Below are 57671 nucleotides of genomic sequence, written 5' to 3' on the forward strand. Positions count from 1 at the left end.
CTCGATCGGACCGGGCACCCGGATCTCACGCTGGGGAGCGGAGCTCGACGGGATCAGCGGCACCGAAGAGGCGTCGATTTCCTTGCTGGAGGCTCCGTCCGTGGTCAGCTTGTGACCAGTGACACGGCTCACTCGGGCAGGGGTCTCCGGAACTGTGATCCAGATGCGATCCTTACCGGTCTTCGCGGGCTTACGACGCTCGATCATTGCCATGATTTCTCCCTGAGGGTTGATCTTCCTTATGATTTTCATCTTACCATACTAATTTCTTATTGTCTTTTAATAAATATCCTACTATTCTGTTCCTTGTTTTCAAGCAAAAAAATAACCCAAACCATGTGAAATGGTTTGGGTCCCTTAGTCTTATCTTACTATGCTCTTATTTTGATTCCACTAAAGCTGGAAGCAGCTTCGAAGCATGCAAATCTGCCATGAACTGATCAAATGTTGGGATATCGATCTGTTGTTGCGCATCAGATAATGCTACGGCTGGATTTGGATGTACTTCTACCATGACTGCATCTGCACCTGCTGCTAAGGCTGCTTTTGCAAGTGGCACAAGGATATCACGTCGTCCAGCTGAGTGGGTGACATCCACTACTACTGGAAGGTGAGATTCATTTTTCAACAGTGGTACCGCAGAAATATCCAAAGTGTTACGAGTCCATTTTTCGTACGTACGGATACCGCGTTCACATAGAATTACATTTTTGTTTCCACGATGAACGATATATTCTGCTGCATGCAAAAATTCTTCCATCGTAGCAGACAAGCCGCGTTTGAGCAATACTGGTGTGTTCACACTTCCTGCTGCTTTTAGGAGCTCGAAGTTTTGCATATTTCTTGCGCCTATCTGGATGACATCTACATATTTGGTAGCGAGTTCAATATCGCCTGGGTTTACAATCTCACTGATGACTTGAAGATCATACTCATCTGCAACGCGACGAAGGATTTCTAGACCTTCTACGCCAAGTCCTTGGAAATCATAAGGGGAAGTACGCGGCTTAAACGCTCCTCCACGCATCAATGTTACGCCATTTTTCTTCAATGCTTTTGCTACTTCACGCACTTGTTCTTCTGACTCTACGGAACAAGGGCCTGCCACAATAGTTGGTTTTCCGTTTCCAACTTGTGTGGAACCTAGAGTAACAACCGTATCTTCCGCTTGCTTTTTCCGGCTGACCAAAAGATGTTTTTTGGAATCATCTTTTTGTAATTGCAAGGATGCTTTAAAGATTTGTTTGAATAGGTGGCGAACCGCTTCGTTTTCAAATGGGCCTTCATTATGTTCAACCAAGCGATCGAGCATTTCCTTCTCCCGCTCAGGATCAAACTTTGTTACACCTTGTTTCTTCTTTATGTCAGCAATTTCTTGCACAATACTTGCTCTTTTGCTCAATAAGGTAAGTAGCTCTAAATTGATTGAATCTAGCTCATCACGCAACTGTTTTACATTTGCATCACTCAAACTTACTCGCTCCCCTCAACTCTACTAAAATATCCATTCATTTTAACTGATATATTGTTATCTGTCATCTACTATCCATAAAAAAAGACAACTAAAAAAGTTGCCTTTTTTTGATAGAAAGAAAATATTACGTTATTTCTACATAAGTAAAACAATCTCTACTTCTGATATGCCTTGACATCGGAGTTTTCGACCACAGACTGTGGTAGTACTTTCACAATCTACATAAGTATGATTAAAATCTCTAACTTTGGATTTTTGCCTTTGATATGTTCTTTATTTTAATGTATATATTTCATTTTCTTCTTCTAATTCATCATTTATTTTAAATTCGGTGACCCCTTCTTCTACATTTTCTTTTATGGAGGTCAGTTTATTTTGAACTTTATCTTTCACTTCTGCCATTTTACCGATCATATCTGTACTTTGTGTTTTTACATCTAATACGATTTTCTGACCTTTATCACGCACATAATCAATTTTCCGATTGATATCATTTCTGACTTCTTTTCCTGCTTTAGGCGCTGTCAAATATGCAATGGCTGCACCTACTGCTACTCCGACTGCTGCACCAATCATAAAGTCTTTTACGTTCATTTGAGTATCATTTTTAGCCATCTTGCATTCTCCTCTTTTCATTATTTTGTCGCCACTCTTGGACGAGGTTCATGGCAGCACCTACAATAGCAAGAATGCCTCCTAATTTTTCCTTGTTTTCAGCAGCTGCTTTCGAAACAAAGGCAGAAACTTCATTCATTTGCTTGCCTATTTGATCAATTGCTTTAAACAACGTTTGCATATTGTCGGTCTTTTCTTTCACATTTGTGACAACAGCTCGTGTTTCGGATATAAGGCCATTTGTGTTGTTCAGCAGTTCGTGTGTATCTTTTTCTAAAATTGATGCGGTCTGATTGACTTGTCCTAGTGTCTTTTTCAGCTGTCGTAAGGTACTGATAAGATATATGACCAAGATAACAACAGCCACTGCAATTACTCCTACACTTACTTCGATAATCACTGCATACTCTCCTTTATATCTTTTGCAATACTGCATAAATTTGGATTACTTTTCATTTCTAGTCTCACACATTTATAATGGAAAGTGAGCACAATATATTAACATGAGGTGACAAATTCAATGGAACATAAGATCGTTGTAATGAAAGGTGACCAAACAGGTCAAGAACTGTTAGATGAAGCGCTTCGCGTCTTAGATCCAAGTGTAATTCAATTTGATCTTCAATTTGAAACTTACGATCTTAGTTTGGAAAATAGACGTGCTACCAAAAACCAAGTGGTACATGATGCAGCTAAAGCGATGAAACGAGCTGGCTTTGGAATTAAAGCTGCAACCATAACTCCTGAAGAAAAAGGCGACATCGGAAGTCCTAATGCTATCCTTCGCAAAGAGATCGATGGCAAAGTCATCATTCGAACAGGGCGACGAATTCCAGGCGTACGTCCAATTGGTGGTACATTCGCACCTATCTCTGTTATCCGTATGGCAGTCGGTGACGCATATGGAGCCAAAGAATGGAGAGAAGGCGAAGGGGTAGATGAAGTAGCCTATCGCACGGAAACAATCGATCGCAAAACCTGCCGTGCCGTAGCGGAGTATGCCTTTCGCCATGCTAAAAAGATGAAAGCCAAAGTATTTGGAGGACCAAAATATACCGTTAGTCCTATCTACGAAGGAATGCTAAAAGAAGAAATGGATGCTGCAAGCCTTCGTTACCCAGAGGTTCGTTATGAACCACAACTAATTGACGCTACCTATGCTTTGTTACTCAATCAAGCAGGGGACGCATTAGTTATTCCTGCATTAAACCGAGATGGAGATTGTCTGAGTGATATGGTTTTGCAGTTGTTTGGCTCCATCGCAGGTGCAGAATCCATTCTCCTTAGTTTTGATGATCAATTCCAACCACAAACAATTATGGCTGAAGCTCCACACGGAACGGCGCCTTCCTTATTCGGAAAAAACATTGCCAATCCGATGGCTATGATATTGGCAGGTGCTTCCCTACTCACTTATATAAACGATCCAAAGGCAACTGCTGCTTCACGTGCGATTTATGAAGCTACCATTGAGACTGTTCATGAAGGAGTAAGAACTGCCGATTTGTCTGGTAGTGCAACAACTAGCGAATTCACTAATGAAATCATTTCAAAGATACAAACTAAGTTGGAAGTATGGAATACATTGCAAGGATTTTAAACAAAAGCGACGGGTGTAAATATCCGTCGCTTTCTTCTATTGCTGTTTGCAAGAAAAGATCGAAATTTGTATGTAATCTAATTATATACTAACTCATAGAAAAAAACAGCCCTTATGAAAAAGAACTGTTTTATTTATCCTAATTTAGCAAAAAAAGAAAACATAAATTTTGCTGAGGTGCAAAGCGAGACTTGGAGCATCGCGTCATAGCGAGACTTGTGCCCTTGTCTGAGGTGCAAAGCGAGACTTGAAGCATCGCGACATAGCGAGACTTGTGCCCTTGTCTGAGGTGCAAAGCGAGACTTGAAGCATCGCGACATAGCGAGACTTGTGCCCTTGTCTGAGATACCTACATGCAAAAAACCCTCTGTCTGATCCTCAAAGGCCTGCTAATCAGTAAGTTTTCTACTTTTTTCTTCCGTTATTAATATTCTTTTTGCCCTCTAATATATCTCTTCCTAACTGCGGATTAGAGCGAATTGTTTCTGCGAATTGTGTCACTTCCTCTTTATCCACGTCTGCTTGTGTCACTTTCATCAAATACTCAATAACTAAAGGCATACCACCTCTGTCAAAAGCTCTTTTTGCTCCAGCCAATATCTGACCTAATTGTTGTTCATTTAATACCCTCTGACCCATAACCGCATTAATCATATTGGTTAACTGCTTTAAATCTGGTTCATTACTCATGCTTACACCTCCATCTAATCTCCTTGGCTATCCTATGCCCATATGGAAAAATTGGGTACGATTTTTTTGCCTAATTCTATAGAAAGTGGGTACGAGTTCAATCCGTTAGTGAAAAACCGAATAAAATGAGAAAAATAGCAAAAAAACGCGATCAAATCACTTTACTTTATAGCCTAACATCTTCGAGATAGCACAATAGATGTAGTCACAAACCTAAATTTGCAATACAGGGCTAACACCTGTACAAAGCGAGAACATACGGCATAAGGTAAATCAGCTACCGAAACACTTCGGTGCGAAAATTTGAAAGCTTGACCAGGGAGGTTTCCACTATGAGCGGTTCTTGCGGTGGAGGATTCGGATTCGGATGGCACCGCCTTCTTATTTTTATCTTAGTAATTGCTACCATCTTTGTCTTTGCTGGTGGTTTCGGCTTCGGAAAATGTTGCTAGTAAAACAAAGATAAATTCGGTTTATTCTTACACTAAAAATCGAAATGATCTTCTTTGAAAGGAGGTGTCAAAATGAGCGGTTTCTCAGGTGGTGGTTTCTTCGGTTGGCACCGTTTGCTGATCTTCTTACTTGTTATTGCTACCATTTTTGTCTTTGCTGGTGGCTTTGGATTTGGCGGCGGCGGCGGCTGTTGCTAATAAATTGTAGATTCGATGATTAAGGAGGTGTCAAAATGAGTGGAATCGGTGGTGGATTTTTCGGTTGGCATCGATTGCTAATCTTCTTACTTGTTATCGCTACCATCTTTGTCTTCGCTGGTGGCATTGGTTTCAGAGGAGGATGTTGTTAATTCAGCACTTCCCGAAGTTTCAGTAAGGAGGTGAAAAAAATGGGTGGATTCGGTGGTGGTTTCTTCGGTTGGCACCGTTTGTTAATCTTCTTACTTGTTATCGCAACAATCTTCGTATTTGCAGGTTGCTTCTAATATAAATAAAAAAAACAGCCTAGTACTTAATACTAGGCTGTTTTTTGTGTGTTGGTACCAAAAAGAACCCTTTGAGATGATCAAAGGGTTCTTTTTAAGGTATGTTATGCAAACGAATTCCTGTTTTATCTTTTTCTAAAAGTTGCAACAATAAATGATATTCTTCTAGCAGCATGGACTCAAAAAAACGCATTTCTTTTTTTAACTTTGTCTGTTCACTTTTGTACATACTCATTTCTTGTTCATAACAAGCAAGTTTTTCTTCAATCTCTAAAAGGCGTCTTTGTAGTTGCTCTTCTTTGTATGAAATAGCTCCCACCTCTTTTCTACACCTGCTTCCTTATCCTATGTAGAAGTGGTAGGTTCTGCTTTCCCAACTGTTGATTTAGGCGAAAAAGAGGCTATACCTAGGGTACCTGTCTCCTGTTTTAATTTTTCTATAAGTTGAACTAACTCTTCGTATCTGGTCTTTACTTCTTGTTGAACCCACTCAACAGCGTTATTTCCCTGTTTGAATTTTTGATTTTCCTGTATCAAAGTATTTATTCTCTGTTTGGTTTTCGATATAGACTGAGTTAATCGAGATATTTCTTTTTGTTGTTTGATCCATACTTGTTCTGTTTGTTTTAATAATTCGAATACTTCGGAGAAAGTTTCCACTTTGCTTTTTCGTTTTTTCTCCAACTGAATATATACTCTCTTCTTCTTTGCTTCACTATAAGAAGTTGGATTTTGGCCCCTTAGCACAGCGTTCCATCTAAATCCACATGCACCTGCTGTTCGGCTTATCTGCTTACCTACTTCTGAAAAAGCGGTTAATTGTGTTCCTCCTTTGCTTATTGTATGGAGTACGGACCTACTTAATAATTGATCTTCTTCTGGCGTCCATCGTCTACCTTTCACCTCATTCATCCTCCTAATAAATAACTTTTTCTATTCCTATTAAATTGAATATGTTTTTTTTCATAAAAAATGCCCATGTTAAGCTTACGCTACATGGGTTTTTTCAACTTTATTTTATTTCTGGCAATTGGCAGATGGGTATGCCTATTTTTTGTAGTTCGGTTTTTTCTAAGATCATTACTTGCTCAGGTAACTTTTGCAAACAAAATTTTAACCAATTTAAAATATTTCCAACTTGGACACCTTCATGTTTTGGAGCATAAGGAGTCAAATAACCAATAGCAGATTTTGACAATTTTCTTGCACCCCGTACTTTGCCACGATCTAATTGGTGCATGATAGCAGCTATTTGAATAAGTCCATGGTAAAAATCATTGGATCGATCTTGTTGCCATAATTCTTCCAATACCTCATGAGCTTCCCAATATTCACCTTGATGGTAATAATGAAAAAACTGGATATATAAAGGATGATAGGTATGCATGTATCGTTCCTCCAAAAGAAAAAGACCAGATTTTCTGGTCACATGAAAGAGGGTCAAAAAAAGAAAATAGAAGCGTGGTAGCTTTTCACTGCTAAAAAAACAGTATTGAATAGTAAGTAAGGAGGTCAGCCCTACCTACAGAGGACATTGTATCATAATAGGATATTTTTGTCGATATTGTGACTGTTATTTATCTTATTTTTGTAAATAAAATACATTTTTATTTACAAAACTTTTGATTCTACTTTACCAGTAAAGCATGATCCACTTTGATACAACGATTCATCACAACTATCAGTCCATTTTCCCTTGCAAGACTTGCAGCTTCTTCATTCTCTACACCCAATTGCATCCAAAGCGTTTTTGCTTTTATTTTTACTGCATCTTCGGCAATCGGATATACCGTTTCGCTACGTCGAAAAACATCCACAATATCGATTGGATCTTCAATTTCCGTTAAGCTTGCATACGGTTTTTCCCCTAATACTGGTTCTGTAAGCATGGGATTGACCGGATAGATCCGATAACCAGCTTGTTGCAATGCTTCTGCGATCATATAGCTTGTCCGCTCTGGATTATTGGATAACCCCACTACAGCAATATTTTTAGCTTCTTTAAGTAATTTTGCACGTTCTTGATCGGTTGGATTCAAGTTGATCACCCTTTCTGCATGGATTATTTTATCATATCCAAAATAGGTTGTTTCTTCTACGATCATTCTTTTGGAATACACCTTATTTATCATATAATATAAACAAAACAATTTCCCTTTTGATTCTAAATAATTTACTTTCTTAAGGTGAGTGGTGATACTTAATGGCTATCAGCAAACAATATAATGTTCCTGCCGAAGCAACACTGGATGTCATAGGCGGAAAATGGAAAACGATCACTTTATGTCATCTCACACAAGGTCCTAAAAGATCAGGAGAATTAATGAAATTAATGCCTAAAATTACCCGAAAAATGTTAACCCAATCGTTACGTGAACTGGAAGCGGATGGACTTATATCGCGTACTGTATATAACGAAATCCAGCTAAAGGTAGTATACGAATTAACAGAATTAGGTCAATCGCTTCACCCTCTTTTAACGCAACTTTGCCTGTGGGGAGAGCAACTGATCGAACATCAGATGAAACAAAAGGACAATAAAATAATTTAATTTTTTCATTTTATTTTGCATTCATTGCTATATTTTTTTGTTTGCGTGGAACTGCATCAACCCGGATAAACATCAAAGAGACAACTATAACTGACAACAAGGCAAGTATTAAAACCAGACAAAGTAATGGAAAAGAGTTAATGTACTCTGCTAATAGTGATCCAAAACTAGCACCCATAAAAGCAAAAAAAGCATTTATTGCGAGTGCACTTCCACGTGCTCTTTCTCCTAACAGACCTACCATAACAATCATACTTGGGTTGGCAATCGATATTCCCATCACAAAAATGACACTAAAAAGAACGAATAGGAAAATAGAGGGTGCGATTGCCTCCCCGATTAAGCCACATGCAGCTATTAGTAAACCGGCGATCAGTACCGTTTTGGCACCATATTTCCTAATGAACGAGCTAGCAAAAAGGGAAAGCACGATTCCAGGTATCCCGGCAATTCTGATCCACATTAAGCTTCCATCATCGATTTGGAATTTTTCATCAACATAAGAACCTAACCCAGAATACATGGTTACAAAGCTAAAAAACATAGTTCCCATCACAAAAAAGGACAAAACTAGCTGAGGAATGGTGAAAAGTTTAACTGCTTGACGGATGACTTGATTAAAAGAATGACCCGGTTTTGGTACTACTCCATGCGGGAGATAGAAAAAAGAAAACGAGGCAATCAGTAAACCCATCGCCAAAAACAAAAATACCGCCGTCCATCCCCATTCTTTGCCGATCACCTGGCCATACAATTGACCTAGGATACCCGACAATAAAAAACTACTACTTATGATTGTTATTGCAATCGGACGATACCGTGGAGCTAGAACATCACTTACATAAGGAAGTGAAATAATCGGTATAGAAGCTGCAATAACTCCTTGTAACGCTCGTAAGGCGATTAGCCATTCCATAGATGGACTTACACTTACAAAAAATGTGGCACCTATTAGTGCAAAAATACCTACAATTAAAATTGATTTCCGATGAAAACGATCAGAAAAAACCCCAAAAATCAAACAGCCTGTTCCATAAGCGAAACCATAAATGCTACTTACCCATACCGTTTGACTTGATGTAGCTTGGAATTCTTTTTCTAAGATAGGAAGTAAAGGAATAGTGACATACATTAACGAAACAACTAACGTTAAACTAATCCCCAAAGTAAATACAATTTGTAGAAACGTATTCCTTTCTGTTCTTTTATACATTTTAAAACCACTCCATTTAAATTATGAATATAAATATTATTAAATAATAAGACAAAATAAGAAAGAAGGCACTTTTTTGTTCCTAGAAACAAAAAAGTGCCTTCTTTCATTCTGATTAAACCCACACCATAATGAATAGTAATCTACAACAAGAGAGAAACGAGGCAAAGGAAATGAAATCATACGCAAAGATTCATGTAATGCATGCAGGAGAACTTACCTATGATCAATCACTTGCTTTTAAAGAAATGGACAGCATCCCAGCTGTTCATCAAAGAGGCCCTGAATATCAACAAAAGGTTCCGGTATCTAGCTATCTCATTGAACACCCCAAAGGCAACATCGTGATCGATACAGGCTGGCATGAAGATATCCGTACAAATCCCAAAGAACACTTAGGCGAAGATATTTATCAGTTTATTGAATATAAACTTCCAGAAGGGAAATCGGTAAGAGAACAACTCGCTTCCAAAAACATTCAAACAGACCAAATTGATGCAGTTGTTATCACCCATCTAGATGTCGATCACATCAGCGGTTTACCGCTTCTAAAAAATGCCAAGCGATTTCTCGTAAGTGCACCAGAATGGGAAAATAATCAACATGAATCAAAAGAAAAATGGTACAAAGGAATAGAATTTGAACCATTCCAGTTGGAACCTATTCCTTTTGGACCTCATCAATTAGGCAAAGATCTATTTGGAGATGGCCTCGTTTACTTGGTTTATACTCCTGGTCACACTGCTGGACATATTTCTGTGCTGGTTCGAGCAGAGGCCGGTTGGGTTTTGCTTGTCTCCGATGTTGGATATGCAGAGAAATCATGGAAAGAAAAAATCTTACCTGGAAATACAGTAAATGATGAATTAGCATATCAATCTTTGAGATGGGTGAACGAGTTTTCCCAACGAAACGACGTTGTTGCGACTATTGCCAATCATGATACTAAGATTAAACCAACTGTTTTTTAATATTCTCTTTTGATGGAACCAGTTAATGAGCTGGTTCTATTCATTTTTCCCATCAAAAAAACCGTCCGTAGACGATTCTTCTTATTTTAGTTCCTCTAAAAATCTTTGCACTACTTTAAAATACCCCTCGGGATCATCCGAATGAACTCCATGACCTGCATTTTCAAATACTTCTAACTTTGTATTTGGTCTGCGTGATGCCATTTGCTCTGCTTGATCCATGTCTAATACAAAACTTCTACGACCATAGATTAACAACATGGGACAATGAGATGCTAACCAATCATCCCACCAAACACCGTTCACATTTTCTTGAGATGATTTTATACCTTTTACATCAGATCGAAATCCCCAACCTTTCTCATCTTGGAACACACTCTCCGAAAAATAATCAACAGCACGAACTCCCATGCCAATCAGGGACTCTCGTAGCTCTTCCAACGAAGTGGAACGTTCAGGAAAATTTTCTACAAACGACATATCCAATTCAATTTCAACACCAATATCTTCGACAATGACTGCCTTAACATATGCAGGGTAACGTGCAGCAAACTGGTAAGCGTTAATGCCACCTAGCGAATGACCTAGTATGGTAACAGCTTGTCCGTCCAACTCCGTACGAATGAGTTGATGAATATCCTCAATATAACTCTCTCTGGAATAATCTTTTGTAGGGGAATGATCACTCCATCCATGTCCTCGTTGATCCAACCCAATCACTCGCCAATTTTTAAGTCTTGCCGCTAAATCCAAAAATGTTCTTGCATCGTTCATATGACCATGTAAAACAAGCAATATATTTTCACTGTTTCCTCCGAAATCTAGGTAAGAAAGGTTTATCCCATTTGATTGAAAATATTTTCTGATAGGTGTTATTTTATTTTTTGTCATTTTTATTCCTCCGATGCCTTTTATAAACTGTTTGCTTAACCTATATTTATATCGTAACATCTAATAGTGACAAAAATTGTCATCATCTCAACTGATTTTCAATTATTTTTGTGGAAGGGTAAAATAAGCAATGAAATCGAGTCTATTTGTAAAATACATATGGAACTGTGGTACGATAGTCTAGTTAATTTGCTTGGACACAAAGGGGCTCAACGATGATACAGACATCAACAAATATATGGCTTAATAGACTAGCATTACTATACGAAGAAATAAACGAAGACAATCCAGAAATAAAAAACAAATGTATGGACTTCATGCAAAAAATAAATAGGCAAGAATTGGCTATTGCCTTTACAGGTCATTTTTCGGCAGGCAAATCATCTTTCATGAACCATTTATTTGGCTTCCCTCTGCTGCCTACTAGTCCCATACCCACTAGTGCCAATGTCGTGAAAGTAAAACATGGACAAGACAAAATCCAGCTTCGCTATTTCGATGGCAGCATCCAAGAAGTAGTAGGTACATACACCGAAGAAGCGTTTCAAGCCTTATGCAGAGATGGCGATCGAGCGATAGAAGTTATCATTGAACGAAACGATATTCCATTGCCATCAGATGTAGCCATCGTGGATACACCTGGTGTCGATTCGACAGATGAAGCCCATCGCATAGCGACAGAGGCCAATCTGCACGTATCTGATGTCATCTTTTACATGATGGATTACAATCATGTTCAAGCAGAAGGAAACCTCCAATTTGTAAAAGACTTAACAGATAGAGGCAAACAAGTATATTTGATTATCAATCAAATTGATAAACATCGAGACTCGGAGTTGTCTTTTGCTACCTTCCAGCAAGGGGTGAAAAGCTCTTTTGCAGCTTGGAATATAGACGTAGCAGAAGTATATTATACAAGTTTAAAACAGGTAGACCACCCGAATAATCAACTGCTAGAACTAAAGTCATTACTCCATCGTCTTTACGAGCAAAAGATCACTTTAATGGAACATAATGTGGAGCAAGAAATTTGCTATTTAATCGAACACTATATCCAGAAAAAAAGAGGGGCATTTCAAACTCCAGCGTCACTTTCCAATCAGGAACAAAACACGAAAGAAAAAGAAATAATGCTCTTACAGCAACAAAAAATAAGCCTAGAAGAAAAACAACAAATCACAACACAGCTAATGAAAGATCTTGATGATCTTTTGAAAAATGCCTATCTGATGCCAGCAAACTTGAGAGAACAAGCAAAATCATTTCTCGAAGCAATGCAACCGGACTTTAAAATAGGGATTTGGTTTGCGAAAAACAAAACCGAACAAGAACGCAGCGATCGAGAACATCGTTTTTTTCAATCTCTTATGAAAACTGTATCTACTCAACTAACTGGCCACACAGAAGAATTGGTACAACAACATGCCAAAAAGTATGGGATCTTCCAATCAGCTCTAGCAGATGAACTGCACCAAAATACCCCAATAATTACCATAGATATCTTGCGTCATACGATCAAACAAGGTGCAGGAATTAGTGGCAACTATGTTTTGACCTATACAAATGATCTGGTGGAGAACATCAAAAATTTATATCGTGTGTATGTACGCCAATACTTGACCAACCATTTGCCTAAGTTAGAAGAACAAATCCAACACCATATTCAACATATAGAAGATGAATTACAGACTGTTCAAAAACAAAAGCACCATATCGATCAACAACAACAAGAACTTGCCCGCATTGCAAAAGAACACCAGAAACTATTGCATATCATACAGGAAAAGACAAATGTTGTTTCTAGTAAAGTAATAGAACAATTATTAGAACAAGAGCCAAACATTCAACAAACTACTCTCATCACAGAAAATAAGGTATCGACAAAACCTGTAGAAAAAAAAGTATTGAATAGTCCATCTCTCGAGCACAGCATGGATCAAAAGCAAACATACTTGCTTCAAGCTGAAAAAATAATAGAACCAATGCCAGAACTTCTACCTTTTTTGAAACAACTTCAATCGAAACGTAAACAAATGGAACAACAACAGTTTACCGTTGCGTTGTTTGGAGCTTTTAGTGCGGGTAAATCCTCCTTTGCGAACGCTCTGCTTGGTAATTCCCTTTTACCAGTCTCACCAAATCCAACAACGGCAACAGTTTGTCGTATTTGTCCTCCAACTGCTGAACATGGACATAAAATGGCAGCTGTAACTTTTAAATCAAAAGAAACACTTGCCGCAGAGATTCAGCATATTTTTCAATTATTCCATACCGAAAAACAATCCACTAGCCTTGCAGAGCTAGCAGAACTGCTAAAACATATACCAAAAATGATTAGCGGGAAAATCGAAACCACACGCCAAAAAATGGCCCTTCCTTTTTTGCGTGCTATTCAAAATGGGTTTGATTCATTGGAGCATTTACTCGGTACTACTGCTTCCATGCAGTATGAAGAAGCGATTTCTTATATGGCAAATGAAGCAAAATCAGCCTTTGTAGAAGAAGTATCACTCTATTATGATTCCATCTTAGCAAAATTGGGCATTACGCTAGTAGATACACCTGGGGCAGATTCTCTGCATGCTCGTCACACAGATGTAGCTTTTCGCTACATGAAACAAGCAGATGCGCTGTTATTTGTGACGTACTACAATCACGCATTTTCTCGTGCCGATCGAGAATTGCTCATTCAACTCGGAAGAGTACAAGATTCTTTTGCTCTTGATAAAATGTACTTTATCGTCAATGCAGCTGACTTAGCTTCATCCGACGAGGAGTTAGACAAAGTAGTTGCCTATGTTCAATCACAGTTAAATCAATATGGCATTCGTCATCCTAGGATGTATCCCGTATCAAGTCTGGCCTCGCTTGAGGATAAACAACAGAATCGGCATCTCAATCCAGCCTTTGCCCGATTTGAACAAGCTTTTCTTCGTTTTATCCAAGAAGATTCACGAACTACTACTGTAGAACGAATGATCAAAGATGTAGAGCAAGCGGTAAATTGGATCAATGAAATGCTCATTGCATTACATACGAGCGAGTCCGAAAAAGAAGTACAACAACAACGGTGGACTTCCTCTAAAAAACAACTGATAGACCAATTTGGTTGTATTTCGAGTAGTCATGACGAACGAAATCTAGCACAAGAAATCAAAACTTTACTTTATTATGTAGGGGAACGTCTCCGCTTACGTTACAATGACGAATTCCCTGTATACATCAATCCTTCCACTATTCGCGACTCTGGAAAAGCGGGACGAAAACAATTGTCAACTGCATCAAAAGAACTTCTTGATTTTATTGGAAATGACCTAGTTCAAGAATTTCGTGCCACTTCCTTACGTCTGGAAAAATGGATTGACACAGCACTAACTATTTTTACAAAAGAGCAAACCACACAGCAAAACGCTTATTTATATGGTCTGACCTTAACTTCCCTAGATAAAATCGATCTTCCAGAAATCGCATGGAAATTACCCGTTTGGGAGGAAGAAAATCCGCATTTCCAAAAGGCAATTGCAATCTATAAAAACAACCAATCTTTCTTCGAACGAAATGGTCGCGATCAGATGAAAGAACAGCTAAAATTGCATATGGATGAAGTACTACTTTTGCAAATTACACATATGACAGACGCAATGGCAGCTCATTTTACTGCTGCTTGGAAACAAAATTTAGAAAAAGCAGCGACTTCATGGATACATCAAGTGTCGGACCATTTTGATCGACTTCAATCTACGCTGAGTGGACACATCGAAGAAAAACCTCTAATGGATACAAAAATAAAGTTAGAAAAACTCTTGTTACTGTTACCGAATAAGTAAAAAGAGATCTGTAAATAGATAAGCAAAAAATGGAACACAAAAACCCCCTAGCTCTTAGTGAGTTTGGGGGTTTCATCTACTATATCGTTATTTTGATACCTGTGACTTTTTTCTACTATAACGGAAGTAATAATAGATATAACATAGAGCAACAAAGCCTAATCCGTAAAATAAACTTGTTCGCTGCACAGGATCAAAAATTGGAAAAATGAGAAAAACGGTACACATTACCAGACAGAGTATAGGAAGTACTGGATAAAATGGAGCAGCAAACTTCAAATCGCTTTCTTTTCCGCCTTCTCGAATAAATTGCTTTCGAAAATTGTATTGGGATAAGGCAATGCTCATCCATGCAATTGTAACAGCAATCCCAGAAATAGATGACAAGCCAATATAAACCGAATCTGCTGCGTATACACTTGTTAATAACGATAGTAGAGAAAAGGCCATCGTCAGAAGCAAAGCAGCCATTGGTACGCCTCTTGAAGACAATTTGCCAAATGCTTTTGGAGCCATTCCTGAATTTGACAAAGACCACAGTAAACGAGTGGAGGCATACAGGCAAGAGTTCCCTACGGATAAAAGGGCAGTAAGAATAACAAAATTCATAATATCTGCAGCATAGGGTATACCCACCAAGTCAAATAAAGAAACAAATGGACTTTCTAGTACTCCTAGTTCCTTCGCTGGGAAGATAGCCGAGAGAATCACCACGGAAGCAATATAGAATACAAAGATACGGATCAATACATTTTTGATTGCTCTAGGGATATGTTTCTCTGGATTTTCACTTTCACCTGCTGCAATCCCTATTAATTCAGATCCTTGATAAGAAAAGACTACATTCATCATCGTGACAAAAACAATTGCGATCCCAGCAGGGAACAAGCTTCCACCTGTGAAGTGAGAGAGAAATGGAGCTGGTCTATCGTGCATATCTACCAATCCAAAAATCGCAGCACACCCAATAATAATAAACAAAATTACAGCAACTACTTTGATCCCAGCAAACCAGTATTCAGATTCTGCAAACCCTTTTGTAGATAGCGCATTTAAAGCAAACAGCAAAACGATAAATAATGCACACCAAACCCATACATCTACATTGGGGAACCAACGTTTCATCAAAATACCCGCAGCAGTAAATTCTACGCCTGCAGTAGTAGCTGATCCTAACCAGTAAACCCAACCAACCGTAAACCCAGAGGCTGGCCCAATATATTTGGTTGCATATACTTGGAAAGCACCAGTTACAGGCATTCTAACCGATAATTCCCCTAAACATGTCATAACCAAATACAAGAGAAGTCCACCAAACAAAAAGGCTAATAAAGCACCACCATAACCAGATTGGTTAATAATCAAACCAGTATTTAAAAAGAGCCCAGTACCAATTACACCGCCAAGAGACAACATATAAAGATGACGACTCTTCATCGAGCGTTCTAGTTGAATTTGTTTTTCCTGTCTCACGGAACTGCTCCTTCCCGATTTGGGTTTTATTTGGAAATCAGCTATTTCCTTAAAATAGGTGAAGTGAGACAGGTTGGACCACCTGTTCCCAGATAAGAGATCTCTTCTCCTTTGTATTCCAATACCTCTACTCCTTCTGCTTCCAGCAACTGTTTGATTTGAGGATTCCCAGCAACAAGCATACAGGTACGTGGTGCTAAAGCTAAAATATTGCATCCAAGATGGTCATACTCTTCTTTGCTTACTTCGATCAGCTTCACTCCACGAGTGATAAGCAATTCTCGAAAGACAACAGGCATTAATTCCGAGTAAACAACAGCTAGATCATAATCAATGAAACTGATAAATGACATCAGGTGAAGGCATTCTTCAGGTCCATTCCCATGTGGAAGATGAACCACGATAAAATCATCCACTACATCACGAGTGAGTTCACGAAGTTGTCTGATCCCCTCGTCATTGGTTCTATATCCTCTTCCTACCACCAAAGTACGATCATCCAACCAGATTACATCGCCGCCATCGACCCTTCCATCTCCCTCAATCTCTCCCAAAATAGGAATACCAATATCATGAAAATAGTTTTTTACTGCTCCGGCTTCTCCTTGACGGAGCACCTTGCCTGATTTAAGTAAGATTGCCCCTTTTTTTGTTATTTTCACAGGATCGTGAGCATAGATCGAATCTAATCCGACTGCCTGTGAAGCAGGGAGAAAATCAATATTTGGAACGTAACGAGAAAGGATCGATAAAAAGGATTCATATTCTCTTACTGCTTCTTCATAATCGGGACAATGAATATAATTAAACTTTATCCAGTTTTCATCGAGATGTTTTTGGCTGATAAATGCATCTTTCGGGTGCTTCACCATTATTCGCTCTATCTTTCCGACCATGCTTTGGCATCCGTATCGCATAGCTTTCTCCCTCTTTGCTATTTATTAAAAACGCAAGGATAAACAACTCAAACCGCCATCTTGTTTTTGAATCTCGGACATATCTAGTTCAATAACGGTATAACCAGCAGCCTCTATTTTTTGTTTTGCATCACTGAAACCTTGTGGAATAACAACATAATCATTGATTCGAATACAGTTGGCAGCGTATTCTTCAACAGCATCCACCACAATCTTGTTGTAGTCTTGGAAAACAGGATGATCCACAAACTCGCCAGCCACTACTAAGTCGTTGTTACCTAAATAAGCAATTCCCGTTTTGAGATGGAAAAATTTTTCCAGTGGTACGATTGTTGTTTCATATCCATATTCGGCTTGTATTTTTGCAAACTGTTCTGCTCCTTCTCGATTCGTACGTGCAGATAGACCTACATAAAAATGTTTATCGATCTGCAATACATCGCCGCCATCTAAAAATCCAGGGGATTGGATCTCTTCCAACTTGTCATAATATTTTTTTACAACTTCTCTTATTTCTTTAACCTCTCCGTTACGACTTTCTGCTCCAGGATTCGTAATGATTGCGCTATTTGTTGTTAACACAGCTGTATCCTCTACAAAAGTAGAATCTGGAAAATTCTCATCTGCTTCTAGAACAATCACTTCTAGTCCACATTTTTTTAGAGCATCTACATATTGTTCATGCTGCTCCACTGCTTTTGCATAATCTGGTTTTCCTAGATCTGAGGTAGTAAGACCATTGACATAACTCTTACTTATTTTTTTTACGATCGCTCGACTGAACAAAACAATTCCCCCTCGAAGTATGTGTTTATCATAGTTTTTCCACATTGTGAAAACGCTTTCTTTAAAATGGAACTTAATATTTATTTAAATAATAATATGCGAATATGTCAATAAAAAAATAGATAATCATATAAATTTATATGGTTATCTATTCTATAGATTGCATATTAATCAGTCACAATCTCTACTTTTGAAACTTTATCTTCCCTATTATTTCCAAAAGTAACTACTAACCATTCACTATCAATCGATATATATCCTCTCTCATCTCCTAAATAGTATACAATGTTATTAGATTGCTTGAAGTATTCGGTTTCTGTTGGTTTACCTAGAAGTTGAATGACTTCTGCTTTCGATTTTCCTTTCAATCGATAATGATGCAGTAGATTGTCCACGATAAATACTCTTTGATCTACTCTTTCTCTCCATTTTTTGCTAGTAAAATGTATACTTTCTTTCCAATCTCCTATTGCGATCATAAGAAGCAGCACAGACAAGCATCCAACGCTAGCAGCAATCCGATAATATCCCCTTATTCGTTTATTTGGAGTGGCCAAAAAAAGATGTTCCCTAATCAGAAAATGGAACAACAAATAAAAAAGCAATAGCACAACGATAACGAGTAAAACTTCCCATTTAAATGCAATGTCACACACACTAAGAAAGAACCCGAATACCCCATACAAATAACAAATAATACCAAATGAGATTAGAAGCATAATTTTGTTTATCTGTTTCCAAGTCATATGTGCACCTTCATTTTCTAATTTCCACAAATACCATTTCTTTTTAGAGAAATAATAAATCTATCTTGATTATTCAAAAAGTGCTAACCATAAGGATAGCATTTTTTAGAATTTCCGAATACATAAATAATTATTGGTAAATTAGTATATCGCTTTTGATTATTTACAGCAATTGTCGACTGAAAGCCCACGGTTTGAATCGTGGGCTTTCAGTCGACATTGCTCGAAACCCCAAAAAGGGGTTGCAAGAGCAACGAATATTCTGTATATTATTGCACATGATCGGTGATCATCCTACTGGTAGTAGGTTTGTTCTTTGAAAATGTAATGGTATCGGGTTTCGGCGGCAAATGGATACGTCTCCCGCCGAGTAAAACCATTAGAGGCAGGAAGAAGACTAGAACACTGGTAACAGGTGTTCCGCCCTTGCGGGTACACTTCTAACTGCATGGGACGGGGTGATGGCACACCCCTGAACTTGAGCGTTGTTCAAAACGGAAACGGATTGCGGACGCTAACGACTCAAGAATCCCACGGCTAAAGCCGTGGGAGTGTCAACACGCTAATCGTTTTAATCTTGGATTGAGTATGGGAGTACTGAAAACGAGAGATCATCTTATCCCGAAATAATGATTTCGTTAAAAACACATGAAATCATTTTATTTTCTTTTAATCATGCTGATTTCCAAAACTCAAGCGGCTCTTAGCATAAGTTCATATATTTTTCGAGTTGTATTTATATTGCGAATGGTCATTTGCTTGTAGATCTTTGTCCCAATAAACTTCCCTATACCACTTTTCGTAACATCTTTTCTGTCAATAGACCAAAGAATAGCACCAGAAACGTATTTTACTTTGTCGATATCTGGCTTTAAGATCAACTTGTCCATTATGGTCTCATCATCAATATCTTCCCATAAAAAAAGCACTTCACTTCTCATGGATTGATCGTTAGTCCATGAATCGGGAAGGGTTTGCATCATTTTTTTTATATCATCTAAGCTTCGAATCAATACTTTGATTGTTAGCCCAAAAACCGTATAAATTACATCCTCTAACATGCCCGCTATTTCGGTTTTGGACAGATCTTCTACGGTGAAAATAACATTACCAGAATTGATATAGGTGACAACAGAACGCATACCCACTTCTTCAAAAGCCTTTTTAAGTAATTTCATGTCTACTTTGTTTTTGCCACCAACATTGATTCCTCTTAGCAATGCAACATATACCATTCAAACTCCTCCATTATAGTCTTGCGAGTGAGAAAACCCACTGTTTTAATCGTGGGATGAAAGCGAGCGTCATTAACACAGGAGTACAAGTTTCGCTAAGCCACTAAAGTGGCAAGTCTCACTTTGCAGACGAGGGAGGTTTCTACCTCTCACAAGTCTGACAAATTTTTCAAAAAAACTTCACAAACATACATTCTGTTGTTAAACTACCCACAGTTGCTCTTTGAAAAGTGGATAGGATATAGGGCCCAGCAAACCAATCGTTTTGCACACGTCAAATGCTATGCGTACCGAAAAATGACTAGGCTGAAATGCGAAAACCAAGAAGTAAGTCTATTCTATTACATAGCAACAAAAACTCTTTTCAACCGTGGGACTCACGGGGTTAGCTTGGTAATGAAGTAGTCAGAAGGCTACCGTCCCAAGAATCCCATGGCTTCAGCCATGTGGAGTGTCAAGCTTACTATAGCAAAAGGAGAACAAACCGAACAGGAAAACCCTGGCTCACTTTGTGTCTCTACTAATCCCTGATGTGGTTGTATGGCTTGTCTGACTTCAACATCAACCGACAATTTATCTATCAGAGGGCAACCGCGAAGTTCAGATCAGCTTTTACCCTTCAAATTGTCTATTCGGAAATCAAACTCTCAAAGTTTGATTCGAATGAAAATAGCAAGGCAATCAATCTTGTGTAAAGAAAGCTTTCGTGCTTCTGGCACTCATCATCTCCCGCAAGAACTCTCACTATTGGTTCCGTAAAGTGAATTCATCTCCTAAGTAGTAATCCTACGCCTTGTATAGGAAATTTAACCGACTGGACTAACGCAAGTCAGTCCAGTCGATTGCCACTTCATCACTTATGCATGTATCTGCTCATACAACAACTTTGTCGTAAGTTCATCTGTCGTGTCGCAGTTTACAGCTTCGATATCTTGTAAAAAAATAACTACGATCCCATCATCTTCTCCATAATAAGATACTTTGTCTATCTCTACGATTTCGTCTGTCACCATAGTTACAAAACCTAGAATCGAATCGATACTCTCTCTTCTTTCATCACTGATTTTTATGGTCACCATACTTTGTTTCATCTTAGCTTTTTTGAGCACTTTAGCTAACAAATCTCCATCTTCATCCGTAGATGAGGATCGCGCAATAGGCGAAGCACCTTCGATAGCAGGTGAGAGAAAATCAAAGTGTTGTTGTTTTTGAGCCTGAAACAATGTCACTAGTTTTCTCTCGTATTGACTACCTTGATCGATTCGATAAATATCACCCATTCTCCTCACAACATGCCCATCTTCCAACCCTTCTGCTGTCACATGCTGTAGCAAAAAATAATCCCCTTTCACTTTCTCCACAAATCCGACCAAAAAATTTTCTTGCTCCGATATATCCGTATATATCGAGATCATATCTTTGGATTCTACTGCCTTGTTAAGGATACCCCACATCGGATGATTGTTCATTGGTGTCACGACCATTCTATTTAAATAATGAATTTTTGCATTTATACAAATATCACACCTGCATCACGAAGTCTATTTTTGGATACTAGAATGGAAAATATCAGTAATCCCTGCTTTTCACTTATCTTATAACTCTATTTATATTTTCTTTCCTATCTATCATATGCTTTTGATTATCGTACCACTCATTTATTTTTTATTCATAATATACTAAATTTTATTTGTTTATAGTATAATAAATATACACGGGACGGGCGACCCTGTCCTAAGAAGAAGGGAAAAGAAATGGCTCTTAAGAACAAGAAGTGCGAGCGTCTGCGCTGCAAGAATGCGGCAATTTGCATCCGTTGCTTCAAGTGCGGTGACCACTGCAAGTGCCCCAAGTAACACCCGGCGCAAGCACGTATTCGGACTGATCTCTGCCTTAATCCATAGGGACAGATCGATCGTCACCAGAATACACTGATTTCCATTTCACTCCTTTCGGCACCCCACTTCTATCCAAGGAGTCGGGGTGCCACGCGTTTACAGGTATTAACCTACATAATCAAAAAAAGAGACCAGCCTATCAAAATAGCTGCATCTCTTTTCCCCACTTCTTACGAATTTTGCTTATCCAATTCATAAGAAATAATAACTACTCCTGTGTCTGTTGTCTGTGTATTTATCATTTTTAATGTTTTTGTATCTATTCCTTCTTCAAATAGTCGCTTACCCTTACCTACAACAATAGGATTAACAATAAAGTGAAATTCGTCAATTAGGTCATGTTGCATTAAGGTACGAATGAGCTCGCTACTTCCATAGATCAAGAGATCTTGACCAAATTCTTGTTTTAATTTTGTTACTTCTTCTACGAGATCACCTTTAATAAAATCCGCATTCCACTCTAACTCGTCTAACGTTGTAGTAGGAACAAATTTAGGAATACTATTGATTCTATCAGCAAATCCATCTTCATCTGTCATTGAAGGCCAAGCAGAAGACATACCTTGATATGTATTTCTGCCTAGCAAAAGTGCTCCGCTTGAAAAAAGAAGATCATGTTGAAATTTTCCAACTTGTTCGTTGAAATATGGTGCTGTCCAAGCTGGTTCCTCCATTACACCATCCAATGATAAGTATAAAGATACGATAACTTTATTCATGTTCCATTCTCCTTTCGAATATATCCGATTTAAATGGCATTATTTCAATTTACGAAGCTACTTTTCACTCTAACCTTTGAATAGGATTTTACGCTGACTGTTCATTCGTTGTGATTCGAATAGGGATCTTATCTATCTCGTAGATAGGTGAGACCAACAACCCCTGAGTTAAAAACTCTAGAATCCATTAATTTTAGATCCATTTTATTTGGAACATCTTTAAACAATGGCTTTCCACTGCCTAAAACAACAGGATTCACCGTCAAGCGGTATTCATCAATTAAATCAAGTTGCATCAAAGATTGTGCAAGGGTAGGGCTACCTAAAATAATCATATTTTTACCTGGTTGTTTTTTTAGATTCGTCACTTCTTCAGCAATATTTTCTTTGACTAATCTGGAATTTTGCCAATCTACTTCTTCCATCGATCGAGAAACTGCTATTTTCATAGTATTTTCTAGCCAACGCGCATGACTGATTTCATGCTCAGAACTTTCAGGGTTATCCGGTACGGAAGTCCAAAACTGCTGCATTCCAAGAAAAGTGTTGCGTCCCCATAAAACGGTGTCCACATCTTGCAAAATCTCTACTGCATAGTTTTCTAATTCTTGATTATAGGAAATCCAACTGATATCCCATGGATTCCCCCCCTCCACACAACCATCCAATGAAGTATGCATGTATAAAACAAGTTTTCTCATCTCTATCACTCCAAATAGTTATTTATGACCTATTGTATCCGTTGAATTTATAACGAAAACTGCTCTCCATGTCATGGAATCATGGACGCATGTTGCTATAAACTATCCTACAAACGTTGTAATTTGCCAAGTCACTCCGAATTTATCTTTCACTTGACCATATAATGGACTCCAAAACGTTTCTTCCAATTCACAAATGACATGACCTTCTTCTCGAAGTTTCGTAAATACTTCTCTCGTTTTTTCTACATGGTTGGTAGTTAATGAAATCGTAACTTGATCACCTATAGGAAGGGATTGACCCGTAAATGTATCCGAAATCATAAGGTCGGTATCCCCTACTTTCAAATGAGCATTGATAATGAGATGCTTCATCTCATCTGGTGTAGGAAAATCCGGATTTTGCGGCATATCTCCAAATGTCTGGACTTGAAGTACTTGTGCATCGATTGCCTCTTGATAAAAACCAATTGCTTCTTTCCCACGGCCTTCTGTCACAATATAAGGATGAATTCCTAGTATCATCATAAAACTCCCCTATCTACTTGTATATTTAATCTGTAAGCTCCTTGTTGATATCTTGATTCTAACAGCTATTTGCATCACAAATTTCTTATCGATTGCGGTAATATCCTTTTAGAAAAATATCCATCAATAAAGGGATCGAGATCAAGATGGGTGGATCGTTGGGAAGAGGAGAATGAAGTGTTACTTGTTGATACGGAACGGAATTTTGATCCTTGATAACAATCGGCGTTTCCGAGCGAAAACGCAACGTATTTTCAGGCACTAAAAATTCAGTTACATCCATCTCCCATGAAACGGATGTTGCCATCAAGTAATAAACTCCTGGTTTTACGTTATCAAAGCAAAAATGACCTACGGAAGAAAGCAATGTTCCATATAAAGGGAGGCCTTCTGGAACAGGTTTTGGAAATAATCCGATTAAAATAAAACCTTCAAAAGGAGATTCCGATTCTACAAATCCTTCTACTTTATTTGAAGTTAAGGAAGTAGATTTATGTAGAGACCAATGATTCAACTGCTTTAAAGAATGGAAGTAATCTTTGGCGAGTTGGGCTGATTTTCGAAATTTAGAGGGAGTTACCCCGATACGTTTTGTAAACTGTGTAGTAAATGTTCCCAAACTCTGCTGACCAGTTTCTAATCCAATATCTCGAATGTGAAATTTCGTGTGCAACAACAACATTTTCGCCTTTTGCATACGCAGGGAGGAAATATAATAAAACGGAGAAATCCCCATCGTTTCTTTAAATATTCGGGTGAAATGATAAGGACTATAACCTGCATAACTCGAAAGTTGGGAAAGGGATAAGGATTCGTCTAAATGATGTTGAATATAAGAAATAATTGCTTCTAATTCTTCTGGCTGCATTTGCATAGCTCCTCAGTAAATGGTTGAGTTCTTTGTTCTATAATGATTAGCTTACATTTACAAGTCCTTAAAAGAGCACAAATGGAATCAATATATTATTATACAATGTAATAATTATTTCCTATATTCACCCAAAGAATTTCCCCATACTTCATGATGAACAATGGGACCGATTCGCAAATGGATGACCTTCTCGTTCTATCCCTATCAGGTGGATTAATCTTCAGAATATGAAAATAAAGAAAAACGCGTATCATATGACCGCGTTTTTGATAGAACCAAAAAAATATATAAACAGCGACATCTATTTTAAGTAGAAACTAACTTGTGTGGGTGGCTGGGTGCTAGAGGATCAGACCTATTTGGCCATCTTCCTCGCGGTAGATATGACCCTCAAACTCGAGATCGCCCTTCCCCATGGCAGGAGTGAATTCCACCCTTGAAACCGAACTGGATCACTGCATTCCCTTTCTTGTTTGCCTACAGGTATTTTAAAATCTATCATTTTCCAATTAATCCAGCACCACAAAGCTTTGCTGATTGAACAAAACTAGATTCGAGAGAAAACCATCCTGTTACTTTTCATTCAAACCTATAAGGCTTATTCCTCTCTCATCGGAACAGCAAAAATATCATAGCTATTACCTACAACTTGCACTACTTGATCAGAAATCCGCTCATGCACTACTTCTACTAGTTCCAAACAAATTTGTTGTCCTTCTAAAGTTTCTAAATAAATACAAGAAACTTCTTTCATCTAATATCCCTCCGCTTCCAATCCCAATAAAATTTTCGCTACCGTTCGTTCCATCTCTTGGATTTTTTTCCATTCATATTCCGCGATCAACTTCTTCATCGTGATATGTAAAGCACGCACCTCTGTGATAGGAGCATCACGAATAAACGCCCAAAGATCATTCCACTCCTCTTGCGTTATTGATATATCTTCCTTACTTTGTGCTTTACCACAGTGCAAGAGCAGATGAATCTCCTTTATCCATGTTTTTCTTGTTCGAGCATTGCCTAATGCAACTATTTGGGATGCATATGGCTCACCTTCACAGTTATAAACGATATATTTAGCGATCTTTTGACAGATCGACAGGAGATGTACCTTTTCCATCTGCTCCCTCCTCAAAAGGATGATCACAAAGATAAGAATTCGTGACCTCCCGGAGAAAAATTAAATAATTAAAATTCATGTAAAAAAATCTGAAATCAATAAATTTATTTTTAGAAAACATAGCACGACAAATTTCTTCTATCCTTGTAATATAGACATCAAGACCCATCGCACCAGCCCCTTAGCTCTAATGCATGTGTTATAATTTTAAAATATTTAGAAAATAATGTCAATTTTAATTGTTTGTTTTCCTTTTTTTAGATCTTTTTAGTTTTCAGCAGGATTATCTGGATACTGCCTTTAATTTTAAGAATAGAAAAAGGGATCGTTAAAATATTCAAGAATAGGAGGAAATCCAATGCATCAAATCAAAGTGAGCAAAGAAAAAATGGGAGAAATTTTCCGTTTACGCCGTAAAGAAATGGGTCTAAGGCAAGAAGATGTAGCTAATAAAGCTGGAGTCTCTATCTCTACGATAAGCAACTTAGAATTAGGTAACCATACAGTAAAAGAAGAAAGTATTGTAGCCTATGCTGGGGCACTGGGAGTGGCAGAAGATATCTTTGGCTTACTCTCGGATGCTGAGCAGAAAGAACAGAAAGCGAAAAGAGAGTTAGGAAAAATCGAAAAGATCATCCGAGCAAATCCCGATGAAGCTCTGAATCAGCTAACTGAGCTAAATGAAACATTTAATTTAGAAAACAGCAAAACACTCCTTCCCTTAGCAAATTATTTATGGGGAAAGTGTTATTTGGAAAAAAGAAAGTGGCAACAAGCAGAGAAATTCTTCAAAGAAACGGTGCTTTTACTTGAACAACAAATAGAGCAAAACGAAGAATTAAAGCACTCTAATCTTCTTGCTGCTTGTTTTAACAGTTTAGGAAATATTGCCTTCTACGAAAATAAATTAAAAGAAGCTATTGAATGGACCGAAAAGGGTCTAGCCTCGTTCACTCCAAGTGGAAAACGGGACTATCTTTACTATTTTCTGTTATATAACAAAAGTCTTTTTTTACAAAATACAAATGACCTTGAAAAAACAAATGAAGCTTTGGAACACCTTCAACAAGAAATAAATGCTATCGAAACAGAAGGAAGACTCTTAGAAAATGTTAGATTATCCGTCATTATTCAATATTACGATACATATGCCACCGTACTTAATCAAATGGGCTTTACTGAAAAAGCACTTGAATACGCTCAAAAAGGACGGAGGATCGCTTGGCTAAATCACGAATATGATGCACTATTGACGCTTTGGACAACAATAGGTACTATCTTTTCTAATAAAGGAGATTTGACTTCAGCTAAGGAATGTTTTCTACAAGCCTTACATATTCAACCTAAAATAAAGCGAGAAGTCCTGTTATCACCCGTGCATACTCATTTAGGAAAATTGTGGTTAGAACAAAGTGATGCTTCTATTGCTAGTAAACATATGAAGAAAGCACTATCTATAAGTAAAAAATATAAAGATGTACCAGGGCAAATTAATGCGATACAAATTCTTGGTCATTGTCATCTTGCCGAAGACCATTATGAAGAAGCAATAAAACAATTCGAAACAGGTTGCAATCTTGCCCATCAACATGAAATGCACGAACAGGAACTCGCTTTATTAGATGATCTAAGCAGTACATATGAAAAAATGGGAGACAGAGACAAATTTCTCACCTGTGTAGAACAATCTTATCGAATTCGCATGAAACAAAAAATAGGAGGAGGAACGTAAATCATGGGATTTTATGGCGGTTATCCTGAAGATTAAGAAACGATAAAAAGCGGACGATTTCTTGTCCGCTTTTTATTTTCTATCAATCTTCCGATGATTTAACATAAACGAATGCAATTAAACCATTGCCTCTTTTACCTGTGACCAATAACGCCAACGAACCACTAAAAAGCAAATCAATTGTACGATGAAGAAAGCACAGATCGAGATTATCGTGGGTTGAAAAACATCATAAGCTTGAGTTTTGACCACCACTCTCACGCCCCAAAGTGCCTGGATCGCAGAAAACAAGAATGGCACAAAAAAGAGAATACCTATTTGAATGTTAACCACTTTTTTCATCTCTCTAATACTTAATCCAATTTTGGAGATCGCATGGTATTGTTTTTTGTCATCTGCTAAATCGGTGTAAAGTTTAAAATACAAGAAACTTGCCATCGAAATAGAGAAAACAAGTGCAATAAACAAACCGATGAATAAGATCATGTTATTTGCACTTTTCATTTCGGTATAAGATGCAGCAGAAGAGTAAAATAAATTACTGTATTCTACGGGCACCTTTTGCTTGGATAACTCCTCCGATAGGGCAACCCCGATTTTGGTATCCATGGACTCGGCGGTAGGGTTGCGATTCTCCCAGTTTGGAACATGATACAGATTGAATGTGGAAGTATTTTCGCCTTTTACTTTTGCAAATTCGCTATCTGGAATGACTAATGTATCATAAATAAATCGGGAAATTCCACTTTCTGTTTGTCCAGTTACAGGGTATGTCTGTTTTGTTTCTCCACTTAACGTAACATTATTTATCTTCTTCTTTTTTGGATTGTCAAACAAAATAAGAAAAGACTCTTTTTGTGATAGGTTCACTGGCTTAAGACCTATCACACCAGAAAACTTATTAAAATCAGATTGTTTGATCACACTTACAAATTTTAGTTCTGGCGATTTCAAATCTTTCACAGTTATTTGATAATGATGAGCTTGTATGTGATTTTCTTTTAGCTTTTGATCAATAAGTTTCTTATTTTTTTGCAAAAATGGATTCGCAGCATCCGTACTATACACAAGCTGAAAACGGGTGTCTAACTCTTCTTTGATCATTCCATTCAATATCAATACAATGCTGACAGCAGAACAAGCGATAGATGTCACGATGGTAACCATAAAAAAGATACGTGCATTATCTTTCATTTTATAAGCAAGCTCGGAAAGCCAAAGCATATTTGTCCCATTTCGAAAAAAACGGCGATTTTTCTTCATCCATCGGATCATGTAAACACTTAATTGGGTATACATGAGATACGTTCCGATTAAAACAAGAACAGTGACATATAACCATGTGCCCGAATTAAAATCTCTTCCCAAAACAACAGCCCCGATAATCGCCAATATAGTGAGCAGGGATAACACCCAAGAAGCTTTTGGCTCTGTCTTTGGTTTTTTCGCTCCCTGTAATAATTCCATCACCTTATTATTACGAACAAAAAAGAGAGTGAGAATCGAGATGACAAAAAATAAGCTCATGAACGAAGCAACCGTCAAACCGATGGCCTTCCAAGGAAAATAAAACGGCAATGCCTTCATCCCAATTGCCATCGCACCAACAATAAGAAATATTTTGGATACAACAAAACCAACAATAAGTCCAATAAGGATGGCAATAAAACCAATGATCATGTTTTCTAAAAAAATGAGTCGATTGAGCTGACTTGATGTAGACCCTAAAATGGTAAGCAAACCGAACTCTTTTTTTCGTGTTTTTAAGAATGCACTAACGGAAAACAGCACAAAAAGAAACGAAAAAACAAAAATGATGTACTCGGCTGTCTTCATACCCATTTGCGTCGTTTTACCAAAGAGAGAGTTAGCGATTTGGGGATGAAAAAGAAAAATAGCATAGATGAAGAAAATCATGACTGCAAAAGCACTACTTAACAAATAAGCTGCATATGCTCTTTTATTTCGGCGAACATTGTTATAAGCGAACTGAAGAAAGCTCATGAGCATCCCCTCCTAACAAGGAAAGCAAATCGATAATTTGCTGAAAAAAAGTTTGTCTATTCTCTCCTCGATAGATCTCATTATAAAATTTCCCATCTTTAATAAAGACCACACGATGACAATAACTCGCAGCAAGAGGATCATGAGTCACCAGCATCATGGTTGTTTTCTCTTCTTGATTGATCTTTTCCAATAACTCCATCGCATTCCGTGATGATTTTGAATCAAGGTTTCCTGTCGGTTCATCAGCGAGTAATAACGAAGGAGAATGAATCATTGCACGTGCTATCGCTGCACGTTGACGCTGTCCGCCGGATACTTCAAACGTTCGTTTATTTAAAATGGATGTTATATCTAACTTTTTCGCCACTTCAGCTAATTTCTGATCCATCTCTTTCAAACTTTTTTTATCTAATGTAAGAGGCAAAATAATATTTTCCTCTATTGTGAGGGTATCTAATAAATTAAAATCTTGAAAAACAAAACCAAGTTGTCTGCGACGAAAAGTAGCTAAATCCTTTTTCCGTAGAGCAAATGGATTCTTCCCATTGATTGTTACTTTTCCTGAAGTAGGTGTATCAATGGTAGCAATCATGTTGAGCAGTGTAGTTTTCCCGCTGCCTGACGGCCCCATGATTCCTACAAATTCACCTTCATCAATCGATAAATCGATCCCAGATAGTGCTCGATAAGAAACTTTTCCTTCATAAATTTTGGTGAGTTTCTCAACCTTTAACATTTCCATCTATGTCATTCCTTCCTGAGTAAGTTCTGTATTTACTCTAATGGTTTTTATGTCGAACAACTATCGATTCATCTTAAGTGAACCTTACATCCATGTAAGTTGAAAAAGATTCCTATTATAGGTAGGTCGAATGGATATTTTCTCGAAAAAGCAGACGTATGGTGGTTCCTTTCCCTTGTTCTGACTCTAACTCCACTTCGTGATCGAGAAATTTACATACTTCATCCAGCAAATAAAGTCCCATTCCCGTTGATTCGGAATACAAACGACCATTTTCACCCGTAAAATAAGGTTGAAATACTTTCTTTTTATCTTGTTTGGGAATCCCAACTCCAAAATCAATTATTTCCAAACCCACTTTCTTTCCACGTTGAAAAGAGGAGAAAATTACTTTATCACTGACACCAGCAGAATACCTAACAGAATTGGTGATCAACTGTCCAAGTACAAAGCATAACCACTTGTGATCTGACTGAATAAAAATGGATTCATCAATCTGAATTTCCGGATAAACACGATTGCGAATAAAAAAACGCCGGTAATCCGTAACTACTTGTTTTACCACTTGATGTAGTCCGACGGGCTCAGCATGAAAATCTCGTTCAAATAGTTCCAAACGAGATGTATATAAAACTGTCTCTAATCCTCTTTTCAAACGGTCTACTTCATCTCGGATACTATCAAAAATCGGCTCATCTTCTGCTTGTATGGTTAAATCGATCACCGATAGAGGCGTTTTCATCTGATGTATCCATTGGTTTATAAAAACAGTGTGTCGATCTAACTTTTGTTTATACTGTAGGATATCTTGTTGATACAATGTATACTGCCCATATAATCTTTCCTGTAATGCTTTCCCTAATGATGTTTTGCTATCCAGAGAAAAAGATTCATCTAATTGATCTTCCCTTGCTGGTTCAGACAGTCTCTCAAAAAAGGAAGACAATGAAAAATATCGAAAACCAAGATAGACCAGTAACAAAAATATATTCAATATAACTACATAAATTTCGGTTTCTAACTTGCCTGATTGATCAAAGTGATAAATAAGCGAACTAAGTACAATCTGAAAGAAGTTAACGACAATCAAAGGCATCTGGTCTCGTAGAAACAACTTCACTACTCCTCACCTCCATGTAACCAGAAAACGATAGCCAAATCCTCGAATGGTTTCGATCGTATCTTCTATACCCAGTTCCTTTAATTTTTTCCGTACTCTTGCTATATACACATTGAGGGTATTCTCATCTACGAAAGTCGTATCATCCCATAGCTTATCCAATAATCGATCGCGACTAATAACAGTAGAATGATTCTTCATTAACGTTTCCAATAACTGTGTTTCTTTGTAACCCAAATTAACTTCTGCATCCTTCCATCGCAGGAGTAGTTTCTCTGGCCATAAGATCAAATCGGAAACTTGAATTTTTCTTTCCTCCTTGTTAGCAGCATAAGAACCATAAGCACGTCGCAAGTGACTCCGTATCTTAGCTACGATGATTTCATAATCAAAAGGTTTTGTAATATAATCATCTGCACCATTTTCTAAAGCCATTACTTGATCCATCTTCCCCTCACGGGCAGAAATAAAGAGAATCGGACAAGTGGACTGTTGGCGAATTAATCTACACCAATAGTAGCCATCATACATAGGCAGATTGACATCGAGGAGAATTAAATCCGGCTTAGTAGCTTCAAATTGGTGTAAGACATTCGAAAAATTAGTAACTACAGATACCATGTATCCATAGTTCTCCAAATGAGATTGCAAAAGCTTTGTTATTTTGGGATCATCCTCTACTATGAAAAGATGAAACATAATGTTTCCTCCAATCACTTTTCTCTTTTTTCCTACAACTTTATATCCATAACACAGTTGACGCTGTATAAAACAATACTCTAGAATCATAATGATAGGAGTACACTATTACATACTAACCAACGAATTCAATTTACTTAATTTTAGAAAAATTATATTTTACAGAGAAAGGAGTTTGTGATGTTTTCGATTGTTATCCCTTGTTACAACGAAGAACCAATCTTGCATCGTTTTCACAAGGAAATCACTACCATTCTACAAGAAAATCAGATCCTCTATGAACTTGTTTTTGTAAATGATGGCAGCAGAGACCGTACACTGGAAATATTAAAAGAAATCACTAAAAAAGATCAACATGCGCACTATGTGTCTTTTAGCCGTAATTTTGGTAAAGAGTCTGCGATGTTAGCTGGATTAAATTTCTCTTCTGGAGAAGCTGTTATCATTATGGATGCAGATTTGCAACACCCTCCTTTCTTAATCCCTCAGATGGTACAAGCCTATCGAGATGGATATGATCAAGTAATTACCAAACGAAGTCGAAAAGGCGAAAGCGGGATTCGCACGTTATTCGCTAAACTCTATTATCGATTGATGAATGGTATGATCGATGTCATGCTGACAGATGGTGTTGGCGATTTTCGATTGCTCAGTAGAAGAGCAGTCGATGCTCTCTTATCTCTGCAAGAATACAATCGCTTTTCCAAAGGCTTATTTTCGTGGATTGGATTTCGCGAGTATGTGATTGAATACGAAAACGTCTTGAGAGATGAGGGCAAAAGTAAATGGTCATTTGGTCAATTAGTCAATTATGCCTTAGATGGTCTACTGTCCTTTAATAACCAACCACTGCGGCTTGCTATCTATATGGGTATGTTTGTCACTTTTTCCGATATTATTTATGTGTTCTACACCTTTATTCAAATTCTCATCCATGGTGTTGTTATACCAGGTTATTTCACCATCATTGCATCGATTGGTTTCTTAGGCGGAATACAATTGATTTCGATTGGTGTCATCGGCGAATACATCGGCAGGATTTACTATGAATCCAAACGCCGACCACACTATATTATTGATGAAAAAGTCATTCAACCCCAGTATGTAAGAGAAAAACAAAAGAAAAAAGAATGGATGTATCACAAATAACAGAAAGACCCTTTCGAATGAAGTGAATGCGAAAAGGGTCTTTGTTTGTTCCTTATGAAGGAATAGGCTCTATCCTATTGGAGACTTTAATCCCTATATAACGGCGCACCTCCCTAAGATAACAAACATCTTAGGGAGGTGCAGAAGGATGAGTTTAGAACTTCCGTGCCGGGTGGACGTGGATTCGCTTGATCTCATCCACAGAGAGAGTCATCTTCTGTCCATGGACGCGGATGGTTGTCTTTCCAGCCCACCCTTCCAGCACCAACAAAGGTGCCATAAGGAGAACAAGAAGCAACGTCACTGCCTGAATCAACACACCGAGAAAACGTGGCTTCATACGCTCCCCGAACTTATTGATGGAGTACGAGATCCCAGCGACAGGCGCATAGATGCCTGTAATCCAGCGAACTCGACTCCGTCGCTTCAAGATCTGTTCGCGCGTGATCCGCCTGCCTTCGATCTCGACGGCCTCGACCTCCCGACCGAAGATCTGTTCCTCCTTCAGATGGATGTCCACCTTCTGGGGCTTTTGCTCGCCCACTATATTCTCCTTACCGTTGAACGTCCAATCCCCTTTAAATTAACACAATAATCACACTCCAAGCAAGAAAAATTCAAGTCGTATATAGAATTTACTATTTATCTAAATAAACCAAGTAATTTTCGTTTAAATTATGCTATTGCTAGGGAAATAGTAGGTGCGATTTCTGGAGAAATAGTATATATCGCCCTTTACCTCCTGTGTCTGGCATGTACCTTCTACGATGGTCTTTTCAGCCCATACCGCAAGCAATCAGGTGCGATGGGAACCATATGCTTGGTATATGGAGTAGAACATCTCAAACCATAAGTGTCCTATCGCTCCTCTGATAAGGAGGAGTATTACGACGACTGAATCTATTGTTAGGTTCAATCGTCGCCTCATATTAAAAAACAAAAAAACAGAGGGAAACCCTCCGTTTTCGATAGTATGTTGCTAATCTAATCGCCTCGTTTATGGAACGAAAAACCTCACACTAACTCCCTTTCTAATTAAAACCCTGAAAACTACAATTATTCTTCTATTTAAGCATATGAGTTAATTTTCAGAATTTGGGTCGAGTAACAAGGATTTTGTCACTCGACACCAACTAAGACTGATGTTTGCTGTTTCACCTTTTGGACTTATCTCCCTCTTGAGTTATGCTTCCTTTGGAAGTTTCGCCTCCTTCGAAGGTTATGCCTCCTCCTGAGGTTTTGCTTTCTTCTGAAGTTTCGCTTCCTCTTGAGGTTTCGCTTCCTTCTAGAGTTTCGCTTTCCCGCGGGATGCGTCTTTCTCTGAGGCTTGCATTCCTCCTGAGGCTCCTCTTCCACTTGAAGCTCCTCTTCTTGAAGCTTTGTTTCTTCTTTCCGCCACCCCTTCTTCCTGACGTCCGCGTAGTAGAAGTAAGCTACCATAACTGCGAAATAGCCTACCAGCATATCTACTGTGCGATCAGGGATGATAAAGGTGGCGCTCCACAACGCCGCAAAGACAACTTGACTCACCACGACACCTGTGAAATCAAGCAGCTTTTCCTTCTTCCCAAACGAGAGGACAACAAAGGGAATGTAGAGGAGAAGAATCCGAATGGTCATGATGCCAGAACCGACAAAGTACTGTAGTGTTGCCACAGCAGCACCACCATAGAAGATAATGCCGATTCCGATATTCATCAAAAAACCGATTCGCCAAGCCCACTTTACCTTGATGAGACAGATAAAGAGGAAGATCCAGCCAAAGGCAACCACAACCGCTTCACTCATGGAAGCTCCTATCCTAGTTGGTTTGTTTATTTAAAAAAATTATATCTTTTCTTTATATTTGCAGCAACTCGAAAAGAACAGAAAACCAGAATTTGAGTTAATTTCTTTCTTCATCATAGCAACACCCTTCTTTTATTTATAATTTTAGCTACAATAACACAGCACCCTCTGGTTTTTTTGATTCATCTGCGAAGATGAAAGTCAAATAACCAGAGGGTGCTTATCCTACGATGTTACTACACCGCAGAATTTGTGAGTGAGGCTACAACACAACCATCACTTCTTGTTGCGCGTGGAACTGCCCTTGCCGCGCGTGGTGCTGCTCGTGTTGCCCTTGCCACGCGTGGTGCTGCTCGTGTTGCCCTTGCCACGCGTGGTGCTGCTCGTGTTGCCCTTGCCACGCGTGGTGCTGCTCGTGCTGCCCTTGCCACGCGTGGTGCTGCTCGCGCTTCCCTTGCCGGCCGTGAGACTGTACTTCGGTGCCTTCTTGACCGAAATCCCGTCTCCCTTGGGCAGCTTCTTGCTGCCTGCCACCAGGTCCTTGAAACCCTGGCCCGCACGGAAGCGGGGCACGGAGGTCTTCTTGACCCGGACGCGTTCACCGGTCTGCGGGTTGCGGGCGTAGCGGGCGGGTCGATCCACCTTCTCGAAGGAGCCGAACCCGGTGATCGATACCCGATCACCAGCGACCACGGCACGGACGATGGCATCCAGTACATTGTCGACCGCATCTGCGGCCTGCTGACGGCCTCCCATCTTGTCCGCAATCGCTTCGACCAGCTGTGCCTTGTTCATGGATTCCCTTTTTCTGTTTGTTTTTGGAGTGAACTGGCGAACTTGTTGATGATGGTTGTTGTAAACCTCCTCAATCTTTTGACGATTACCTTTATCCTACACTATATAAACAAAGGCATTCAATACAAATATTATGAAAATGCATTCGGAGATGAAGTAAAGCAAAAGTTCAAGACGATTGAAAAAACCGCAATAATAATTTTCTATTGCGGTTTTTCCTTGTATATTTTCTTATCAAGAAGAATTACTCGGTTTGCTCACTAATATTTTCTTGGATACGACAAACGTAAAAGGAATGGCGATCAACGAAGCCAAAAGTGGTGCAATATTTTCATCCATTCCTAGCTGATCGACCAACAAGTAAACACTACTGGTCGTTATCGTGATATTCACCACATAGGTCAAAGGAAATTGGAAAAATTTCTTCAAACTTGGTTTTGTTTTATAAGTGAAATATGTATTCATAAAAAAAGATCCAATCATACTCAGCACAAAAGCTGAAATATGGGAAAGGAGATAAACCCAGCTAAACACATGTAAAAACAAAAGATAAAGGGCATAGTAAGTTCCTGTATTGATCACTCCCACCATACAAAACCGTATCAAGGGAAAATATTTTTGCACATTCATTTGGATACTCCTCTATTCATTTTCCTCCGCATTAGTATAACGCAAAGATAGTATTTCCGTTATTTTTTTCTTTCACATCTTGAAGTCCTTCTTTAGAAATTATATAATTTTAGTCAATTATTTAGAGATGGGAGAGAAAACAAATGTCAACAAAACGCACATTGTTTGATAAGATTTGGGATTCACATATCGTCCACCAAGAAAGCGGGAAACCATCTCTCCTCTACATAGATTTGCATTTGATTCATGAAGTTACTTCCCCTCAAGCATTTGAAGGATTGCGACTTGCAGGGCGTTCCATTCGTAGACCGGACCTTACAGTAGCTACGGTGGACCATAATATTCCTACCACCGATCGAAGCCTACCAATTGCTGATCCTATCTCACGCCAACAGATTGAAACGCTAAGAGAGAATTGTCAAAATCATAAAATTACTTTATATGACTTGGATAGTAGAAATCAAGGGATTGTCCATGTCATCGGGCCAGAGCTTGGACTTACCCTACCCGGAAAAACCATCGTATGTGGAGATAGCCATACATCTACCCATGGCGCATTTGGCGCACTTGCTTTCGGGATTGGAACTAGCGAAGTAGAGCATGTCATGGCAACACAATGTCTGCCTCAATCCAAACCCAAAACAATGGAAGTTCATTTCAAAGGAAAGCTGCCTTATGGAGTGACGGCAAAAGATGTTGTGCTTCATTTGATCAACCAAATCGGTACAGCTGGCGCTACAGGCTATGTGATCGAATATACAGGGGAAGCGATTCGTCAAATGTCCATGGAAGAGAGAATGACGATTTGTAATATGTCGATTGAAGCTGGGGCACGTGCTGGAATGATCGCTCCAGACGAAACAACCTTCTCCTATTTGCTAGGTCGCAAACATTCACCAAAAGACAAAGAATGGGAAACAGCAGTAGCTGCTTGGAAAGAGCTTGCCACTGATGATGATGCAATCTACGATACCCGTGTCGAAATAGACGTAACAGAAATTGCGCCACAAGTAACATGGGGTACTAGCCCTGGCATGGGTGCAGATATTACTCAATTGGTCCCAAATCCAGCTTCATTCGAAACAAGTACCGAACAAAAAGCTGCTGAATTAGCTCTGCAATACATGGGACTTACTGCTGGGACACCGATGGCAGAAATCGCGATCGATCGTGTGTTTATCGGTTCTTGCACCAACTCTCGTATTGAAGACCTGCGAGCAGCAGCAGAAGTAGTGGCTGGATATCAGGTAGCAGCTACCGTTCAAGCAATGGTCGTACCTGGATCACAACAAGTGAAAGAACAAGCAGAAACGGAAGGCTTGCATCAAATCTTTTTAGATGCTGGTTTTGAGTGGCGAGAAGCTGGATGCAGCATGTGTTTAGGGATGAATCCAGATATTATTCAGCCCGGTGAACGCTGTGCTTCTACCTCCAACCGTAACTTTGAGGGTCGCCAAGGCCGAGGCGGCAGAACCCACTTGGTCAGTCCTGTAATGGCTGCGGCAGCAGCTATTGAAGGTCATTTTGTAGATATCCGTAATTGGAAATTCAATCGGAAGGAGAAAGCAGATGGAGTCACTTCGTAAGCATATTGGTAAAGTTGTGCCTTTGGATCGTGCGCACATAGATACAGATGCGATTATACCCAAACAATTTTTAAAGAGGATCGAACGCTCTGGTTTTGGCCAGTTCCTGTTCTACGAATGGAGATTTGACGAAGCAGGCCAACCAAACCCTGACTTTGTATTGAATTATCCTATCTACCAAGGAGCTTCCATCCTCCTTGCCAGAGAAAACTTCGGCTGTGGTTCCTCACGCGAACACGCACCTTGGTCTTTAGCTGACTATGGATTCCGTGTAGTTATCGCACCTTCATTTGCTGATATTTTTTATAACAACTGTTTTCAAAATGGCATGTTGCCATTGGTGTTGCCGGAAAAACAAGTACAAGAGTTATTTGAACGCGCCAAAGAACATGAGAGCTATCAGTTAACAGTCGATGTAGAAAATCTAGTTGTTACGGATAACTTCGGATTGAAATACACTTTTGAGCTTGATCCTTATCGCCAACACTGCTTAGTTAATGGGCTTGATTTTATTGGGCTTACACTTCAACATGAAGATAAAATTACCCAATATGAAAAAACAAAACAACTTCAATACTAGTTTCCTCTAAACACAGCAAAAACGTATGGATAAATAATCCATACGTTTTCTTTATTGGAACAACCATTGTTATCGAGCCCGAACAGCTGCTGGAAAGCAGTTGCTCGGGTGTACCTCACATAGAGGCACGTTTACAAGAAGAATTTCCTGTAGCTCTCTGGATTACATGAACAGAGGAAAGCGGACCTTGCCGTTCTGGTCAACTGCGCAAACGCGCCCTTCCTTGTCGGTAAACCAGCAGATCACGATGCCTGAATCGATGCGGTACTCCTTGCCTTCTTCATCGACGTAGAAGGACTCTTGTGTGTGAGGGTCCATCCTCCTGTCGACCTTAACCTTCATTGGTACGGGACGACTGGCGTTGGTCGCCTGGAAAGAAAGTGACTCCCCATCGAACACAGGAGCAATCACAGAAGATGACACAGGAACCTCCTGTAGGTTGAATGATCTATAATCATTTTAAATTTAATTTCTGTAAATTGGCAACAAGTAAACTCTTTTCATAAACAGTATCCACTATTTATTCTTTCTCTCTTGCGGAGCAAAAGATGGCATCGCCCGAAACAATGAAAAAGTAAGTATGGTAGCCAGTATAGCCTTTGCAATATCACCTGGTAAAAAGACGAGAAATACTTTGTTGAAAAGATCCATGCTAAAAGGAAGATTGGACGCAATCAGGAACCAAGGGAAACCTACTGCATGAATAATCAATTCTCCCCCAATCATAAATACAAGAAACAGATGCCACCAAGAGATATGTTTGTTTCGACCTAATCGTTCAATTATCAAACCAACCACAAACGCAGCAATCAAGAATCCAAAAATATATCCCCCTGTTGGACCAAATAATACTCCCATCCCCCCTGTACCTCCACTCAGTACCGGAGCACCGACTGCTGCTAATAAAATCCAGACGATTACGCTGATTGCACCCCATCGTGAACCTAAGATCGCACCAGTTAGTAAGACCATCAACGTTTGTAATGTAATGGGGACAGGTCCGATTGGAATAGAGATTTGACTTCCTACTGCCAATAGTGCTGCAAATAGAGCGGCAAGTACCATATTTCGAATCAAAATAGAAGATGATGACATATAACATAATTCCTTTCTGCTTAAGCATTCTATATTAGGATAAATTTAAATACTACTATTGTCAACAAATATACATTTATCGGTTTACAATTTGTTGCATACATGAAAAAGCGATAACTTTATTCCATTTCTTCAGTAAAAAACCGACTTCCTTTATTGCAAGGAGTCGGCCTTTGTATTTTTAACACACTACTTTATTTGTAAATGTTCTTATTCACGTTTTTCTAATAATAAATCAGCCGGGCGCGCGAAGACAGTTGTCTTTGCGCGCCCGAGACCCCGGAATGTCAGGTCAGATGCTCATCAGAGTGATCGGCTTCACACCTGCCTGCCGAAGAGAACTCGTATCCAGCAGAAAGTCCATACCGTCATCAGCGCGGATGAAGGGGGGGTTGATCATCCCTTCCGGCACAGTCCACAGGAGAACCTTGTCGTTCTCAAAGACGTTCTTGGAGACGTTCTGGAGAACGAACTGTCCGCTCGTGGCGTCCAGCGAGACACCCAGCTCCGTCAGATCGAGCTGCGCCCCCTTGAAAGGGGTCAGGTTCATCCACACATCGCGGTGGCGACCTTCACCCATGGGGTCGCGCACGAGATAGGTATTGAACCCGACGATCTCCCTCGCGATCAGCTTGGATCCCTCGACGAAGATGACCTTGATGGCCTCATCGGTTTCGACGATCAAAAACTGCATGTTGTTCCCTTCCTACCAGACTTTCTGGGATCAGGTACCATTATTATACTACAAAAGAACCTAGATCCATACCTGCTTATATTTAATATTCTAAACTTAATACCATCTTTTCTTTCGTTACATGCAATCGGAGCTGGTTTCTTTTTTGACTTCTATTTGTATTATTGAACTAGTGTGCAAATTTCTACGATCTATTCTTCCAAATCAAAATCCCCTACTTGAGGAGTTTTCTATTTTACACCTGTTTGCAAATGAACTTTTTCCACGCACTTCTCTATCTCTCTCGTAATTTGTGAACCTTTAAAACGCAATAACTTCCATCGATGTTTTTTCCGTATATAATACGCTTTCTTACGATCACGCGCTTTTTGCTTTTTGGAACTGTGGTATGCTTCTCCATCACACTCGATGACCAGTTTGTATTTGGGAATCGCTAAATCACAACGATATGGTCCCATCGCATATTGTGCATTGACTTTGTATCCGGCTTTTTGTAGTGCTACATATAGTTTTCTTTCAATCGGGCTACTTCGCGTTCGAATGTAATGAATATCAGGCAACTTCCCCGTTTTTAACCATTGATAAAAAAACAAACTGATACTTCCGATATCATCTCGAAAACGAATCCATTGAATGAATAATGGTGTCAAAGATTACACTCCCAGTTGTAAGAATCAATTTTGTTCCTGTTTATCAATCGATAGGATGTACATACGAAAAAATAATTTCCTCTAATCCCTCTGCCTACTTCTCTACTAACAAAGATGCTATTTATATTAAACAATTTACTCATTGGCTGATCTTTTCTACTCTCTCTATTTCAATTATTTGTATCATACCATTATATTACAAAAAATTTATTTTTTTCATTTTCTGATGAAGGAAAAATGTATACGTTCTATTGTACTTAAAAAAGCAAAAGAGTGATGGGAATCATTGAAAAGGAATTGAATAAATATTAATATTTATGTATAATAATTCATGTCATGTTATACTAAATAGCAGTCTGATACGAATTTCAGCACTCTCCTCCAGACAAATCTGCATATTTATTTGACTGAAGCACACTGAAATGGGAGTTGATCTTGCATGCATACCTCGTTTGTTCCACATGTCCTAAAATCCTGTAAAGGAAAAAGCTTGTTAACATTAACGAACCTTTCTCCTGAAGAAATCACAAACTTACTGGATCTAGCTTATCAACTTAAAAAATCCACAAATAACGATGAAGAATTTAAACCTTTGATCGGTAAAACACTCGCAATGATTTTTGATAAACCTTCTACAAGAACGCGAGTCTCTTTCGAAGTGGGAATGATGCAATTAGGCGGACATGTATTGAATCTAAATCGACAAGACATTCAATTGGGCAGAGGGGAATCCATAGAAGATACGGCAAAAGTGCTTGCTCGCTATATTGATGCCATTCTCATTCGTACATTTGACCATGAATCTGTGGAAATATTGGCTCAAACAACTACTGTTCCTGTAATCAACGGTTTGACAGATCCTTATCATCCCTGTCAAGCACTCGCTGATCTTTTAACTTTACAAGAAGAAAAAGGTCATTTGACTGGTTTAAAAGTGGCTTATATCGGTGATGGAAACAACGTGCTTCATTCGCTCATGCACGGTGCAGCAGCAACAGGTATTCACCTGACCATCTCCACCCCAAAAGGATATGAACCTGATCCAACTGTCTGGAATGAAGCAGAGACATTAGCAACTACAACAGGGGCCACGCTTACCTTTCATAATAACCCTCTTATTGCTGTAGAAGATGCAGATGCAGTTTATACAGATGTCTGGGCAAGTATGGGGCAAGAAGAAGAAAAAGAAAAGCGACTGCACGATTTTGCTGGTTTTCAAGTCACTCAAACCATGATGAACAAGGCCAAAGACGATGCCATCTTCTTGCACTGCTTGCCAGCTTATCGTGATTTGGAAGTATCAGCCGAAGTGCTGGATGGTCCGCAGTCTGTAGTATTCAATCAAGCAGAAAACAGACTTCATACCCAAAAAGCTTTGTTAATCGCCTTGCTTGCAGATGTTTAGCATCCATAAAAAAAAGGGGCTGGAAAGCCCCTTATGATGCAAATAAACTCTCATGTTGTTTTCGTTTCCACACCAATACATAAAACAGGTAAAGAATCAGCAGCATAATCCCATCAGCGATAGGGTAGGAGAGCCAGATGCCGAGCAAACCCATTGGCTCCGATAAAGCGACTGCCACTGGAACCATTATCAACCAAATACAGCCAATCGTAATGATGGTAGGTACGACAACAGTACCTGTTCCTCGCATAATGCTGGATAAAATCATAGCATGTCCAAAAATGATCAATGCCCACAGCACCGCAAACAATACATCATTAGCCATTTCAATCGTCTTAGGTTCCTTCAAAAACAAATGTAAAATTGGATTGCTGAACAAATAAACAATCCCGATCAAAACTACACCGAGTATATAATTAATACCTAGTGAGTAACGCAATAAAGCATGTAATCGATGACTTGCCCCTGCACCAATAAACTGTGCTGCAAATACTCCTGCTGCCATTCCGAGACTGAGCATCGGCATCTGTACAAAATTCAACACTTGAATTACTGCACCATATGCCGCAGTCGCTTGTTCTCCATGCTCATTAACAAGGAAAACAACAGCAACTTCAGATAGAGAAATAGCAATCATTTGTACACTGGACGGTATTCCAATTTTCACTAATAACTTTAAAATGGAAAGATCTAAGCCTATGTTTTGGAAAAAGCCTTTATTTAGTGCTAAGACATGTTTTTTCCATTTTAAATAGAAAAGAAGCGCCACAAAGGATATCAAGGTAGACAGCACATATGCTAATGCTGTCCCTGATATGCCCATCTGAGGCAAACCGAGCCAACCAAAGGTCAACACAGGTGTAAGCACGATATTTAAGACAGTACTGATTAACAAAAACACAAATGGAGTTTTTGCATCTCCTGTTCCCCGTAAGATGGTAGTATAACTCACATATACAAAAATAAGTGGAAGACTCGCAAATATAATCTTCCCAAATTGGGATGCCTCTGGTTGTATAGCTGGAGCTGCGCTGATCATCTCTAGTATCCTATCAATAAAAACGACTCCAATAATCGCCATCACTGTTCCCAGTAAAAAAGAAAATTTGATAGTCGTATCTACCGTTTTGCTTAGTTCTTTTAATTTTCCCGCACCATAAGCTTGTCCAATCAATACCAAACTCCCTGATCCAAGCCCAATAACTAAAGATATAAGGAAAAAGTTCACAGGCAAAATCGTACTAACAGCGGCAAGGGAAGTTTCCCCTAATCCTTTCCCTATAATCATCGTACTTACAACCCCGCCCAGCGATTGTAAAATATTGCTAAGCATTAATGGTATAAGAAAAACGACGATAGGTTTCAACATCGATTTATTTGGATCTAATAAGTCAGGGTGAATGTTCCGTTTCGTATCTGTAGAATTTTCTACTATCGATTCAACCAAAGGTGTGGGAGCTTCCACGACCTCTACTGCTGAAGTAGGTTGTTTGTTTTCTTCCATGTGTTATCACACCCTCTAAAACAATATGCTATTCTCAAAAAAAAGCCTTGCAACTTATTTCTTAAGGCTCAGACTTTCGATCGACTTTTACTTGTATGCAACTAACACCATATTTATTCCTCCAAACCTCAAAAAAAGGAGCCACTCTGGCTCTTTCCATCATTTCATCTTACCTGTTATTTGCTTTTTTTACAAGATACTTTTGACACTCCATACGGCTAAAGCCGTAGGATTCTTGGGACGGTAGTCTCATGACTACTTCATTACCAAGCTAACCCCGTGAGCCCCACGGTTCATTACAACAGAATAGTCCTACTGCTTGGTTTTCGCATTTCAAACTATCCAAGAAATGTAATTGATGGTAGTTTATCATCGGAATGTATGTTTGTAAATATATTTTCTGAAAAAGTGTTGGACTTGTGAGAGGGCTGAACCCTTTCTCGTCCAACGCTTGCTTTTATCCCACGATTTAAACCGTAGGTTTTCTCACTCGCAATCTATAAATTTTTACTAGCTAAGTTTGCCCGATCATGAAACTCAATATAATCAACATTAATATTCAGCAACATATTGTCTTTGCCGGTTTCTTGATCTGTTACTAAAATAAAATCTCGTCCGACTTGACGCAACACGCCATATACCGTTCTGCTATTTCTCTCTTCATTCTTCTCGTAAGTAAGATAAACCGTAATTGGTCTACCAACGTTTTGGGATAACAAATCTTCTGAGTATTTCCTCGCTGTTGTTGGTTCTTGTCTAGGTTGTTGTGGTGCTGTCAAATACGCTCCATATGGATCATACCAGTACATCACATTACCTCCATTTATCTGATCTTAATAGACTTCTGGACAATCTGCTGGTGTGGGAATGAAGAAACAATGCGCCTTGTATCTCCCGCTATTTGCTTGACCAAACCACTTTGCCGGACAAGTCCCTACAGGTCGATAAAACCAAAGTGAATTTGTCCCTGGGTCCAATCTCCTCCCATCGATCACCTGTTGTGCTAACCGAACATCTCGATCTCGAGCCCGCTGATAAAAATATGGTTTTTGTGTCGATTCAAATCCACCAGGACTTTGGAAAACCATCCTGGTAATAGTATTGATGTCTTTGAAATCCAAACACCTTACCTTTACCCGATTCACCCCCACATTGCCCACTAAAAGCATCCCTGTATTTCCATCTTCTTCTGCTTCTGCACGCATCAATCGAGCCAGAAGTTGCACCTCTTCTGACTTATGTCTTATGACCGCCACGATGTCATCACCTCTTAGCAAAACTTATGCAGGTAATCATGTTATTATCCCTTTTATTCATTATGATTCGAAAATAGGAGAAGAAGTGTACTCCTCTAATAAAGTACACTTGATGAAATGATAGGTTAGGTTACACAACTTTTCCCCTTGTTCATATGATTCTCGTTCAGCGATCTAGTTTTCTTCCGGAATGTTTCTCTTGTAAATGGCAAAAGCGAAATAACACCAAGAACTGCCAAAATAAAACCAACCCATAAGGTAGAAATCAAGCCAAATCCAGCATCCATGGTTAATGCACCTATCGAAGAACCAATACCAACACCAAGACTAATAATAGATCCATGAATCGCATTCACAAGCGTTCCTGTGTTAGATGTCTTCATTACACGAGTCGCCATTGCTGGATTCATAGGAACTCCCACCAATCCAAGAACAATAACACTCATGATTGTAATGATTGGATTGCTAGCAAATAAAGCAAACATTAGCAGGGATACAGTTAGTAAAACAAGACCAATAAATAACGTCTGCATTGTAAATTTATCAGCAAGCCTTCCTGTGATCATATTTCCTATTACTGTTGCTCCTCCATAAACAGCCATAATCATCGGAACAACTGAAGCTGAAAATCCAGTTAATTCAGTAAAGATAGGAGTAAAATAGCTAAAAGCCGCAAAGGTTGCAGCAATAATCAAGCCACTCGTAGCAAAAGCAGCCCATAGTTGGGAATTTTTAAAAGCGGTGAACTCACTGCGAATGCTCCCTGATTCTGTCTTTGGTAAAGTTGGAACAAGCCATTGAACCATCAACCCAGATAGGAGCACTAGACCAACAACTACCCAAAAACTAGTGCGCCATCCAAAGTACTGACTAATCATGGTAGACATAGGTAATCCAATAACAGTAGCTATCATTAAACCTCCTAAAACAATAGAGGCAGCTCTTCCTCTTATTTGAGGTTCAACCAAATGAACACAAAACGCAATAGAAACAGCAAATCCTGCCGCCGAAGCTATTCCTGTAATTATTCGTGCTACCATCATTACCTCGTAGCTAGTTGCGATCGATCCAACTATTTGCCCAATCAAAAAGAAGATAGCAATGGTCATGAGTGCTTTCTTCTTCGATACCTTTAATAAACCAATCGTTACCATAGGACCACCTATTACCATGCCAATAGCATATATAGAAATAAGATAGCCAATATCAGAAATAGATACTCCAAATTCTTTTGCAAGTTCTGGCATCATTCCACCTACCATAAACTCAGAAGTGGTCATTGCAAATATCAATAAACCTAACATATATACAGCAATTGGCATAAGAAAAACCCCTCATTATTTAATGATCGTTACAAAATTAAGTGCACGAGGCTAATGTATTCGCCTCTCTACTCATTTCTTCTTTATAATGCTGCTAAGGTACCTTCTACTACATCCAATAATATATTGCGGTCTTGCACCACTTTTCCCAGCACCCGCAAACCATAATAACTACTCAGGAAAAATCTAGCAAGCTCCAACACAGGTCTTGTTGATTTAATTTCCCCTGAGCGTTGTCCCAGAGCCATCACATGACATAATGCTTGTTCTAGATTAAAAATGTGTTGGTCCACTAAGGCTGCGACCGTAGGATCTTTTCCGCCAAGCTCTATTGCAGAATTTATTGTCAAACATCCTCGTCGATCTGTTTCTTTAAAATCCTCTTGGATTGCCCACTCCATTAAGGAACGAAGCCGATCTTTGATGAGACCAGGGCCTCCTAATATTTCTACTTGTTCTTTTATCCCGATCTCTTGATATCGTTTCAAGGCGATTTCAAATAGTTCATGTTTGCTTCCAAAAGCATTATATAAACTTCCTCTGCCGAGTCCTGTCTGTTCACATAACTCTTGCGCTGAACTCGCTTCAAATCCATTTTTCCAAAAAACATCCATTGCAGCATCGATTACAGATGTATCTTTAAACTCACGTGGTCTTCCGCTCATTGTATCAAATCCTTCTTTTATTTCTCACTATAACATTTCTACACCTTCTATCTCATACATAAAAATCCAAATCTTACGGACGATCGAATTAAATTCTATCTCATTTTTTAACGATCAGTCAATAATAAAAATCACCCTTCTTCGCGATCCATTTGGAAACATTTGCAGACTACTAAGCGAACCCACATTTGCATATAATAGGTAACGCAACCATATGTTCGGGAAGGGGTGTTCGTAATAATATTACTAGTAGATATTCAATCCTTCTATGCGAGTGTAGAAAAAGTGCGCAATCCAGAACTCCAGAATCGCCCTGTTGTCGTCTCTGGTGATCCTAATCGCCGAAGTGGTGTGATCCTTGCAGCATGTCCCATAGCCAAATCCTATGGAATTAAAAATGCAGAAACATTATGGGAAGCGATGAAAGCGTGCCCAGAAGTGGTCGTAGTTCGCCCGCAAATGGGGCTATATCTCCAGATATCCCTACAAATCACAGAGATCTTAGAAGGGTTTACCGATTTAGTCGAACCCTATTCGATCGATGAACAATTTCTCGATGTAACAGGCAGTGAGCGCTTATTTGGCGACATCGATACAATCAGCAAAAAGATTCAACAAGCTATCTATAACGAAACAGGAGTATATGCCAGAGTTGGGATTGGTCCAAATAAAGTATTGAGTAAAATGGCATGCGACAACTTTGCCAAAAAAAACAAACAAGGCATTTTCCGTCTTGATCAGACAAATATAAAAGAAAAGCTATGGCCACTACCTGTAAACAATTGCTTTGGTGTAGGAAGAAGAATGACCAGAAACCTCCAGCGAATAGGCATAACTACCATTGGAGAACTGGCAAATTATCCGCTTGAAAAACTGAAAAAACATTGGGGGATCAACGGACATGTTTTGTGGATGACTGCAAATGGAATGGACCTATCCCCTGTTACTCTCACGTCTTTTAGTCAGCAAAAAGCAATTGGGCATCATATGACTTTGCCACGAGATTATCGAAGAGCAGCGGACATTGAAGTAATTTTATTGGAACTATGTGAAGAAGTATGCCGGCGAGCACGCAGACAGCATTTAGCAGGAATAACTGTTCATGTAGGCTGTAGGAGTGCTGATTTTGATTGCCCTACAGGCTTTTCACGACAACAAAATCTGGGATATGCCCAAAACGAAACGATGCCTATCTTTCATGCTGCCAAACAACTTTTTCATCAACATTGGGATGGAGAACCAATCCGTTCTTTGGGAATAAGTCTTGGTGGATTATCCCCTGACTCTCCCATACAACTGGATCTCTTTACGGATCGCAACAAAAAAAGAGCACTTGGGGCAGTTGTGGATGAGATAAAAGAGAGATATGGAAGTACTGCCATTCTCCATGCAGCTTCGCTCACCTCTGCTGGGCAAGCTGCGGAACGGGCGAAAAAGATTGGAGGACATTATCAATGAGTAAATTGAATCGCAAAAATCTCCTTTGGGAAGGAAGTCGCATGTTCCTACCAGAGCATCGCAGAGCATTACTAAAACAGCGGAAAGAGGCTACTCGGTTGACACCACCCACACTGGATGAACAACAATGGGAGATAATTCGTTATCTCATTCAGGAGGCCATAGAACAAGAGCAGCCTATAGTGGCTACTTATGTGTGTGCCTATGAAATCGCTCATTTCTGTGGATTTGTAGATAAAGTAGAAGAGATGGACAAATATATCCAACTTAGCAACGGAACAAAAATACAAAAAATCCCATTCCACTTGCTGATGGATGTCGCTTGGCCTTAGGGCACTCATACATAACTAGGTTTTGTGAAATTTTGCTGCGAAATTCCTTTTTCTTATATTTATAAGTTTGTATCTAAATCCTATTTCTTTGTTGACTAGTAAAATGCTGAACGAAAAATTCTCGGAATTTAAGTGAAGCTGTAGATATATAACGATCTTCCATCCATGCAAGCTGATAGATACGCCGACAAACGGGACGATGAATATGCACAAAATGATAGGATGTCTTTCTTTTATCCACTAAAGTCTCTGGCAAAAATGCAACACCAACTCCAGAAGGAATAAAATGACCAATTGCAGAATGTTCATCTACTTCACATGCCACATTTGGAGTAAATCCAGCTTGTTCACAAAATCTATCTGTCATTTCCCGAAATGGGTTTCCCTTTTCTATAAGAATAAAAGGATCATCAGACAGTTCACTCAAATCTACTTTACTGCGATGAGCAAAGCGATGGGTGGAAGGAACAGCTAATAAGATCTCTTCCGTAAGAAAAGAAATCCCTTTTATCCCATCCTGCTGTATCGGAGGAAAAGTGATACAAAAATCAATATCGCCATTTCGAAGCTGACGCACCTTCTCTTGCTCGGAGGCTCGGTTCATTTTCACTTTTATATTTGGATAAGAAGTTAAGAAAGAACCAATTATTCCAGAAAAACATTTATGTGTTGTTGTTGCTATCAAAAGTTCTCCCTTCTCCATTCCTGCGAGATCTTTGACCTCTCTTTGACCTTCTTCGAGCGCAGTTAACGCTATTTCTACTTTTTTCAGATACGCTTTTCCAAACGTGTTCAGTCGAATATATCTTCCCTTACGATCAAATAACGGAACTCCCAGGTCCTCTTCTAACCGAGAAATGGTCTTACTAAGAGCTGATTGAGGGATATGAAGTTCTTGCGCTGCCTTCGTCATATGTTCCAATTTCGCAACTTTTCTAAAATAATGCAATTGCAGCAATTCCATAGCATCACCTACATTTATACACACAAAGTTATAGATAGATACCACAATGTGTATTATCTATTATTTTTAATCCATTATAGAATGAAACATGCAAAAACAATATGCAAACTTTCTTATAACATCCTCGAACGGTGAATCACAGAAAGACTTTCGACCATTTAGAAAGAAGGATGGGAAATGGAACACAAAGTCCCGCCGCGGACAAGAGAAAAATTAATCCGTATTGTGATCTTTACGATGATCGTATCTTCCATGAGTGCAACGATGTTTAGTATTGTACTCCCAGAGATCCGAATAGAATTTCATCTTTCTTTCACGCAGGTAAGTTGGGTAACATCCTCTTATATGCTGATTTATGCTGTTGGATCGGTCATTTACGGAAGGCTATCAGACATTTACAAACTTAAAAATTTGTTAACATTCGGATTGCTTTTTTTTGCATTAGGCTCCATCATCGGACTCACAGCTCAATCATATTGGATGGTTCTGCTCGCCCGAATCCTGCAAGCGATAGGGGCTTCCGTAATTCCAGCTGCCTCTATGATCATACCCATTCAATATTCCCAAAAGACAAGAGAGGAAGAACCATAGGAGCCGTAGCTGCTGGTTTAGCACTCGGATTTGCTCTAGGACCAGTAGTCTCCGCATTACTTTTCAGCTTTGTTGGTTGGAGATGGTTGTTTTGCATACCTATTTTAACGCTGTTCACGATACCATTCTATCGTAAATATATGATAGATGACCATCAGAAGGCTACTACTATTGATTGGACTGGTGGGGCACTGCTTGTTGGCATGGTAGTCCTATTCCTACTGACGGTCATGAACGGGACTTGGATGTTAGGGGTTGGAGGAATCGTTTTACTTGGTCTGTTTATCGTACGTATAAAATCAACAGCAGAACCTTTCATTCAGCCTAGTTTGTTCCAAAATAAAAGCTACTCCCTTCAGTTAGTCATTTCTTTCTTGGTTAGTGGCATGGGGTATGCTATTTCTTTTCTAAATCCGTTATTATTTGCCGAGATTCATCACTTAGCAACAGAATGGATTGGTTTGGCCATGTTTCCCTCCGCTCTTATAGCAGCATTACTCGGTAGAAAAGGCGGGAAGTTAGCAGATCGGAGAGGCAATTCGTTTCTATTCTATATAGCGTCCATTTTATTACTCATTTGTTTTATTTTGTTATCTTCTGTAACAGAGACTTCCCCGATTATCATTAGTCTCATTCTCATATTTGGCCAAGTGGGTCAAACTTTCATGGTCATTGCTATGTCCAATAATATTTCACAAACATTACCACCAAAACAGACTGGGGTTGGAATGGGACTTTTGGCCCTATTAAATTTTATAGGCATGTCTTTTTCTGCTGCGATATACAGCAAAATCGTAGATCTTGGAATTCCCTCGAATCCGATTCGTTTCAATCCAACAATAATATATAGTAACATCTATCTTTATCTCGCTGTTCTATATGGGAGCATCCTACTCTTTTATCGCTTCTACTTTGGTAGAAAAACAAATGAAAAATAAATCGAATCGAAAGAAAAGGTCAAAAATAAGACCATCGAGTTTTTATTTCCTACAAAAAAGGAGAAACGAATATGAAAGCTGTAGCAATATCTACTTATGGCTCCCCAGATGTGTTGCAAATCATGGAATTTGAAACCCCTCAAGCTGGTTCAGGTCAAGTACGGGTCCGGATTAAAGCTGCTGGTATTCAACCTTTTGACACTGCCGTACGCAGTACAGGCTGGGAACCTCCCGGTTTGGAGATACAATATCCACAAATTTTAGGTAACGAATTTGCAGGAATCATCGATCAAGTCGGAACTGGAGTTACCGATTTTTCAATTGGTAATGAAGTTCTTGGTTGGGCTTTACTTGCTTGTTATGCAGAGTATGTAGTTGTAAGTGTGAACCAAATTGTTCCTAAACCACAAAATATGTCTTGGGAAGAGGCTGGTGCAATAACAGCTTCTGGACAAACTGCTCACACTGCGCTGAAGGCATTGGGAGTCCGTAAGGGTGACACGGTGCTCATACATGCTGCAGCAGGTGGAGTGGGTACAATTGCAGTTCAACTAGCCCTCGCATGGGGTGCAACTGTTATTGGTACAGCTAGCAACCGTAATCATGACTATCTTCGCTCGCTTGGTGCCATCCCAGTCACTTATGGAGAAGGTCTGGTAGAAAGAGTGGGTGCCCTTGCACCTGATGGAGTGGATGTAGCATTCGATGCTGCTGGGGAAGATGCTTTGCGGGCATCAATGGAACTTGTCAAAAACAAAAACCGAATTGGAACCATTGTATCCTTTGATCTTGCACAAAAATTGGGTGTGCAAATTATTCGCAGCGAGAGAACTGTTGAACGGCTTATGGAACTAATAGAGCTGTATGATCAAGGGAAATTAAACATTCATATCAGAAAATCATTTTCATTACATCAAGCAGCAGATGCCCATAAAGAAATGGAAGCGGGACACGGTCGCGGTAAAATCGTTCTTACCATGGATTAAAACTTGTTGGAATACAGATACAAGATTAAATCATTTGATCATAATATTAAAAACATGAATATTTTCAATAAAAATAGAAAAGAATAATTAAATTCTTTTCTATTTCGCCTCTGCAAATGCTTTTAAAAAGTTCTCTTTGGAGTGAGCCCCAGACAATGCTAATTTATTATCGATCACAAAAAATGGAACACCTGATATATTCAGCTCATTAGCGTTTTGAAGATCTTTCCTCACTTCTTCTTTGTACTCTCCAGCTAATAAAGAATTCCGAACTTGGATTGGGTCCATTCCGACCTTTTCGGCAATAGATACAAGCACATCTAACTCTCCAATATCTTGTCCCTCATAAAAATACGCTTTAAAAATAGCTTCGACCAATGGTAGAGCCACTTTTTCTGGAGCCATTTTGATCAAAGCATGAGATAAGATCGTATTTGGCATACGTGTCACATTCTCAAAGCGAAACGGTACACCGACCGCAGCTCCTGCACCAGTCACTTGTTGAGTCGCTTGGTCTACCATCCGCTCGCTCCCCATTTTTTCCGCCATCACTTCACGAAACCCCCTGCCTTCTTCCGGTAAATTAGGATCTAATAGAAAGGAATGATAGCGAATCGTAACAGATTGGTTGTTTTCTGTTTCCCACTGGGAAATCGCATCCATCATGTTCTTTTTTCCAATCCAACACCACGGGCAAACCGTATCCTGATAAATATCAATAATCATAGCAAAAGCTCCCTTTCGAATATAAGAATAAGATGATTATAACAGACAACTATATAGAAAGTAAGTTACTAAAATATGTTTAGTATTTGGTTACCCAAAGATAAAAATACATATTTCTCTCTGTTATCAGGAAAATTTGGATTCAGCATAACGAAAGCTACGATGAGAACAAAAGCAATCCTTTTAAATGAAAGTATTTATATCGATTACGGAGAGAATAACTCGGATAAGGTTCTAATGGATGATTCAATCGAAAAAAGTGGAACGGCAATAAATTTGGATGGAGGTACAAAACATGCAAGCAGAGTTGAAAAAATTTGAGGGTGGTTGTATTGCCCGCTTTGAACGTCATCTGAAATATTCGGTTGCAAAAGTATGGTCATACTTAACAGAGAATGAACTATTAAAAACATGGTTTTCTGAACTTCACATCGATGAGCTACGGGAGGGCGGTAAAATCAAGTTTGATATGCAGGATGGTACTTTCGAAGCGTTCACCATTCTTGAGCTAAAAAAACTTTCGGTATTGGAGTTTACATGGGGCAGCGATCAAGTCCGCTTTGAATTGCATAAAAACCCGGAAGGATGTTTGCTGGTATTAGAGGAAACCATCAAAACCATAACCAATCACACACCAAAAGATCTTGCTGGTTGGCATGTCTGCCTAGATGTCATTGCTGCCTTATTAGATGACGAAACAATCGAACGAGACAAAGAATGGAAAAAATGGTACCCAAAATATGTAGAAGCAACCAATCAGATAATAAAATCTGAACCATAAAACAGAAACAATCCCCAAACGCTAAAAACGCGGGGATTGTTTTACTAGACCAGTAATTTTGATCTTCCGACCTCCAAAGTAGCTTGTACAATACGTTCAGCTGCATCAGGAGAAACAAGTGGATGAAATCGTTGTTCCATTTTTTGTTGATACATCCGAGATTGGAAAAATTTATTAATTTGTAAACAGACTGTCTCTGGTTTGGTTTTAAATGCTACACGATGATGAACCAAATATTGCTGGTTGGCTTCCTCTTGTCCAGGAAATGCTTCGAATAACAGCATAGGCAATTGTTTTGCCAACGCTTCAGTAATCGTAACGCCCCCTGGTTTGGTAATAAGAAGATCAGCTGCTGTCATAAACAGATCCATATCGGAACGATATTTTTCTAATCGTATATGCGAGGGATATCCCTTTTTCTCCAAACGATCAAATAGCGATTGATTCGAACCAGTTAATATTACAAATTGCATATCTGGTAGTGATTCCAATTCATCTACCACTTGTTCCAATGGTCCTAAGCCCAGTCCACCACCCATAACCAAAACAACAGGATCATTTGATGGCAAAGACAAACAAGATCGAGCTTCCAATCTACAAGTACCTTCGTAATATTTTGGTTCAATTGGCAATCCTGTTTCCAACACTTTTACTCCAGAGCGCCAACGCAATCGATCTATTATATTCTGTTTTAACATTTTTTTCGGTACACATAATACATCTGGCACCTCCACCAACCACATCGGATGAAGTTCATAGTCTGTTACTACTCCAATGGTGGGGACTTGTTCCCATTCTGTCGGCAGCAACAACAGCGAAAAAGGATGAGTGGTAACGATTTTGGTTGGTTGAAATTGCTGGAGTCGCGATAATATTTTGGAACGTATGGTTAAACCTATTTTCTCCACCAACTCTTTGGAAACATAACGAACCAATCGGAATTGATACGTCCAATCATACAAGAGATGATAGAGAGATGGAAATTTGACAAGCATACCTTGATAACCTGATTGCAACAGGGGATGGAAGGTCTTAGGAATCAACTGCAAAAGGTCAATCGTATCTGTCATCGTCTCTGGCTGCTGGGAAAATTGTGCCTCCAATGCCTTAGCTGCGGCATTGTGACCTGTACCAAAGCCAAGAGAAAGTAGCAAGACACGTTCCATATTAAATTTGATCCCTCCTTAAAAACCTAACTACCCCCATTATACTGATTTACAAACCCCAAAAAGGGATTTTTTAAAAAAATTAAGATCGGATTTCTATGGATTATTCTTTTGCAGCGATTTGATTGACATCGCAACAAGCTCTTTCACCAGCCGCCCACCCATTGCTCCGCCTACTTTGCCTGCATCTTCGGATCTTAAATCTCGATTGCTTCCTGCTTTTAATGGTACTCCCAATTCTTTTGCCAACTCCATTTTTGCTTCTTCTTTATTGGCAAAAGATTTCCCTAACTCCTCACTGATCAACTTTGTCTGCAAGTTATCTAGCTGGGCTCTCGATCCCGGGACAAGTGGATTTCGTTTTCTTCTACGTGACATCTGAGCTGCACCTCCTACAAATAGTCTGTGAAAAGAAAAAGAAAAACATACGATTCATATGTCTACATTTGTAATAGGATAAGGAATTTCTTAATACAAAAGATAGAAAATAGCGATTTTCTTAAATTTAATTTTTTTCAAATAAAATGATGTCAAAAGAAAAAGAATTTGATAAGATAGATGCAAGCACAACTCAACCGTCCGTTTCGTTTTTTACCTCGGAAGAAGGAAACATGCCTGAGAACACGCAGGGTAAGGGCACGCAGCTGACGAACCTGGGCAAGGCCCTGTTGAAGCTGGCTGTGAAGTCCTACTACTGGGTCGAGCCGAAGCTCGAGGAGCTCAACAACTGGGTCAGCTACAAGACCGCGGCGATCATCGCGGCCCTCTTCAGCGCGACCGGGCTGTTCGTGATCGAGTGGTTCACGGATGCCATGGCGCTCGTGATCCGCGTCGGTCTGATCATCGGGCTGATCCAGACGTTCGTCTGGTACCTCAAGAAGGACAAGGAGGCCAAGCGCGAGGCGGCAGCCAAGCGTGAGGCTGAGGAAGCCGCAGCACGTGCGGCGGCAGCGCGTGCGGCCAACGGTCCCACGGACGGCAACTCCCAGCGGTAAACACGGACGGCGGTCGCTCTCCCTCCCTTACACAAAAGTGTAACGGGAGAGCGGCCCCCAGCAAATTCTAACCTTTCTATATATGCAAGAAAAACCAAGGATACCTATCATCCTTGGTTTTTTATTCTAACCAAAAGCACCTGAAAACAATAAATTCCCGATAAATAAAATAAGATTTTACCATATGTCTAGTTTTCATTTCCCAGGAAAATTCACAATACGCCTTGAATGAATAAAAATATTATGATAGTATGTCACAGATTGCCAAATTGAAAGGGTGAACCAAAAGCCAATGATCTACTAATCCTATTTTCCAAAAAACATTTCAATACGAAATTTTTATCTGGATATAGGGTTGGTCTAGGCTTTTTTTTATATGTAACAAAATCCGTATGCTCTCACACATGGAGTATATGCTCTTTTTGTTATGCCGACCTCCTCTATCCAGACATATGGATGGAGGTTTTTTTATGATAGTAATCGAAGCGAACAACATTTCAAAAACAATCGGTGAGCGTTTGTTATTTTCCACAGACCAACTTCGCATTGCCAAAAAAGACCGGATTGGTCTTATCGGCCGAAATGGTACAGGAAAGACAACTTTATTAAACATATTAACTGGTACGGAACTAATCGATACAGGAGAAATCGAGGGTCACGCAAAAATCGGCATTATTCCTCAAATACAGGAAGCAGAATCCAGCCTAAGTGGTGGAGAAAAAACAAAAGCTGCGATTCAAGCCGCTTTTGCAGGGTCCCCTGACATCGTATTCGCTGATGAACCAACAAGTAATTTAGATATCGAGAGTGTCGAGCAGTTGGAACAAAAATTCCTCCGATTCAAAGGAGCAATGGTAATCATTTCTCATGATCGCTCTTTTCTAAATAAAGTCTGCAACAAAATCTGGGAAATAGAAAACGAGACCATCACGGTCTTTGCTGGAAACTACAGCACCTACACAACATGGAAAGAACAACAGAGAAAAAGAGCAGAAGAACAATATGAACATTATCAAAAAAAGAAAAAACAACTGGAACATGCCATCCTGCTCAAAAAGCAAAAAGCAGAAAAGATGATTAAGCCTCCTTCCAAACGAATGGGCTACTCCGAATCGAAGCTCTGGAAAATGCAAAAAGGCACCAAACAAAAAGGGGTCTATCAATCCATCGATGCCTTAGAAACTCGGATCAGCAAACTGGATAAAGTCGAGAAACCAAAAGACCTACCCGAAGTCAAAATGAATGTACCAAGTGAGTCCATGCTTTCCAACAAAACGGCTATTCAAGTCAAAAATATTGCTGCATCGATAAACAAAAAAATACTCTGGGAAGAAGTTTCTTTTTCGATCCGAACAGGCTCCAAAACCGCCATCCTAGGTGCCAATGGCAGCGGAAAGACCACATTGATCAAACGGCTTCTTCAGCCTGATGATCATATCCAATTGGCCAAAGGCGTAAAGTGGGGGTACTTTAGTCAAAACATTGATATTCTCGATGAATCAAAGTCAATATTAGAAAATGTGCTGGCTACCTCGATTCAAACTCCAGAAAT

Annotated in this window: 61 protein-coding genes and 1 pseudogene (2 of these 62 cut by a window edge); 18 read left to right on the forward strand and 44 right to left on the reverse strand. The window is 39.2% G+C overall.

Annotated features, from left to right (window positions below):
• The 4 genes from A3GQ_RS0117275 to A3GQ_RS0117290 form a co-directional block, all read right to left on the reverse strand.
• Window positions 1–207, reverse strand: partial view of a hypothetical protein gene (locus A3GQ_RS0117275; protein ID WP_156877790.1) — the 5' portion only. It extends 87 nt beyond the left edge of the window; only the first 207 of its 294 coding nucleotides appear in the window; its start codon is at window positions 205–207; its stop codon lies off the left edge, out of view.
• 172 nt (window positions 208–379) lie between these two features.
• Window positions 380–1471 (reverse strand): bifunctional 3-deoxy-7-phosphoheptulonate synthase/chorismate mutase, encoded by a 1092-nt coding sequence (locus tag A3GQ_RS0117280; RefSeq protein ID WP_028778131.1) that lies wholly within the window; start codon window positions 1469–1471, stop codon window positions 380–382.
• A 276-nt stretch (window positions 1472–1747) separates the two neighbouring features.
• A complete protein-coding gene (locus tag A3GQ_RS24770; protein WP_037465380.1) occupies window positions 1748–2089 on the reverse strand; it encodes a YtxH domain-containing protein in 342 nt (113 codons plus the stop codon).
• Entirely contained in the window at window positions 2082–2489 is a 408-nt protein-coding gene (locus A3GQ_RS0117290; RefSeq protein WP_028778132.1) for a DUF948 domain-containing protein, read from the reverse strand. Before A3GQ_RS0117290 ends, A3GQ_RS24770 begins: the two co-directional genes overlap by 8 nt.
• 120 nt (window positions 2490–2609) lie before the next feature.
• On the opposite strand from A3GQ_RS0117290, the gene A3GQ_RS0117295 reads away from it, so the two are divergent.
• Window positions 2610–3689, forward strand: coding sequence for an isocitrate/isopropylmalate family dehydrogenase (locus A3GQ_RS0117295; RefSeq protein WP_028778133.1), 1080 nt, complete (start codon window positions 2610–2612; stop codon window positions 3687–3689).
• A gap of 405 nt (window positions 3690–4094) precedes the next feature.
• Here the strand turns inward: A3GQ_RS0117295 and A3GQ_RS0117300 are convergent, their stop codons facing one another.
• Window positions 4095–4379, reverse strand: coding sequence for a hypothetical protein (locus A3GQ_RS0117300; RefSeq protein ID WP_028778134.1), 285 nt, complete (start codon window positions 4377–4379; stop codon window positions 4095–4097).
• 332 nt (window positions 4380–4711) lie between these two features.
• Here A3GQ_RS0117300 and A3GQ_RS27880 point away from each other — a divergent pair, with 332 nt between their 5' ends.
• Both A3GQ_RS27880 and A3GQ_RS27885 read left to right on the forward strand, forming a co-directional pair.
• The gene (locus A3GQ_RS27880; RefSeq protein ID WP_211227742.1) at window positions 4712–4831 is read left to right on the forward strand and encodes a sporulation protein YjcZ; all 120 of its coding nucleotides are present in this window, start codon (window positions 4712–4714) and stop codon (window positions 4829–4831) included.
• 72 nt (window positions 4832–4903) lie between these two features.
• Entirely contained in the window at window positions 4904–5029 is a 126-nt protein-coding gene (locus tag A3GQ_RS27885) for a sporulation protein YjcZ (protein WP_211227743.1), read from the forward strand.
• 381 nt (window positions 5030–5410) lie between these two features.
• Here the strand turns inward: A3GQ_RS27885 and A3GQ_RS0117325 are convergent, their stop codons facing one another.
• From A3GQ_RS0117325 to A3GQ_RS0117345, 4 genes are all read right to left on the reverse strand, one after another.
• Window positions 5411–5635: a hypothetical protein gene (locus A3GQ_RS0117325; RefSeq protein WP_028778135.1), complete on the reverse strand. Its 225-nt coding sequence runs from the start codon at window positions 5633–5635 to the stop codon at window positions 5411–5413.
• Window positions 5636–5661: 26 nt separating this feature from the next.
• A complete protein-coding gene (locus A3GQ_RS25815; RefSeq protein ID WP_051271993.1) occupies window positions 5662–6219 on the reverse strand; it encodes a hypothetical protein in 558 nt (185 codons plus the stop codon).
• A 109-nt stretch (window positions 6220–6328) separates the two neighbouring features.
• Window positions 6329–6703 (reverse strand): DUF309 domain-containing protein, encoded by a 375-nt coding sequence (locus tag A3GQ_RS0117335; RefSeq protein ID WP_028778136.1) that lies wholly within the window; start codon window positions 6701–6703, stop codon window positions 6329–6331.
• Between the two features lie 241 nt (window positions 6704–6944).
• Complete coding sequence (locus A3GQ_RS0117345) at window positions 6945–7361, reverse strand: CoA-binding protein (RefSeq protein ID WP_028778137.1); 417 nt, start codon at window positions 7359–7361, stop codon at window positions 6945–6947.
• Between the two features lie 158 nt (window positions 7362–7519).
• Between A3GQ_RS0117345 and A3GQ_RS0117350 the strand changes: the two genes are divergently transcribed.
• Window positions 7520–7867, forward strand: coding sequence for a winged helix-turn-helix transcriptional regulator (locus A3GQ_RS0117350; protein ID WP_028778138.1), 348 nt, complete (start codon window positions 7520–7522; stop codon window positions 7865–7867).
• 10 nt (window positions 7868–7877) lie between these two features.
• Here A3GQ_RS0117350 and A3GQ_RS0117355 read toward each other — a convergent pair whose 3' ends face one another.
• Window positions 7878–9080, reverse strand: coding sequence for an MFS transporter (locus A3GQ_RS0117355; protein WP_028778139.1), 1203 nt, complete (start codon window positions 9078–9080; stop codon window positions 7878–7880).
• 173 nt (window positions 9081–9253) lie between these two features.
• Here A3GQ_RS0117355 and A3GQ_RS0117360 point away from each other — a divergent pair, with 173 nt between their 5' ends.
• Window positions 9254–10051, forward strand: coding sequence for an N-acyl homoserine lactonase family protein (locus A3GQ_RS0117360; RefSeq protein WP_028778140.1), 798 nt, complete (start codon window positions 9254–9256; stop codon window positions 10049–10051).
• An 81-nt stretch (window positions 10052–10132) separates the two neighbouring features.
• On the opposite strand, the gene A3GQ_RS0117365 is transcribed toward A3GQ_RS0117360, so the two are convergent.
• Window positions 10133–10942: an alpha/beta fold hydrolase gene (locus tag A3GQ_RS0117365; protein ID WP_037465382.1), complete on the reverse strand. Its 810-nt coding sequence runs from the start codon at window positions 10940–10942 to the stop codon at window positions 10133–10135.
• A 215-nt stretch (window positions 10943–11157) separates the two neighbouring features.
• Here A3GQ_RS0117365 and A3GQ_RS24780 point away from each other — a divergent pair, with 215 nt between their 5' ends.
• Entirely contained in the window at window positions 11158–14769 is a 3612-nt protein-coding gene (locus A3GQ_RS24780; RefSeq protein ID WP_051271996.1) for a dynamin family protein, read from the forward strand.
• 87 nt (window positions 14770–14856) lie between these two features.
• Here A3GQ_RS24780 and A3GQ_RS0117375 read toward each other — a convergent pair whose 3' ends face one another.
• From A3GQ_RS0117375 to A3GQ_RS0117430, 12 genes are all read right to left on the reverse strand, one after another.
• Window positions 14857–16206: an amino acid permease gene (locus tag A3GQ_RS0117375; RefSeq protein ID WP_051272022.1), complete on the reverse strand. Its 1350-nt coding sequence runs from the start codon at window positions 16204–16206 to the stop codon at window positions 14857–14859.
• A 77-nt stretch (window positions 16207–16283) separates the two neighbouring features.
• Window positions 16284–17159: a dimethylarginine dimethylaminohydrolase family protein gene (locus A3GQ_RS0117380; RefSeq protein ID WP_028778143.1), complete on the reverse strand. Its 876-nt coding sequence runs from the start codon at window positions 17157–17159 to the stop codon at window positions 16284–16286.
• A 24-nt stretch (window positions 17160–17183) separates the two neighbouring features.
• Complete coding sequence (locus A3GQ_RS0117385; RefSeq protein WP_083964301.1) at window positions 17184–17990, reverse strand: dimethylarginine dimethylaminohydrolase family protein; 807 nt, start codon at window positions 17988–17990, stop codon at window positions 17184–17186.
• 122 nt (window positions 17991–18112) lie between these two features.
• The gene (locus A3GQ_RS25820) at window positions 18113–18691 is read right to left on the reverse strand and encodes a hypothetical protein (protein ID WP_169818309.1); all 579 of its coding nucleotides are present in this window, start codon (window positions 18689–18691) and stop codon (window positions 18113–18115) included.
• Between the two features lie 692 nt (window positions 18692–19383).
• Window positions 19384–19926, reverse strand: a complete 543-nt coding sequence (locus tag A3GQ_RS0117395; protein ID WP_028778145.1) for a DUF1697 domain-containing protein — start codon at window positions 19924–19926, stop codon at window positions 19384–19386.
• Between the two features lie 857 nt (window positions 19927–20783).
• A complete protein-coding gene (locus tag A3GQ_RS0117400) occupies window positions 20784–21395 on the reverse strand; it encodes a hypothetical protein (RefSeq protein ID WP_028778146.1) in 612 nt (203 codons plus the stop codon).
• A 599-nt stretch (window positions 21396–21994) separates the two neighbouring features.
• Complete coding sequence (locus tag A3GQ_RS0117405; protein ID WP_028778147.1) at window positions 21995–22543, reverse strand: dihydrofolate reductase family protein; 549 nt, start codon at window positions 22541–22543, stop codon at window positions 21995–21997.
• 128 nt (window positions 22544–22671) lie between these two features.
• A complete protein-coding gene (locus tag A3GQ_RS0117410; RefSeq protein ID WP_028778148.1) occupies window positions 22672–23244 on the reverse strand; it encodes a dihydrofolate reductase family protein in 573 nt (190 codons plus the stop codon).
• 102 nt (window positions 23245–23346) lie between these two features.
• The gene (locus A3GQ_RS0117415) at window positions 23347–23769 is read right to left on the reverse strand and encodes a VOC family protein (protein ID WP_028778149.1); all 423 of its coding nucleotides are present in this window, start codon (window positions 23767–23769) and stop codon (window positions 23347–23349) included.
• Between the two features lie 88 nt (window positions 23770–23857).
• The gene (locus tag A3GQ_RS0117420) at window positions 23858–24646 is read right to left on the reverse strand and encodes a helix-turn-helix transcriptional regulator (RefSeq protein ID WP_028778150.1); all 789 of its coding nucleotides are present in this window, start codon (window positions 24644–24646) and stop codon (window positions 23858–23860) included.
• A gap of 595 nt (window positions 24647–25241) precedes the next feature.
• Entirely contained in the window at window positions 25242–25397 is a 156-nt protein-coding gene (locus A3GQ_RS27295) for a hypothetical protein (RefSeq protein ID WP_156877795.1), read from the reverse strand.
• On the reverse strand, window positions 25398–25763 hold the full coding sequence (locus A3GQ_RS0117430) for a hypothetical protein (protein ID WP_028778151.1): 366 nt from the start codon (window positions 25761–25763) through the stop codon (window positions 25398–25400).
• A 358-nt stretch (window positions 25764–26121) separates the two neighbouring features.
• Here A3GQ_RS0117430 and A3GQ_RS24790 point away from each other — a divergent pair, with 358 nt between their 5' ends.
• Window positions 26122–27495 carry a helix-turn-helix domain-containing protein gene (locus A3GQ_RS24790; protein WP_037465385.1) on the forward strand — a complete coding sequence of 458 codons (1374 nt, stop codon included), beginning with the start codon at window positions 26122–26124 and terminating at the stop codon, window positions 27493–27495.
• 117 nt (window positions 27496–27612) lie between these two features.
• Here A3GQ_RS24790 and A3GQ_RS0117440 read toward each other — a convergent pair whose 3' ends face one another.
• From A3GQ_RS0117440 to A3GQ_RS0117455, 4 genes are all read right to left on the reverse strand, one after another.
• Complete coding sequence (locus tag A3GQ_RS0117440; protein ID WP_028778152.1) at window positions 27613–29499, reverse strand: FtsX-like permease family protein; 1887 nt, start codon at window positions 29497–29499, stop codon at window positions 27613–27615.
• Window positions 29474–30238, reverse strand: coding sequence for an ABC transporter ATP-binding protein (locus A3GQ_RS0117445; protein ID WP_028778153.1), 765 nt, complete (start codon window positions 30236–30238; stop codon window positions 29474–29476). The genes A3GQ_RS0117440 and A3GQ_RS0117445 overlap by 26 nt, the downstream gene beginning before the upstream one ends.
• Before the next feature lie 121 nt (window positions 30239–30359).
• Window positions 30360–31364: a sensor histidine kinase gene (locus A3GQ_RS0117450; RefSeq protein ID WP_028778154.1), complete on the reverse strand. Its 1005-nt coding sequence runs from the start codon at window positions 31362–31364 to the stop codon at window positions 30360–30362.
• A gap of 6 nt (window positions 31365–31370) precedes the next feature.
• Window positions 31371–32063, reverse strand: coding sequence for a response regulator transcription factor (locus tag A3GQ_RS0117455; protein WP_028778155.1), 693 nt, complete (start codon window positions 32061–32063; stop codon window positions 31371–31373).
• Between the two features lie 180 nt (window positions 32064–32243).
• Here A3GQ_RS0117455 and A3GQ_RS0117460 point away from each other — a divergent pair, with 180 nt between their 5' ends.
• Window positions 32244–33212 (forward strand): glycosyltransferase family 2 protein, encoded by a 969-nt coding sequence (locus A3GQ_RS0117460; RefSeq protein ID WP_037465387.1) that lies wholly within the window; start codon window positions 32244–32246, stop codon window positions 33210–33212.
• A gap of 154 nt (window positions 33213–33366) precedes the next feature.
• Here A3GQ_RS0117460 and A3GQ_RS0117465 read toward each other — a convergent pair whose 3' ends face one another.
• The 4 genes from A3GQ_RS0117465 to A3GQ_RS0117480 form a co-directional block, all read right to left on the reverse strand.
• Window positions 33367–33756, reverse strand: a complete 390-nt coding sequence (locus A3GQ_RS0117465; protein WP_028778157.1) for a hypothetical protein — start codon at window positions 33754–33756, stop codon at window positions 33367–33369.
• A 623-nt stretch (window positions 33757–34379) separates the two neighbouring features.
• Window positions 34380–35000, reverse strand: a complete 621-nt coding sequence (locus A3GQ_RS0117470) for a hypothetical protein (protein WP_028778158.1) — start codon at window positions 34998–35000, stop codon at window positions 34380–34382.
• Between the two features lie 276 nt (window positions 35001–35276).
• Window positions 35277–35795, reverse strand: a complete 519-nt coding sequence (locus A3GQ_RS26370; RefSeq protein WP_083964303.1) for an HU family DNA-binding protein — start codon at window positions 35793–35795, stop codon at window positions 35277–35279.
• 234 nt (window positions 35796–36029) lie between these two features.
• Window positions 36030–36425, reverse strand: coding sequence for a GtrA family protein (locus A3GQ_RS0117480; protein WP_037465390.1), 396 nt, complete (start codon window positions 36423–36425; stop codon window positions 36030–36032).
• A 143-nt stretch (window positions 36426–36568) separates the two neighbouring features.
• Between A3GQ_RS0117480 and leuC the strand changes: the two genes are divergently transcribed.
• Together leuC and leuD are read left to right on the forward strand one after the other, a co-directional pair.
• Complete coding sequence (gene leuC / locus A3GQ_RS0117485) at window positions 36569–38011, forward strand: 3-isopropylmalate dehydratase large subunit (RefSeq protein WP_028778161.1); 1443 nt, start codon at window positions 36569–36571, stop codon at window positions 38009–38011.
• On the forward strand, window positions 37995–38591 hold the full coding sequence (gene leuD / locus A3GQ_RS0117490) for a 3-isopropylmalate dehydratase small subunit (protein ID WP_028778162.1): 597 nt from the start codon (window positions 37995–37997) through the stop codon (window positions 38589–38591). Before leuC ends, leuD begins: the two co-directional genes overlap by 17 nt.
• Window positions 38592–38753: 162 nt before the next feature.
• Here the strand turns inward: leuD and A3GQ_RS0117495 are convergent, their stop codons facing one another.
• The 4 genes from A3GQ_RS0117495 to A3GQ_RS24800 all read right to left on the reverse strand — a co-directional run bounded on the left by A3GQ_RS0117495 (window position 38754) and on the right by A3GQ_RS24800 (window position 41030).
• The gene (locus tag A3GQ_RS0117495; RefSeq protein ID WP_028778163.1) at window positions 38754–39014 is read right to left on the reverse strand and encodes a hypothetical protein; all 261 of its coding nucleotides are present in this window, start codon (window positions 39012–39014) and stop codon (window positions 38754–38756) included.
• 93 nt (window positions 39015–39107) lie between these two features.
• Window positions 39108–39686 carry a biotin transporter BioY gene (locus A3GQ_RS0117500; protein ID WP_028778164.1) on the reverse strand — a complete coding sequence of 193 codons (579 nt, stop codon included), beginning with the start codon at window positions 39684–39686 and terminating at the stop codon, window positions 39108–39110.
• Window positions 39687–39978: 292 nt separating this feature from the next.
• Complete coding sequence (locus A3GQ_RS0117505; protein ID WP_028778165.1) at window positions 39979–40380, reverse strand: hypothetical protein; 402 nt, start codon at window positions 40378–40380, stop codon at window positions 39979–39981.
• A 230-nt stretch (window positions 40381–40610) separates the two neighbouring features.
• Window positions 40611–41030 carry an endonuclease domain-containing protein gene (locus tag A3GQ_RS24800; RefSeq protein ID WP_051272002.1) on the reverse strand — a complete coding sequence of 140 codons (420 nt, stop codon included), beginning with the start codon at window positions 41028–41030 and terminating at the stop codon, window positions 40611–40613.
• Between the two features lie 439 nt (window positions 41031–41469).
• Between A3GQ_RS24800 and argF the strand changes: the two genes are divergently transcribed.
• The gene (gene argF / locus A3GQ_RS0117515) at window positions 41470–42435 is read left to right on the forward strand and encodes an ornithine carbamoyltransferase (RefSeq protein WP_028778166.1); all 966 of its coding nucleotides are present in this window, start codon (window positions 41470–41472) and stop codon (window positions 42433–42435) included.
• A 31-nt stretch (window positions 42436–42466) separates the two neighbouring features.
• Here the strand turns inward: argF and A3GQ_RS0117520 are convergent, their stop codons facing one another.
• The 5 genes from A3GQ_RS0117520 to A3GQ_RS0117540 form a co-directional block, all read right to left on the reverse strand.
• Entirely contained in the window at window positions 42467–43939 is a 1473-nt protein-coding gene (locus A3GQ_RS0117520; RefSeq protein WP_051272005.1) for an MATE family efflux transporter, read from the reverse strand.
• Between the two features lie 497 nt (window positions 43940–44436).
• Window positions 44437–44748, reverse strand: coding sequence for a spore coat protein GerQ (locus A3GQ_RS24805; protein WP_051272008.1), 312 nt, complete (start codon window positions 44746–44748; stop codon window positions 44437–44439).
• A 24-nt stretch (window positions 44749–44772) separates the two neighbouring features.
• Window positions 44773–45195, reverse strand: coding sequence for a cell wall hydrolase (locus tag A3GQ_RS0117530; RefSeq protein WP_028778168.1), 423 nt, complete (start codon window positions 45193–45195; stop codon window positions 44773–44775).
• Window positions 45196–45320: 125 nt separating this feature from the next.
• Complete coding sequence (locus A3GQ_RS0117535; RefSeq protein ID WP_028778169.1) at window positions 45321–46517, reverse strand: MFS transporter; 1197 nt, start codon at window positions 46515–46517, stop codon at window positions 45321–45323.
• 83 nt (window positions 46518–46600) lie between these two features.
• Window positions 46601–47182, reverse strand: a complete 582-nt coding sequence (locus A3GQ_RS0117540; RefSeq protein WP_028778170.1) for a TetR/AcrR family transcriptional regulator — start codon at window positions 47180–47182, stop codon at window positions 46601–46603.
• Window positions 47183–47410: 228 nt separating this feature from the next.
• On the opposite strand from A3GQ_RS0117540, the gene A3GQ_RS0117545 reads away from it, so the two are divergent.
• On the forward strand, window positions 47411–48640 hold the full coding sequence (locus tag A3GQ_RS0117545) for a DNA polymerase IV (RefSeq protein WP_028778171.1): 1230 nt from the start codon (window positions 47411–47413) through the stop codon (window positions 48638–48640).
• Window positions 48637–48972 carry a YolD-like family protein gene (locus A3GQ_RS24810; protein ID WP_037465395.1) on the forward strand — a complete coding sequence of 112 codons (336 nt, stop codon included), beginning with the start codon at window positions 48637–48639 and terminating at the stop codon, window positions 48970–48972. The genes A3GQ_RS0117545 and A3GQ_RS24810 overlap by 4 nt, the downstream gene beginning before the upstream one ends.
• Before the next feature lie 73 nt (window positions 48973–49045).
• Here A3GQ_RS24810 and A3GQ_RS0117555 read toward each other — a convergent pair whose 3' ends face one another.
• Entirely contained in the window at window positions 49046–49936 is an 891-nt protein-coding gene (locus A3GQ_RS0117555) for a LysR family transcriptional regulator (protein WP_028778172.1), read from the reverse strand.
• Window positions 49937–50113: 177 nt separating this feature from the next.
• Here A3GQ_RS0117555 and A3GQ_RS24815 point away from each other — a divergent pair.
• Together A3GQ_RS24815 and A3GQ_RS0117565 are read left to right on the forward strand one after the other, a co-directional pair.
• Window positions 50114–51465, forward strand: a pseudogene (locus tag A3GQ_RS24815) (MFS transporter).
• Between the two features lie 71 nt (window positions 51466–51536).
• Window positions 51537–52451 (forward strand): NADP-dependent oxidoreductase, encoded by a 915-nt coding sequence (locus A3GQ_RS0117565; protein ID WP_028778173.1) that lies wholly within the window; start codon window positions 51537–51539, stop codon window positions 52449–52451.
• 99 nt (window positions 52452–52550) lie between these two features.
• Here A3GQ_RS0117565 and A3GQ_RS0117570 read toward each other — a convergent pair whose 3' ends face one another.
• Complete coding sequence (locus A3GQ_RS0117570) at window positions 52551–53177, reverse strand: DsbA family oxidoreductase (RefSeq protein WP_028778174.1); 627 nt, start codon at window positions 53175–53177, stop codon at window positions 52551–52553.
• A gap of 295 nt (window positions 53178–53472) precedes the next feature.
• On the opposite strand from A3GQ_RS0117570, the gene A3GQ_RS0117580 reads away from it, so the two are divergent.
• Window positions 53473–53958, forward strand: a complete 486-nt coding sequence (locus A3GQ_RS0117580; protein WP_028778176.1) for an SRPBCC family protein — start codon at window positions 53473–53475, stop codon at window positions 53956–53958.
• A 44-nt stretch (window positions 53959–54002) separates the two neighbouring features.
• Here the strand turns inward: A3GQ_RS0117580 and A3GQ_RS0117585 are convergent, their stop codons facing one another.
• Together A3GQ_RS0117585 and A3GQ_RS0117590 are read right to left on the reverse strand one after the other, a co-directional pair.
• Window positions 54003–55124 (reverse strand): MGDG synthase family glycosyltransferase, encoded by a 1122-nt coding sequence (locus A3GQ_RS0117585; RefSeq protein ID WP_028778177.1) that lies wholly within the window; start codon window positions 55122–55124, stop codon window positions 54003–54005.
• Between the two features lie 96 nt (window positions 55125–55220).
• A complete protein-coding gene (locus tag A3GQ_RS0117590) occupies window positions 55221–55502 on the reverse strand; it encodes an alpha/beta-type small acid-soluble spore protein (RefSeq protein ID WP_028778178.1) in 282 nt (93 codons plus the stop codon).
• A 233-nt stretch (window positions 55503–55735) separates the two neighbouring features.
• Between A3GQ_RS0117590 and A3GQ_RS0117595 the strand changes: the two genes are divergently transcribed.
• Together A3GQ_RS0117595 and abc-f are read left to right on the forward strand one after the other, a co-directional pair.
• Window positions 55736–56119, forward strand: coding sequence for a hypothetical protein (locus tag A3GQ_RS0117595; protein ID WP_028778179.1), 384 nt, complete (start codon window positions 55736–55738; stop codon window positions 56117–56119).
• 470 nt (window positions 56120–56589) lie between these two features.
• Window positions 56590–57671, forward strand: the 5' portion of a protein-coding gene (abc-f, locus tag A3GQ_RS0117600; protein ID WP_028778180.1) for a ribosomal protection-like ABC-F family protein. 490 nt of this gene lie beyond the right edge of the window; 1082 of the gene's 1572 nt are visible here — the first part of the coding sequence; it begins with the start codon at window positions 56590–56592; its stop codon lies beyond the right edge, outside the window.

Source organism: Shimazuella kribbensis DSM 45090, from assembly GCF_000428065.1.
Taxonomy (GTDB): domain Bacteria; phylum Bacillota; class Bacilli; order Thermoactinomycetales; family Thermoactinomycetaceae; genus Shimazuella; species Shimazuella kribbensis.

Coding starts and splice junctions, on each gene's coding strand:
- A3GQ_RS24770 (WP_037465380.1), bottom strand. CDS start 2,089: ATGGCTAAAAATGATACTCAAATGAACGTAAAAGACTTTATGATTGGT.
- A3GQ_RS0117350 (WP_028778138.1), top strand. CDS start 7,520: ATGGCTATCAGCAAACAATATAATGTTCCTGCCGAAGCAACACTGGAT.
- A3GQ_RS0117410 (WP_028778148.1), bottom strand. CDS start 23,244: ATGAGAAAACTTGTTTTATACATGCATACTTCATTGGATGGTTGTGTG.
- A3GQ_RS0117520 (WP_051272005.1), bottom strand. CDS start 43,939: ATGGAAGAAAACAAACAACCTACTTCAGCAGTAGAGGTCGTGGAAGCT.
- leuD (WP_028778162.1), top strand. CDS start 37,995: ATGGAGTCACTTCGTAAGCATATTGGTAAAGTTGTGCCTTTGGATCGT.
- A3GQ_RS26370 (WP_083964303.1), bottom strand. CDS start 35,795: ATGAACAAGGCACAGCTGGTCGAAGCGATTGCGGACAAGATGGGAGGC.
- A3GQ_RS0117565 (WP_028778173.1), top strand. CDS start 51,537: ATGAAAGCTGTAGCAATATCTACTTATGGCTCCCCAGATGTGTTGCAA.
- A3GQ_RS0117470 (WP_028778158.1), bottom strand. CDS start 35,000: ATGAGTGAAGCGGTTGTGGTTGCCTTTGGCTGGATCTTCCTCTTTATC.
- A3GQ_RS0117585 (WP_028778177.1), bottom strand. CDS start 55,124: ATGGAACGTGTCTTGCTACTTTCTCTTGGCTTTGGTACAGGTCACAAT.
- leuC (WP_028778161.1), top strand. CDS start 36,569: ATGTCAACAAAACGCACATTGTTTGATAAGATTTGGGATTCACATATC.
- A3GQ_RS0117375 (WP_051272022.1), bottom strand. CDS start 16,206: ATGAAGAGTCGTCATCTTTATATGTTGTCTCTTGGCGGTGTAATTGGT.
- A3GQ_RS0117540 (WP_028778170.1), bottom strand. CDS start 47,182: ATGAGCGGAAGACCACGTGAGTTTAAAGATACATCTGTAATCGATGCT.
- A3GQ_RS0117420 (WP_028778150.1), bottom strand. CDS start 24,646: ATGCAAATGCAGCCAGAAGAATTAGAAGCAATTATTTCTTATATTCAA.
- A3GQ_RS0117295 (WP_028778133.1), top strand. CDS start 2,610: ATGGAACATAAGATCGTTGTAATGAAAGGTGACCAAACAGGTCAAGAA.
- A3GQ_RS0117455 (WP_028778155.1), bottom strand. CDS start 32,063: ATGTTTCATCTTTTCATAGTAGAGGATGATCCCAAAATAACAAAGCTT.
- A3GQ_RS0117430 (WP_028778151.1), bottom strand. CDS start 25,763: ATGGAAAAGGTACATCTCCTGTCGATCTGTCAAAAGATCGCTAAATAT.
- A3GQ_RS0117385 (WP_083964301.1), bottom strand. CDS start 17,990: ATGTGGAAAAACTATGATAAACACATACTTCGAGGGGGAATTGTTTTG.
- A3GQ_RS0117500 (WP_028778164.1), bottom strand. CDS start 39,686: ATGTCATCATCTTCTATTTTGATTCGAAATATGGTACTTGCCGCTCTA.
- A3GQ_RS24810 (WP_037465395.1), top strand. CDS start 48,637: ATGAGTAAATTGAATCGCAAAAATCTCCTTTGGGAAGGAAGTCGCATG.
- A3GQ_RS24780 (WP_051271996.1), top strand. CDS start 11,158: ATGATACAGACATCAACAAATATATGGCTTAATAGACTAGCATTACTA.
- A3GQ_RS0117595 (WP_028778179.1), top strand. CDS start 55,736: ATGCCTGAGAACACGCAGGGTAAGGGCACGCAGCTGACGAACCTGGGC.
- A3GQ_RS0117445 (WP_028778153.1), bottom strand. CDS start 30,238: ATGTTAAAGGTTGAGAAACTCACCAAAATTTATGAAGGAAAAGTTTCT.
- A3GQ_RS0117335 (WP_028778136.1), bottom strand. CDS start 6,703: ATGCATACCTATCATCCTTTATATATCCAGTTTTTTCATTATTACCAT.
- A3GQ_RS0117405 (WP_028778147.1), bottom strand. CDS start 22,543: ATGAATAAAGTTATCGTATCTTTATACTTATCATTGGATGGTGTAATG.
- A3GQ_RS0117580 (WP_028778176.1), top strand. CDS start 53,473: ATGCAAGCAGAGTTGAAAAAATTTGAGGGTGGTTGTATTGCCCGCTTT.
- A3GQ_RS0117300 (WP_028778134.1), bottom strand. CDS start 4,379: ATGAGTAATGAACCAGATTTAAAGCAGTTAACCAATATGATTAATGCG.
- A3GQ_RS24805 (WP_051272008.1), bottom strand. CDS start 44,748: ATGTACTGGTATGATCCATATGGAGCGTATTTGACAGCACCACAACAA.
- A3GQ_RS25820 (WP_169818309.1), bottom strand. CDS start 18,691: ATGACTTGGAAACAGATAAACAAAATTATGCTTCTAATCTCATTTGGT.
- A3GQ_RS0117555 (WP_028778172.1), bottom strand. CDS start 49,936: ATGGAATTGCTGCAATTGCATTATTTTAGAAAAGTTGCGAAATTGGAA.
- A3GQ_RS0117535 (WP_028778169.1), bottom strand. CDS start 46,517: ATGCCAATTGCTGTATATATGTTAGGTTTATTGATATTTGCAATGACC.
- A3GQ_RS0117570 (WP_028778174.1), bottom strand. CDS start 53,177: ATGATTATTGATATTTATCAGGATACGGTTTGCCCGTGGTGTTGGATT.
- A3GQ_RS0117440 (WP_028778152.1), bottom strand. CDS start 29,499: ATGAGCTTTCTTCAGTTCGCTTATAACAATGTTCGCCGAAATAAAAGA.
- argF (WP_028778166.1), top strand. CDS start 41,470: ATGCATACCTCGTTTGTTCCACATGTCCTAAAATCCTGTAAAGGAAAA.
- A3GQ_RS0117480 (WP_037465390.1), bottom strand. CDS start 36,425: ATGAATGTGCAAAAATATTTTCCCTTGATACGGTTTTGTATGGTGGGA.
- A3GQ_RS27885 (WP_211227743.1), top strand. CDS start 4,904: ATGAGCGGTTTCTCAGGTGGTGGTTTCTTCGGTTGGCACCGTTTGCTG.
- A3GQ_RS0117505 (WP_028778165.1), bottom strand. CDS start 40,380: ATGCAGTTTTTGATCGTCGAAACCGATGAGGCCATCAAGGTCATCTTC.
- A3GQ_RS0117380 (WP_028778143.1), bottom strand. CDS start 17,159: ATGCGATACGGATGCCAAAGCATGGTCGGAAAGATAGAGCGAATAATG.
- A3GQ_RS24790 (WP_037465385.1), top strand. CDS start 26,122: ATGCATCAAATCAAAGTGAGCAAAGAAAAAATGGGAGAAATTTTCCGT.
- A3GQ_RS0117460 (WP_037465387.1), top strand. CDS start 32,244: ATGTTTTCGATTGTTATCCCTTGTTACAACGAAGAACCAATCTTGCAT.
- A3GQ_RS0117355 (WP_028778139.1), bottom strand. CDS start 9,080: ATGTATAAAAGAACAGAAAGGAATACGTTTCTACAAATTGTATTTACT.
- A3GQ_RS0117400 (WP_028778146.1), bottom strand. CDS start 21,395: ATGAACAATCATCCGATGTGGGGTATCCTTAACAAGGCAGTAGAATCC.
- A3GQ_RS0117590 (WP_028778178.1), bottom strand. CDS start 55,502: ATGTCACGTAGAAGAAAACGAAATCCACTTGTCCCGGGATCGAGAGCC.
- A3GQ_RS0117395 (WP_028778145.1), bottom strand. CDS start 19,926: ATGGTATATGTTGCATTGCTAAGAGGAATCAATGTTGGTGGCAAAAAC.
- A3GQ_RS0117415 (WP_028778149.1), bottom strand. CDS start 23,769: ATGATACTAGGAATTCATCCTTATATTGTGACAGAAGGCCGTGGGAAA.
- A3GQ_RS0117360 (WP_028778140.1), top strand. CDS start 9,254: ATGAAATCATACGCAAAGATTCATGTAATGCATGCAGGAGAACTTACC.
- A3GQ_RS27880 (WP_211227742.1), top strand. CDS start 4,712: ATGAGCGGTTCTTGCGGTGGAGGATTCGGATTCGGATGGCACCGCCTT.
- A3GQ_RS27295 (WP_156877795.1), bottom strand. CDS start 25,397: ATGAAAGAAGTTTCTTGTATTTATTTAGAAACTTTAGAAGGACAACAA.
- A3GQ_RS0117365 (WP_037465382.1), bottom strand. CDS start 10,942: ATGACAAAAAATAAAATAACACCTATCAGAAAATATTTTCAATCAAAT.